Genomic DNA, 57,671 nt, shown 5'->3' with positions numbered 1-57,671 from the left:
AACAGGACCCGTTATTGCCTTGGTTGCAACCCAGCTTTCCTGTCAGGCGGAAACATTGGCCTATCGGTCTTACTCGATAAATACATCGGGTATGGGATTGACCAATGCTTTGATGAGGACCGGGGATCATTCAATAGCAGAAGGGATCCTCTGACTTGAGTCGTTGGGTTGGGCGTTGCGTGACGCCGTCCACCACTGATTACAAACAATAAACCTGTACACTTATCTCCCATTAATCTGTTATTCACCGGTTTCCAACACAAACGGTTCGCCATTTGACCGGCCATGGCAAACATCTCTATCTGAGACTGCGCTGTTATCATGTCCGTCGCGAAAAGAAGGCCCATGGAAACCGGTGTCCGATCATTTTGGACACACCGTTGTCCAAAAAAAAAGAACAGGGTAGTGAACCCTTCTGCCACTCAGATTCCTGGAGCATGGCTATCGGCAACCAGGGAGCAATGGTAGTTTTTGGTTGACGCCGTGTGTCACTGTCACGTAATTTTCAGTCTCAGGGTTTCAACCACAGCAACCGGATTTGCTGTTACCCAACACCATAAAGGACAGGGAAAATGTTCTCATCCGCGATATATCGTATTGCCAGAACACTCCAATTCTCAGAGCTCAATCTGCGGGCCAACGTTCCATCGTCAACACACTACATTCGGTTGCGTTGATGCTAGTCACTGCGTGCTCTAACTGGGATCAACATGCGCATCAAAATGAAGTCATACGTTCAAACGTCCAAGTCTTCACGGCGATCCGCCGCTGCATTGTTGATGTTCTTATATTCCTTACTACTTACGAACCAGGTTACAGCCGGCATGTTTGGTTTCTTTGAATTTCATGATGTGCATTTGTCTCCCGAAATAGAGGGCATAGTTACGTTGAAAGGGCACCCCCTTTCAAATGTCGTGATCACGCGCGAACTCACTTATGGAAAAGAGTATCTGGATAAAACAGTCACAGACGTAGAAGGGAGGTTTTCAATGCCTGCCGTTAATATTCGCTCCCAGATACCCGGCAAGCCGCTAGATGAAACACGCAATCGACAGGTCATCGTGGCAGAACACGAGGGCAAAAAATACGTATTGTGGTATGCCGTGACTGACAGCATCAAACCCGAGATAAGCGTCGTCGAAAAACTGGAGTATATGAACTGCGAACTGTCAAAGTCCGAAAAACTACAGCACTTTACCAAACAGGAAAATCCCTCTTTTACCCACAATATTCATAGCGTCTGTCGCTGGGATGGCAACGACTAACTCAAAAATGTAAAAGGATTTACTGATGTTAGCAATATCACCAAGGCTGGCTTCGGAACTGGCTGAAATTGTCTATGGCGTGATGCAACCCGGTGCCACCGGAACCTACAAGCTGACTCAAAGCCCCGAGTTAGATAAACATTTCAGCTTCGATCTTTCGAAAGGGCCCATAAACGGTTCATCGGGTGGTTTTTTGGGTCTATATCGAAAAACCTCAGGATTTGCTGTAATTGGTCACGGCAAAGGTCCGTTTCAAAATCACCATGTGATCACGATGCGGGGTACGAAATCACTGCATGATGGCCTTACGGATTTGAATGTCGGATTCTCTGTGGCTCACAATCGTTCTGCCGTGCACGCGGGATTCAATCAAACGTTCCAAAGCATGCAGCCCATCATAGAAAAACAACTTTCGCCAACTTTGAAAAGCACCGGCATCGTTCACTGTGTTGGCCACAGTCTTGGCGGCGCCCTGGCGTCACTCACTGCCGACTGGGTTAAGGCGCGCTATCGGTGCCCTGTTAATCTCTATACCTTTGGCTCTCCACGAGTAGGATTAGACGGTTTTGCCACTAAAACGACTTTTGGAATCGACAATATATATCGTTGTACCCATGGCGCTGACCCAGTCCCAAAAGTACCACTTTGGCCATTTACTCATGCGCCGAACAGTGGGGCTGGAGAATTTCGTCTCGATAGCGGGCTAGGTATCAGTGTGGCGGCTCACGGAATGGGTGAAAGTGCTCATCCGGGATATCGCAATACCGCCAAAGGCCAAGAGTGGAGCAACCTGCGCCGAAGTTCGGCGGAATTTCTCAATCAACCAGTGAGGCTGAAATACGAAAACCGTTTTCAGGCGTCGTTTTCCGGGCAATGGGCTGACCGTATCAATGCTGCGCTGATTACGTTGCTAAAGGACGCAGGATACTATCAAGCTGTCGTTACTCAGGCGGCCATCAGCACAACCCTAACGTTCTACGATATGGTCTCGCAAACTTTGCAGGAGGTCGCCAAATCATCACTTCGATTCGCTCGACAAACCGCAGGACTACTCGGCCACATGCTGGTATTTGCAGGCCATGCAATGGTCGCGGTCTCAGAACTTACCTATCAATTCATCAGGTGGGTATTCGACAAAACCTTGGGGTCTCTCTATCGCTCTGTCAACCAGGCGCTGAATAACCTGCAGTAGATTGATTGAAGTTGCGGTTAAAACCCTAAAAAGGGTAATCATGGAAAGCCAAGGGCTGAGAGTTGCAGGGGATGATGGGCTTCAACTCCGGGCTCGTCCCGGCTCGACCAAAAAATGGCCGTATCGGCGTCAGCATATTCAAACACCAAGCCGTGGCCACCCGGAACCCGCCCACATAAAAGTAGCCCGTTGTTAACCATCAAGCAGTGGGCATGCACCTCGAAACCGAAGCCATGGAGCGTTTCGCTGGGCCTGTGGTGAATAACATCGTTAGAAAAGAAGGCGTCAATTATGTTCTGACGATGGCGGCACTGCTGGTGGATCGGGTCACTCTGCTGGTCGCGCATTGCCTGGTGCGACGCCACACGGATCATTCTGCTGTAATAATCACCACGTTCTCAATGTTGTCAGCACTCAGATTGAACAGATACGTACCACAACCACACGGAATTTTAATTGCTGCGGCAGAATGGCGACCCTTGCCTAACGGCTATAGATTCCTTGCGTAAGGCTTATTGCAACCATGCTCACGCGTCCTATCTTTCACTAACAAACATAGATATCAGCCCACAGACCCGGCTCGTTAAGATGCATCTGGTAGGGGGGTTGGCAACATTGTGTCTATTTTACCAGTAGTAACAATTCCAAAGGGCTAATTTTAGCCAAACTCTAATGAATTCAAGCAATGTACTGTAAGTGATCGATTACTAGTTAGATAACGGACACGGTGAGTGTTATCTGCTGTGGTTATCAGAGCGGTCAGCTAACGATCGCTTCCCAGTGCCATAGTGATGGGAAGACTTACTCCCTTTTATGCCGCACGCGCTGTCGCTCCTCTCCCTACCCCCACAGAACCACCGGAGCGGCTTTCCCATGGCGCTCTGGTCAGAGGGCTAACGCCTGACACCGGTTGCGGCGGCAGTGTCAACCTGACGTTTGATTGCCGGGGCGGCCAAGGCCGGGCTCAGACGGCCACAGTAGCTGTGTCACCGGCAACCGGCCACCATTCAGCAATTAACACTTGGCGCCCACTCGGTTATGGACCCTCCGGATGGGCAGGGCAACGCTGGGACGCCGCATCTGGCTGCGCCCCAACCGGCAACGGGCCGGGCAAACCGGCAGTCGGACATTATTTAGCAACGGTTGCGGGTGTCCCAAGGTATCGGTAACGACGCCTGCCTCGGCCCAGCGACCACTTACCGCCGGCTGAGCCGCAGATCACAGACGTCACCCGAGGGACTGCGCGAATGCGTTGATTCGTCGTATACTGACGCCTATCGTTCACCGTCCGAAATAACCGCCATCGGACCCACTGTAGGCAATCCTATGAATTCCGGTTCTACCGCACATGCGACCCACAAACCCCGTCCGTGGGTCGACCTGCTGATCAGTATCGTCATCCCTTCTGTCATTCTGATGAAGCTCAGTGGCGATGGATTCCTTGGCGCCACCGGCGCGCTGATCATCGGTTTGGCGTTTCCATTGGGCTGGGGCCTGTTTGAATTGATCCGATACCGGAAAAAGAACTTTATTGCGGTACTCGGGGTAATCAGTGTCGGACTGACCGGTGGTATAGGCTTGCTGGAGCTGGACGCCCAATGGCTGGCCATCAAGGAAGCGGCCGTGCCGGCGCTGATCGGCATTGCGGTATTGGTGTCGACCCGCACGCAATACCCATTGGTGCGCACCCTGCTTTACAACCCGACCATTTTGGATGTGAAAAAGATTCAACGGACCCTGGAGGAGAGGGGCACTGTGGACGTTTTCGAAGCGCGACTGTTGAACGCCAGTTACTTCTTTAGCGGCACTTTCTTTTTCTCAGCGGTGATGAACTACGTGCTGGCGAAATGGATCGTCACCAGCACTTCCGGGAGCTCGGCGTTCAACGAAGAACTGGGACGCATGACTCTGGTGAGTTATCCGATGATTGCGATCCCATCCATGATCATGATGTTCGCCATTTTCTATTACCTGTGGCGCTCCATACGGCGCCTGACCGGATTTACCCTGGAAGAGGTGCTCTCGGAACAGGTCGCATCGCGGTCTGCCAAGCAACAGGACGAACCTTCCAAGTAAACGTTTTCAAGTGATTGATAGATAAGAAAAAGGCGGCCAAAAGGCCGCCTTTTTTTCGCCGTACCAACGCTAGATATCCAGGTTCGTTACCTGCAGTGCGTTGGTTTGGATGAATTTACGTCGTGGTTCTACATCGTCGCCCATCAGCGTCGTGAAGATCTGGTCCGCGGCAAAGGCATCCTCAATGGTCACCTTCATCATGCGACGGGTCTCCGGGTCCATGGTGGTATCCCACAACTGGTCCGGGTTCATCTCGCCCAGCCCCTTATAACGCTGAATGTTCAAGCCGCGTGATGCCTCTTTCATTAACCAGCCGAGGGCACCCTCAAACGACAGTGCGGTCTGCTTGCGCTCGCCCCGTTGAATGAAGGCACCGTCTTCGACCAAGCCATCGAGAGTTTCGCCCATTCGCGCAATGGCGGCGTAGGATGACGATTCAAAGAAATCGTGGCTGAAGACGTGCGTGTGAGGAATGCCGTGCACGTAGATCACGACTTTAGGCAGGTACAGGTTGCGCTCCGTGTCTTTTTCCACCGAAAACGTGTACTTGGTGCCGGTGCGGGTATCCAGATCCAGACCTTCCCCAAGCCGTGCCACCCAACGTGCAACGATTTCCTCACTGACCAGGTCTTCGCGCTTCAGCGTGACGTTGTCCAGCATCTGTTCCAACACTTTAGCCGGGTAGGCACGGGAAAGCCGATCGATCATCGCCATCACCGCCTGGTAATCCTTCACCATGGTTTCCAATGCCGAATCTTTGATCGCCGGGGCGTCCGGGTTGACATAAAACTGAGCACCTTCCAATGCGGTCTGGGTCAGGTACGCTTCTTTGGCCTTCTCGTCCTTCAGGTATTCCTCCTGCTTGCCACGCTTAACCTTATATAGGGGCGGCATGGCGATAAAAACATGACCACGTTCGATGATTTCCCGCATTTGACGGAACAAAAAGGTTAACAGCAGAGTCCGGATGTGAGAACCGTCTACATCGGCATCGGTCATGATGATGATGGAGTGGTATCGGAGCTTATCCGGGTTGAACTCTTCCCGGCCAATGCCACAGCCCAAAGCGGTGATCAACGTACCGACCTCGACCGAAGACAGCATTTTGTCGAAACGTGCTTTTTCAACGTTCAGGATCTTACCCTTGAGCGGCAGGATCGCCTGCGTCTTGCGATCACGGCCCTGTTTGGCGCTGCCACCGGCAGAATCACCCTCCACTATGAACAGTTCGGACAGGGCAGGATCTTTCTCCTGGCAATCGGCCAGCTTGCCGGGCAGGCCGGCAATATCCAACGCGCCCTTACGGCGGGTCATATCGCGGGCCCGGCGCGCAGCCTCACGGGCACGGGCAGCGTCAATCATCTTGTTGACGATGAGCCTGGCTTCGCTGGGCTGCTCCTGCAGAAACGCAGAGAAGGCTTGATACAACTCTTGCTCAACCGCTGTCTTCACCTCAGACGACACCAGCTTGTCTTTGGTCTGTGAGGAGAACTTCGGATCGGGTACTTTCACGCTGACGATGGCCGTCAGACCTTCCCGTGCATCGTCGCCGGAAGTGCTGACCTTAGCTTTCTTGCCCAGCCCCTCCTGTTCGATGTAATTGTTGAGTGAGCGGGTCAGCGCCGCGCGGAAGCCCGCCAGGTGTGTGCCGCCATCCCGCTGGGGAATGTTGTTGGTGAAACAGTAGAGATTTTCCTGGAACGCATCGTTCCACTGCATGGCTACTTCAACCGACGTGCCATCTTCCCGGTCTTTATTGAAATGGAACACCCGGTTGATCGGAGTCTTATTAGTGTTCAGGTGTTCAACAAACGCCCGCAAACCGCCCTCGTATTCGAAGATTTCCTGTTTGCCTGAACGTTCGTCCTGCAAACGAATACGAACGCCGCTGTTCAAGAAAGCGAGCTCACGAAGGCGTTTCGCCAGTATGTCGTAGTGGAATTCAATGTGGGTAAAGGTTTCAGGCGACGGAATGAAATGCACGTCGGTACCGCTGCGATCGGTTTCACCCACGGTATGAAGCGAGCTGTCCGGAACACCGTGGGTATAGGTCTGTTCGTATACCTTGCCCTCACGCCGGATGGTCAATTTCAGTTTGGCAGACAATGCGTTGACCACCGATACACCCACACCGTGCAGCCCACCAGAGACCTTGTAGCTGTTGTCGTCAAACTTACCACCAGCGTGCAACACGGTCATGATTACTTCAGCCGCTGAGATGCCTTCTTCGTGCAGATCGACCGGGATGCCGCGGCCATTGTCCCTCACCGTGACGGACTCATCAGGATGAATTACCACGCCTATTTCGGAGCAGTGGCCGGCCAGCGCCTCATCGATGGAGTTATCTACCAATTCGAACACCATGTGGTGCAGGCCGGTGCCGTCGTCGGTATCACCGATATACATGCCTGGCCGTTTGCGAACTGCATCGAGACCTTTAAGGACTTTGATACTGGAGGAGTTGTAACTCGACGTTGTCATTCGGACGCTCCTAAGGCGCTGGTCTTATTCTTCCGTTAATCCGCCATGTTCCACGTGGAACATTTTGAAATCGGGCATAGTGTCTCGCCACAAGCTCTGTGGCTCTGGTCGTTCAATGGAGGTAATGAATACCTGACACTTCAACAACCGTAATTTTTCTGCAAGCGTCGCGCGATGCTCCGCATCCAGTTCTGCATTAATGTCATCAAGCAGAAACGTCACTTGTTTCCCTAGACTGTTCAACACCATTCCCTGGGCAATTTTCATCAGGATCACCAGGGTCTTTTGTTGACCGCGGGAAAAGGTTTCCGCTACCGGCCGTCCTTGGAACCGCAGCCGGATGTCCGCTCGATTGGGGCCATACAATGTATGACCCATTTTCAGTTCCTGATCCCGATGCTGAAGCAGGACATCCGCCAGCGGTTGGCTAGTATCCCAACCGGGGTAAAAGTCCAACTTCATGCCTACCGCCCATGGGGCCTGTACTTCGTTGAGCAAGGCGTCAAAGGCGTCTTTAAACATTCCAAAGGCCGTTGTTCGAGCCTCATTCACCTGGGTTGCCAAGGTAACATATTGGCCATCCCAGACCCGCATCAGGGAATCGTCTAGTCTACCATTTCTGAGGGTTTGATTCCGCTGTGATGTGACTCTTTGACACTGTTGCCAGTGGGATGCGAACGAGGGTTCCACGTGGAACACGGCCCAGTCTAAAAACTGTCTGCGTTTGCCGGGGCCACCGGCAACAATGTCAAACACGCCCGGGTCAATGACCGATACCGGAAAGTGTTTCGCCAGTGCCGACAGACTCCGCACCGGCTCACCATCCACCTTCAGGAATGTTTCCTTGCTCACGATGTCCCTCGCAAACCCCAGGCGATGGGCAAAGGACGTGGCACGAAGCGGCTCGCCGCCTACGCTGTCACTGCCAGTGGCGGGTCGGTGATCCCTCAAGCCGTGGTCAAGTCCGCCAAACACCGTCAGACGATTGCTCTGGTGTTTGCACACCGCTTGGTGACGACCCACACGAAATGATCGTCCCAGCCCCAAATAACCGATGGCTTCCAAGAAACTGGTTTTGCCACTGCCATTTTCACCGTAGAGCAAATTCATGGAGGGGGAAAACACGACCGGCGCACCGTTCAGATTACGGAAATTTTCCGTTTGCAGCTTCACTAGCGCCATAGAAAAGGACTGTCCAAATAACACCGGAGGATAAAAAAACAGCGCCTGACTCGAACCTGGGCCGGTTCAGTGCAAGGCGCTGTTCCATTTTACAAAACCTGTCCGGTGAAGGCGAACACCGTTGGCGTTCTGTTTCCTAACCACCGAGAGACAGTAATCGCCACTGTTATAGGGTTAGCATTTTTAACCCGTACTTTGATGTAGCTTGATCGCCTGGTTGGTTGGCTGTCGGCAACGGGTCAATGGGCACGGGCTTAGAAGAAATACCGGGCGACTTAATGAAGCATGGTCAGACGCTTATCCATGAACACATCCATCTCCGGTGCCAGAATGTGGACGTAGCGGTCAAAGTACAGAAATTGCTTAAGCAACAGCGCGAATTCCCTTGGGAAGTGTAAACCGTGACCTTCACCAATTTTAACCATGTCCATCAGGATGTTGTTCACTTCGTCTTCCGTCTGATCCGGCTGATAGGGTGTCGCATCCGGCACCATTCGATCCATCTGCTGGTACAGACGTCGCAGGTCGGCGGCAAGGGCGTTCACATTCACGGTGTCATGGGTAATGCCAATACGAATCATGGCATCGGCCATGCCCTCAAAATGCCCCACCATCACAGAGGAAATAAAGTCCGAGACTGCCTGCCAGGTATCCGGCTTGATCCGGCCAACGATGCCAAAATCAATGAACCCGACACGGCCATCGGTTAAAACCATCAGATTTCCGGCGTGCACGTCCGCGTGGAAAAATTCACACTGGGTCAAGCTGGCAAACCAGGTGTTCATGGCAGTGATGAGGGTTCGCTCGGGATCTCTGGCGTAGCCCCGAATACTGTCCATGTCCGTCAGTGGCACGCCGTAAAAACGCTCCATGGTCAGAATGCGCCGGGTACTGGACTGTTCGTAGACTTTCGGAACCGTGGCGTCCTCGTTGTGGGTATCGTGTAAAAACTCCCGGAATACCTTCAGATTGTTGGCTTCCTTGATGAAATCACATTCTTCCATCATGGTGCGCTGAATTTCTTCCACAATTCCGGACAGCGACGTCCAGGACAGCTTCGGTGCCAGTGTTTCGAGAATTTTTGCCGAAACGTAAAGAAAATTCAGATCGGTGAGAAGGATATTCTCGACCCCGGGTTTTTGCACTTTGATCACCACATCTTCACCGGTCACCAAACGGGCCGCATGAACCTGGGCAATGGAGGCGGACGCAAGTGGCACCGGATCAATATCGGCAAACACTTCGGGAATCGGTCGGTCAAGTTCGTTCCGGATGATTTTTTTTATCACGCTGAAGGGCAGGCTAGGGGTGCGGTCGAGACAATACTGGAATTCTTCCACGTAGTCCTTGGGAAAGAACGTCGGTGAGCTCGCAATAAACTGGCCCAACTTAATGTAGGTGGCCCCCAAAGACTCAAACGTCTGCCGCAGCAATTGCGGTGCCGGTGGTCGGTGGCCCCGAAGCCACATCAACCCCGTACGCCCCAGAACAGACGCCGTCTGGCCAATCCTTAATGCCCCTTTGACACTGTTGATAACCGCGCTCATACACTCTCCACCTTATAAACAATGGCCCTGATCAGCCAGCTATCCTTAACCTCTGACCGTACCCGGACTCCGGTCCGAACAATGGCCTGGTTCATCCACGCGACCGACCGTCGAATCCTTTCTTAGCAGATAAGCTTACTTACCTGACCAACACCCGTTGCCGTTAGGCCTCTTTAGGCGGTGCCTTTATCGATCAGGCTGACCGTCTTATGGTCGTGCTGTTCACCTATTAATAGTGCTTCCCCAACCACAAGCTCGGCTCTAGCCAACCCACAAGTTGCTACAGACGCATCGGCATGACCACATACAAGCAACTGGTGTCATTGGGCGATTCGATGAGCGCACTGCTGTTAGGATTGGCCAGGGTAATTTTCACCTGATCATCATCCAGAGCGTTCAACACATCCACCAGGTAGCCTACATTGAAACCAATCTGAAGGGATTCGCCCTGATAGTCGACCGGTAGCGCATCTTCGGCCTGCTCCTGATCGGGGTTGTTGGCAAATATTTGCAGTTCCCCAGACGCCAGGTTCAGGCGCACGCCACGGATATTTTCGTGAGACAGAATACCCGCTCGCTGCAAGGTGTTCTTTAATGTACTGCGATCGGCCAGCACGGTTTTATCGCCACCCCGGGGAATGACCCGGTTATAGTCCGGGAATTTGCCTTCAATCAGTTTCGAGGTAAACGTATAGGACCCGACTGTCGCACGCAGATGGTTGTCACCAATCACCAGGGTAACCGGTGTCTGCACGTCGTCCAGTAGGCGTGCCAACTCCAGCACACCCTTACGCGGCACAATCACTTGCCGGGGTTCCGCACAGCCGGTGGCCATATCAATATGAGCCATCGCCAACCGGTGACCGTCTGTCGCCACCGTTCGGACATGTTCTTTGTCCACTTCCAGCAACAGCCCGTTAAGGTAATAACGAACGTCCTGCTGAGCCATGGCAAACGCCGTGGCGTCGAGCATCTTGCCCAGTTCGCCCTGAGGCAACTCCAGCCGGAAACTTTCCGGCTCGTCTTCGACATTGGGGAAATGTTCGGCCGGCAGCGTCGACAGCGTGAAATGGCTGGCGCCACAGCGCAGATGCAAACGATCACCTTCAAGCGACAACTCGATCGGTGACTCATCCCCCAACGCCCGACAAATGTCAGACAGCTTCCGCGCCGGTACTGTAATGCGCCCGGGTTGATCAATATGCACCGGGGTAACCCGGCCAATCAATTCAACTTCCATATTGGTGCCGGTCAGCGTCAGGGTATTACCCTCGGCGACCACCAATACGTTCGACAGGACCGGCATGGTCTGCTTGCGTTCGACCACCCCTGCGATGGATTGCAATGGCGTTAATAGCGATTCTCGGCTGATCGTCAGTTTCATGGCACTCAGCATTCTTATAAGTGGGTTGAACGGTTCACGTGTATTGCTTACGGCCTATTCTAGTCAGGCCGGACGACAAAACCCATCCCGCCTGCTCGTTTTAGAATCAAGTCGTCAATAAACGCATAAAATTCTGGTAGTCCTCACGGATGTTGGGATCCGTCCCCTGCAACTCGACCACTTTTTTGCAGGCGTGTAAAACAGTGGTGTGGTCCCGTCCGCCAAAGGCGTCGCCTATTTCCGGCAGGCTGTGGTTCGTCAGTTCCTTGGACAACGACATAGCGACTTGTCGCGGCCTGGTGATGTTTCTGGTTCGACGCTTGGACAACAGGTCGGCGACCTTGATCTTGTAGTACTCCGCCACCGTTCGCTGAATGTTGTCGATACTGACCTGCTTCTCATGCAACGCCAACAGGTCTTTAAGACTTTCACGAATGAATGGAGGGGTGATTTCTGAGCCGGTGAAGTGAGCATTCGCTATCACCAGACGCAGCGCGCCTTCAAGCTCTCGAACGTTTGACCGTATCTTTTGCGCAATGAAAAACGCTGCTTCGCTGCTCAAACGAACATTCACCTGTTCGGCTTTCTTCATCAATATTGCCACCCGGGTTTCCAGTTCAGGCGGCTCCACCATGATGGTGAGCCCCCAGCCGAAACGGGACTTCAGACGCTCCTCCATGTCGACAATTTCTTTCGGAAACCGGTCGCAGGTGACGATAACCTGCTGCCCCCCCTCCAACAGCGCATTGAAGGTATGGAAAAACTCCTCCTGTGAACGCTCCTTTCGCGCAAAGAACTGGATGTCGTCAATCAACAGCGCATCCACAGACCGGTAATATCGTTTGAATTCCGTGATTGCGTTCAGTTGCAGGGCCTTGACCATGTCGGCGACAAACCGTTCCGAACGCAGATACGCCACTTTCGCCCGTGGATTCCGTCTGACGATGTCATTCCCGATGGCGTGCATCAGGTGAGTCTTACCCAGGCCCACGCCACCGTATAAAAACAGAGGGTTGTAGGCGCCGCCGGGATTTTCGGCTACTTGCATCGAGGCTGCCCGCGCCAATTGGTTGGATTTGCCTTCCACAAAAGTGTCAAAGGTAAATCCTTCATTCAGGAAGCTCTGATGCTTGATATCGCCTTCGACCTGAACCGGCCGTCGGCCGGTACGAGCCATCTGACCGCCGGGTCTTTCCGCGACTGTGGCCGCTATTCCGCGTTCTTCTTCATTCGCCACTCCGGGATCGTCGCGAAATTGCGGCTTTATCGGGGGACCATCAGACACATTGACCAGTTTGCCAGCCTTTGGCGCTGACCCCACCGTCATGTTGACACGCGGAGCCTGTCCCCCTTCCAGATCTTTCAGAACCTCCTCAATTCGCCGAAGGTATTTCTCATTCACCCAATCCATGACAAATCGGTTCGGCGCAAACAGCATAAGCTGGCCTTCGCGATGATCCGACTGAAGTGGCCGCAACCAGGTATTAAACTGTTGGGCAGGGAACTCGTCCCGGAGTACTTCAAGACATTGATGCCAAATACGCTGCGGCACGACAGTCTGCCTCCGATGCTGGGGGAAATCCTACGATTCAACGAATCCGGAATCTCAGTGTTAAAGATGACCCAGAATTCTACCCCCAGGCCCCCTTAAGTGAAAGCCCTAAACGAAAGTAATGAACAGCCTGTGGAAAGTATTAGTATTATTTTTCAATTTCTTACAAACTTACCTACAGGCTTGTGTACAGATAAATGATCAAAAAAAGTTACCCACAGTGTGATGTTGGCAACCACCCTCCAAACCTGTTCACAACCGGTGTATGCAACCATGAATAACTTCCCCGTCGCCGCCCTGACGAACTTACCCACAAACCATTAGACGCTTACCCACAGTGCTCACGATGGTTGGTCAACCGCCTTGTCATTGCTTCAACCTTATGACTTTGTTGAATAAATAACGCTTACCCACAGAAATTGCCTTGTCTAATAACAGTAGTAGTTAAAAGAACTAAAAGAATTAAAAACACCTATTAAATTAATAATAGGTTGCCGATTTGCCCCTCCACACCGCTTCCCATAATTCCTCTGGTAATACCCATTGAATTCATCGGCCACATTGACTAGAATGCCGCACCTGTTTTGACTGTTCATTTTGCAGCCAACGACTGAATGTATTTAACTTCGTAATGTGAGAGCCTCACCATGAAAAGAACGTTTCAACCCAGCGTACTGAAGCGTAAGCGCGTTCACGGTTTTCGCGCTCGTATGGCAACTGCCAACGGCCGTAAAGTAATTTCCCGTCGTCGTGCCAAAGGCCGTGCGCGTCTGTCAGCGTAAGTCGTAAAGCGACCGCATGGGGACTTATGTTTTTCCGAGATCATCGCGATTACTGACACCTCGGGATTACAGCGAAGTCTTCGGTAACGTACAGATCCGAGTACCGCACAAGCATTTTCTGATCCTGGCAGCACCCAATACCCTTGGGCATGCCAGGGTTGGGCTTGTGTTTTCCAAGAAAAACCTGAAGCACGCGGTTCAACGTAACCGAGTCAAACGCCTGGTGCGGGAGACATTCCGACACCGAACCGATCTACCTGCGATCGATATCGTGGTATTAGGCAGGCAAGGTTTGGCATCCGTGGAAAACGATGCGCTTCACCGAATGTTGAATGACCTCTGGGAACGTCTAATACGGAAATCAGCTCGGCCCAGCCCAATTTCGGACACCTCAACCGCCGTTGGTAAAGGAGCGGGTTAATGCGCAAATGGTTGCTCCTGCCTATCCGCTGCTACCAGTACGCCATCAGTCCGCTAATGGCCAGTCATTGCCGCCATTACCCAACGTGTTCCGCGTATGCCATTGACGCCATTGAAACCCATGGCGCGGTATATGGGCTGATACTTGCCATCAAGCGATTATTGCGGTGTCATCCCTGGTCCGAAGGCGGGTATGATCCTGTCCCGGCGAGTTCAACATCAAACCGTACCCCCACAGATGGTTGTTGCCAGCAGGCTCGCAGCTCTTCACACCCTAACCAGACGACGCACTGAGTTTATGGACATTCAACGAATCGTATTATTTGCAGGCCTGGCGGTTGTCAGTTATATGATGGTGTTGGCCTGGAATGAAGACTATCACCAGCCCCAAACCACCCCGGTCGTTCAGCAAAGCCCATCGGATTTTGGTGAAAGCAGCAACAACATTGCCACGCCGACCAACAACGGGTCCGCTTCGGCAAATAACGCCGGCGACGAGTTTTCCACACCCGAACAGGATTCCGGCGACAGCCTTGAATCGTCAGGTGACGTCGCTTCCGTCAGCGACAAACTCATCACTGTAAAAACCGATGTTCTTGAACTCAAAATTGATCGAGTCGGCGGCAACATCGTCGAAGCGGCGATGATCAATTACGATGATTCCCTGAACAGCAAGGCGTCCTTGAAGCTGCTGCAGAATTCCCGGTCCCGGGTGTACATGCTGGAAAGCGGGCTCATCGGTAAGAACGGTTTTGACAGTCGCCGCAATGGTCCCACCCCGGAGTATCAGGTCGGGGCATCAACCTACGAACTCCAGGACACGGACCAAACCCTTACCATCAATCTCACTTACACCAGCGAATCCGGTGTCGAAGTGACGAAGCAGTATGAACTGGCCCGCAATAGCTACGAGATCGAAGTTCGTTACCTGATCAACAACCAGTCGTCCGAGACCTGGCAGGGTAACCTGACCGGCAAGATCATTCGTGACAAAAGCCCCGATCCCACGGCACAAAACAGCATGGGGATTAAATCGTTTCTCGGCCTCGTTATCAGCACGCCGGAAGACCCCTATGAGAAATTCGATTTCGGCGACCTGGAAGAAACGCCCATCAAGAAAACCGTCACCGACGGGTGGTTGGCGTTTCTTCAGCATTACTTTCTGACCGCGTGGATCCCGCCCCAGGGCGAGACCCATCAGTTTCAGACCAGTCAGCGAAACAACCTGTACGTAATGGGCTTTGTCAGCCCTGCCACAGTGGTCGAACCCGGTCAGACGGGCGAGGCCCATGCCAAGGCCTACGTGGGACCGAAAATCATTGATCGCCTGGAAACCGTCGCCCCCAATCTGGACCGCACGGTCGATTTTGGTTTCTTGTTCTTCATCGCATTGCCATTGTTCATCATCCTGGACTGGTTCCACAGCCTGTTAGGTAACTGGGGTGTCGCGATCATCCTGTTGACTGTTCTGGTTAAGGGCGTCTTCTTCCACCTGTCCGCCACGAGCTACCGTTCCATGGCCCGAATGCGTGCGGTCGCGCCACAGTTGACCCGCTTGCGGGAACTTCATGGTGACGACAAGCAGCGCATGTCGCAGGAAATGATGGGGCTCTACAAACGGGAAAAAATCAATCCTCTGGGGGGTTGCCTGCCGATCCTGGTACAAATGCCAGTGTTCATAGCGCTGTACTGGGTACTCTTCGAAAGTGTCCAGCTCCGTCATGCCCCATTCATGTTGTGGATACACGACTTGTCAGTCATGGACCCGTATTTCATCCTGCCAATCCTGATGGGTACCAGCATGTTCATTCAGATGAGTCTGAATCCGACCCCGCCGGATCCCATGCAGGCAAAAGTGATGAAGATGATGCCGGTGATATTCACTGTTTTCTTCTTATGGTTCCCGGCAGGTCTGGTCCTGTACTGGCTGGTGAACAACATTCTGTCAATTTCCCAGCAGTGGTACATTACCCGCAAGATCGAAGCGGAAGCCGCTACTAAAAAATACTGAGTCGAAAAACACGACTTTGCATGAAGGGCTCCCACGTGGAGCCCTTTGTCGTTAACGCCTTTAAACGGTGACCGAGACCATGAGCCATCAAACCGACACCATTGCTGCCATCGCCACTGCCCCCGGACAGGCCGGCGTTGGGATTGTGCGGGTATCCGGTCCGTTGGCCTGTGAGATTGCGAAGACAATGCTGGGGTTCGAACCCCGGCCTCGTTACGCTCATTTCGGTCCGTTTTACGACCTGGACGGCACCACCATGGATGAGGGCATCGGGTTGCTGTTTCCGAACCCCCATTCGTTTACCGGTGAAGACGTGTTCGAACTTCAGGGCCATGGCGGCACCGTGATACTGGATTTGTTGCTTCGCACCGTCTGCGGTTTGGGGGCTCGTCTGGCCAGGCCGGGGGAATTCTCGGAACGCGCGTTTCTGAACGACAAACTGGATCTGGCCCAAGCGGAGGCCATTGCCGATCTGATTGAAAGCAGTTCGGAGCAGGCCGCCCGCTGTGCAGTGCGGTCCATGCAAGGCGTATTCTCGCGCCGCATCGACGACCTGGTGGAAGCGGTCACTCACTTACGGATTTATGTCGAAGCCGCCATCGATTTCCCCGAGGAAGAAATCGATTTTATCGCGGATGGCAAGGTCGCGACGGATCTTCAGGCTTTACTGAACCGCCTCGACGCCATTCTTGCCGAAGCCCAGCAAGGCACGATTCTGCGCGATGGAATGAAAGTCGTTATCGGTGGCAGGCCAAATGCCGGCAAATCCAGCCTGCTCAATGCCCTAGCCGGCCGAGAAGCCGCCATTGTGACGGCTATTGAGGGGACTACCCGTGACGTTTTGCGTGAACACATACACATTGATGGCATGCCTCTTCATGTTATCGATACCGCCGGTCTGCGGGAGAGTCTGGACGAAGTGGAGCAAATTGGTATTGCCCGTGCGTGGGACGAGATCCGCCAGGCCGATCGGATCCTGCTGATGGTGGATGCCACCACTACAGACAAAACCACACCCCTCGAAATTTGGCCTGACTTTATTGACCAGTTGCCGAAGACCGCGCCGGTGACGATTATTCGTAACAAGGTGGATCTGAATGGTGAGGCAGTCGGCATTACCGAACCGGGGCACGGGGCGGCACCGGTTGTCCGTTTGGCGGCCAAGTCGGCTGATGGTCTGGAGGTGTTGCGAGAGCACCTGAAACAATGCATGGGTTTTGCCAGCTCTACCGAAGGCGGATTTCTGGCCCGCCGTCGCCATCTGGACGCCTTGGAACGAGCTCGGGAGTCGCTGCTTCAGGGGCAGCGCCAGCTTGAAGGTTACGGGGCCGGAGAGTTGTTGGCCGAGGATCTTCGCGCCGCGCAGGACGCTCTGGGGGAGATCACCGGCCACCTTACCCCGGATGACCTTTTGGGCAAGATCTTCAGCAGTTTCTGCATTGGGAAGTGATGCCTGCAATCACTGCCATCGCAATGATGACAACCACTTCAACAATGCCAAGACCCCGACCAGTATCACACCGACGAAGGCTTGGCTGGCCAGTGCCCGGGGAGGACGCCCGCGGTTTTTATACCGGCATATAACGGACAGGCCTGGCTCAGTTTTGTGCACTATGTGCCGTGATTGCCGCACCTTATTAGGGCTTACAAATTCGAACAGTGAAGAATGCAAAACTTTGTCACAACCTGAGGTAGACTGAAAATCGATACTGATTGTCCTTATCTGCTACAGGTATTGGGCTAAGTCCCTTTTCATGGAGAGCCACTATTATGCGACGATTGCTCGCACTGATCCTGTTCGTTTCCAGTTTAGCGCCCCTGTCACTGGCTCAAGCCGCCGACAAACTGTACTTCTATACTGAGAACTTCCCGCCTTACAACATGAGCGCGACCGGCCGGGCGTTTGAGCATAAGGGTGACAGCATCGATGGCCTGTGCACCGATATGGTGAAGGCGATGATGCAGCACACCGAGCTGGATTACATCATCAAGCTGCGGAACTGGGACTACGGTTATAACCGTGTCCTTGACAAGAAAAACCATGGCATTTTCTGCACCACCTTCACCGAAAAGCGGTCGAGCCAGTTCAAATGGATCGGGCCACTCACCCAAAACCTCTGGACCATCTTTGCCCCCCCCGGCAGCACCGTGAAAATCGACAGCATCGAAGATGTCCGGGGCAAGAAAATCGGTGGCTACCGTAACGATGTCAAAACCGTTTTTTTGCAGGATATGGGCATTGAAGTGTCTGCACTCGACAGTGACGAACTGAACCCAAAACGACTGGCGCTTGGCCAGATCGATTTGTGGATCGCCGACCGCCTGGGTGGTTTTTACCTGGCGTCGCAGCAGGACGTCGAAGGCATGGTTCCGGCCTACTCGTTCAATGACACCGATCTGTACCTGGCGATGAACCCGTCGACCCCGGACGAGGTCATCAAAGAACTCAATGCGGCGCTTGAAAAAGTGAAGAAAACCGGCATGTTTGAAGCCATTGGCGATAAATACGGCCTGTAGACCGGCACGGTCACGTGGCGGTGGACGACACGCCAGTGTCGATCCCCCGCCAAGTTTCAGTCCATAGATGAAAACGGCTCAGGCGCCAACTGCATCGGCGTCCTGGTCGGGCCCAGCGTGCAGGTGGCGTGAGCCTGAGTCCCCGATAGCAGCCGTCCATTGTGAAATACCGCCGTCGCCAGTGTGGCCTGATAAAACTCGGCCGCTTCTGCATCTCCCCAATCCAGTTTGTTGACCGCGCCAGCGGCCATTCGCGCCCACATGCAAGCCATGGTGACGTAACCACCGAACATCCGGAAATCTCCGGCCGCAGGGTTTTTGTGGGCCAGCTGCCGGCGGGCGACGTTGGAACGGGTCCAGGTGAACTCCCGCACCGCACCTCTCGCACCCTCTGCACCCCCTGAATTATCATCAGAACCTTCCGACCGAGCAGGTCAAGGGCCTGCATGCCGGTAGCGCCCCGGTAAAGTGTGGCGATTCCGGTATCCCGGACAATCTGCTCCAGGCCATACTCGCGGATGAAGCCATGGCCATCGACAGCCTGCACAACCAGATGCGCCGTCTCGCAAGGGTGTCCTGTCAACCAGCTCCATTAAAACCACAGGCACGCCACTCAAGGAGGACAATAGCCTTCAATGACGTACGCGCGGCTGCCTGGCACGTGGTCCCCGAATGGGCCACGCAGGTCCATCGGCTGACGCATGCCGTACACCCTGACAACCTTGTTGAATTCGATCCGTGAGTGTAAAAATCATGCAAAGACAGCGTTTTGGCGTTTCGTTAATTCGTGTCGCCCGTATCCTTGGCAGTATGGGCGTGGTGTTGGTGCTGGCCGGTTGCGCCGGCTCTTCGCTGGACGACTATCAGGACCGTTCACCAACGTTGGTGCCTGAACAGTTTTTCAGCGGGGAACTATCGGCCCAAGGCATCGTCAAGGATATCTCTGGCGAAGTAATTCGAACCTTTGACGCCGATATCGTGGCAAGCTGGAATGATCAGGGCGTCGGCACACTCCGCGAACAATTCCGTTTTGACGACGGTGAAACACAATCCCGTATGTGGACCCTGACGCCCAACGAAGACGGTTATCGGGCCACCGCCGGGGATGTGGTGGAAGCCGGTCAGATGCGCTGGCAGGGCAACGCCATCCATATGAACTACGTGCTTCGGCTGGCCTATGGTGACGGGACTCTGGATGTGCGAATGGATGACTGGATGTACCTGGTGACGCCGGACACCCTGATCAACCAGACCACCATGAGCAAGTGGGGCATTGAGGTGGGGGAATTGGTCCTGGTGATTCAAAAGCGGAACAAACAGTAACGGACGCCCCAACGGTGTCCGCTGACGCAACACAAACGACGTTCACAACAGAGAGCGGGTATGGCAAAGCAATGGATTACCGCAATAGTCATTGTGTTCCTGGCCATCGGGGGGGCCGGTGCGTTCTGGTATTGGAGTACCGGGGCCGGGGACAAACCCGTCCGGGAAAAACGGGTCAGCAATGTCAATGTGGTGCAGCCCCAGATGCGGACTGTGCGGGATGTGGTGGCGGCCGTCGGAACCTTGCGCGCGCGCAACGCAGTGGCGCTCATCAGTGAAGTCAGCGGACGCATCGTGGCGCTGAATTTTGAGCCCGGAGATCCGGTGGCGAAAGACCAGCTACTGGTGCGCTTGGACGACCGCCAGGCGCGGGCCGATTTGCAGGTGGCGGAGGCCCAATACGCCGATGCCCGACGTCAGTATGACCGGGCCCGGAGTCTGCAGTCGAACAACAGCATCTCGCAATCCCAGGTCGATGCTTTGCGCACCGCGTTGGAGGTGGCCGATGCCCAGCGCCAGGCGGCCAGGACGCGGTTGGACAATCATCGGATCCATGCCCCCTTTGCGGGTGTCGTGGGCCTGGTGGACATCAGTGTCGGGGCCTACATCACCCTGGGCGAATCGATCACGACGCTGGATGCGGTTGACCCCATGGAACTGACGTTTTCAGTGCCGGAGCGTTACCTCGGTCAGATCAGCCAGGGACAAACCCTGACCGCCCGCACGGCGGCATTCCCGGATCTGGCCTTCCAGGGCACGCTGGCCGAACTGGGCACCCGAATCGATTCACTGAGCCGGGCCTTGCCGGTCAAGGCGCTGATTGATAACCGTGAGGGCAAATTGCGGCCCGGCCAGTTTATCTCGGTCAATCTCACCCTGCGTCAACGGCAGGCTTTGGTCATACCCGAACAGGCGGTATTGGTGCGTGGAACCAAGGCGTTTGTGTTTGTAGCTGTGGACGGCGAAGCCCGCCGGATGGAGGTGAGCCTGGGGGTTCGGGAGCCGGGTCAGGTCGAGGTCAGGACCGGCGTGGCACTGGACGATGCGGTGGTCATCACCGGTCAGGACCGTCTCAGCAGCGGCGACAGGGTCGCCATCGTTGACGACGCCGACGCACTGATCAGCAGCGGTGCCCCAACCGCTCAAGGCTGGTAAACACCGATGATTCTATCTGACGTATCCATAAAACGACCGGTGTTCGCCACCGTGATCAGTCTGCTGATCGTGGTGTTTGGCTTGGCGGCACTGATGGGGCTGCCGGTCCGTGAGTACCCGGATATTGATCCGCCCGAGGTGTCCATTTCCACCGATTACATCGGGGCCGCCGCCGAGGTGGTCGATACCCAGATTACCCAAGTGATCGAAGGCGCGGTCAGTGGTGTCGAAGGCATTCGCTCGATTGAGTCCAGCACCGAACAGGGCGAATCCCGCACGTCGATCGAATTTTCCACCTCCCGGGATGTGGATATTGCCGCTAACGACATTCGCGACGCGGTGTCCAGGGTGCTGAACCAGTTGCCGGATGAGGCCGACCCGCCGGTGGTTCGCAAGGCCGATTCCGATGCCCGGCCGATGATGTGGGTGACGTTGCGCAGCGATGTCTGGGACAGTGTCGAGCTGAGCGATTACGCCGAACGGGTTTTGGTGGACCGGCTGTCAGTGCTCGACGGTGTGGCGGATGTGCGCATCGGCGGCGAGCGCCGCTATGCGATGCGAGTATGGCTCGACCAGGAACGGCTGGCTTCGCACAACATCACCGTTGCGGAAGTCGAACAGGCCCTGCGATCAAACAATATTGAGCTGCCGGCAGGGTCGATCGAGTCGACCTCCCGAGACTTCACGGTGCGGGCCGAAGGTCGGTTGTCCACAGTCGAGGAATTCCGCGAACTGATCATCCGCCGGGACGGTGACGACTTGCTGCGCTTGGGCAATGTTGCCGATGTCGAGATGGGCGTTGAGTCCGACACCAGCAAGCTGCGGGCCAACGGCCGCACCGCGATTGGGATGGGGATTATCCGCCAGTCCAAGTCCAACACCGTGGCGGTGTCCGACTCGGTCCGTGAGGAACTGGAGCGGATTCGGGAAACCCTGCCGCCGGAAGTTTCCATCGCAGAGAGCTACGACGAATCGATTTTTATCCGGGCGTCGATCAAGGAGGTGTTGGTGACACTGGCCATCTCGGTGTCGCTGGTGATTCTGGTGATTTTTATGTTCCTGCGATCCTGGCGCGCCACGCTGATTCCGGCGGTCACCATTCCGGTGGCCGTGATAGGCGCCTTCATCGGTTTGGGTGCGCTCGGGTTTTCCATCAATGTACTGACCCTGCTGGCGATTATTCTCGCCATTGGTCTGGTGGTTGACGACGCCATTGTGATGCTGGAGAACATTCAGCGCCGGATCGACAACGGCGAGCCCCCGCTGCTGGCCGCATACCAGGGGGCGAAGCAGGTGGCGTTTGCCGTCATTGCCACCACCCTGACATTGGTGGCGGTGTTTGTGCCCATTTCGTTTATGGGCGGTAACGTCGGTCGTTTGTTTGGGGAATTCGGTTTTACCCTGGCCACCGCGGTGGTGGTATCCAGTCTGGTGGCGCTGACATTGGCGCCCATGCTGTGCTCTAAGTGGCTCAGGCACAGCCCCGAATCAGCGGAAGGCCATCGCGTGTGGGCCGCAAGTGAACGGGTGTTAAACGGTTTGAATCGAGGCTACGAAAAACTGCTGAAGTTTTCCCTGCGTCAGCCCGGTCTGTTTTTGGGCCTTGGGGTGGCGGGCATGGTAGTCGCGGTGGTGATATTCCCGCGGTTGCCGCAAGAACTGGCACCGACCGAAGACCGCGGCATTATCATCATGCCGACCAGCGCCCCCCGGGGCTCGACCGCGGAATACACTGACCATCACGTGCGGAAGATTGAGCAAAAACTGTTGCCCTATCTGGAGCAGGGCGTGGCCGACCGGCTGTTATCGATTGTGGGTTTCCGGGACGAAGCCGACCGTGCATTCATGATTATCGGACTGGTGCCCTGGCACGAACGCGACATCAAACAGCAGGCCATCAGCGCTGAGCTGTTCCCAAAGCTGGCTGAAGTGCCCGGTGTGCGATCGGTTGCGGTCAACCCGCCGGGCCTCGGTCAGCGTGGGTTCAACCAGCCCATCGAGTTTGTTATTGGCGGCCCTGACTACGAGACGGTACAGCGCTGGAGTCAGGATATTCTGGAACAGGCCCGGGACAACCCCAACCTGCAAAATCTTGAGACCGATTTCGAATTAACCCGGCCCGAATTGCGGGTCTCCATTGACCGTCAGCGAGCGGCCGACCTCGACATCACCGTGGAAGATGTGGGGCTGACACTGCAAACCATGCTGGCCTCCCGCCAGGTAACGACCTTCCTTGACCGGGGCCGGGAATACGATGTGATCTTGCAGGCGGGCGACGCCGACCGGGCTTCGCCGGAGGACCTGGGGCAGATCTTCATGCGGCCGCGGGAGGGTGGGCAACTGGTACCGTTACAGGCACTGGTGGATGTGCAAGAAATCGGGGCCAACCCGGACCTGCGGCGCATTGACCGGTTACCGGCGGTTGTTATCAGTGGCTCGCTGGCGCCGGGGTACGCTTTGGGCTCGGCGCTGAATTACCTGAACGGGTTGGCGGTGGATTATTTGCCGGCCGAAGCGCGGGTCAGCTATAAGGGGTTAAGCCGGGAATTTGAAGAATCGTCGGCGGCCATTTACGTCACCTTTGGGCTGGCCTTCCTGATTGTGTTTCTGGTGTTGGCGGCACAGTTCGAAAGCTGGATACACCCGTTGATCATCATGCTGTCCGTGCCGCTGGCCGTGACCGGTGCGCTGATCGCATTGCTGGTCTCCGGTATCAGCCTCAATATCTACAGCCAGATCGGCATCATCATGCTGTTGGGATTGATGGCTAAAAACGGCATCCTGATTGTGGAATTTGCCAATCAGCTCCGGGATAAGGGTTACAGTGTCCACGATGCCATCCTGGAAGGGGCCATTCTGCGATTCCGGCCGGTATTGATGACCACCATCTCGACCATTTTCGGCGCGGTGCCGTTGGTCATTGCCACCGGAGCGGGTGCCGAAAGCCGGGCCGCGATCGGCGCGGTGGTGCTGGGCGGGCTGTTGTTTGCCACCACGTTGACGCTGTTTATCATACCGGTGTTGTACAACCTGCTGGCCCGCTTCGCAAAATCCGCCAATGCAGTCGCGGTGGCACTGGATCAGCAGGCGGAGACGGAACGTCAGCAACGGATTGGAAGCGCTGAGCGCAAGCCATCCCGGGAACCGCTCTAATCGGATCGAAACGAGCGGGCCGGTTAGAGCGTATCCGGGAAACTGAGGTTGCCATCAAACACCGCGTCAGGGTGCAAATCCACGCAAAATACCCGGTATTGGTCATCGACCCGCAAGCCGCAAGACAGCGTAACGGTTCGGACCGCATCCGGCAGCGCAACGTAAGGTCGGGAGGCGTGGATATCCTGAGGCCGCTCCAGTGCGTTTCTGAAGTATTCCCGATGCTGCCAGCAGGCGCCGCTGGATAAGTACAGGGGGTTGAAGGTAGTGTCCCGGTGTTCCGGCCGGGCGCAGGTGAACCCGCCTTGCTGTATACCTTGCCCATTCAGCAGGAAACACCGCTGGACCCCGTCAATGGCGAGCAGGCTGCGGCAAATTTCGGCAAAGCCCTGACGCCGAATGATGCCGTGACTGGCTTCCATGATTTCATAGCGCAGTAGCCGCAAATAGCCTTCGTGCGCCACGACGTCTTTCTGGGAATGGCGCCAGAACAGTTCCAGGTGTGTATCAAAGGCCTTTTCACTGGGCTCGGTGACCGTGCTCTCCAGCGCGGCGGGTCGGCCAAACAGGAAACCCTGCAACAGGTCGGCTTCGGTGGACAATGCAAGACGTGCCTCAGTCTCGGTTTCAATCCCCTCCAGCAGTACCAGGCTGCCGCTTTCACGAATCATCTTGACCAGACTTTCCAGCAGCAGTCGGGCTCGGCGATGCTGGACGGCGTTGACCAACAGGCTGCGGTCCAGTTTGACGATCAGTGGTTCCAGTTGCCACATGCGCTCAAAATTCGAGTCGCCCATGCCAAAATCATCAATGGCTATCTGAAAGCCATACTGTTTGGCCTGCTTGACGAATCGCAGCAATGCTTGCTTGTCACTGGTGGCGGTTTCCACCACTTCCAGCACCACTTGGGACGGGCTGAGGCCAGAGGCTTTGCAGTCGGACGACAGTTGGTCCAGGGAATCGTCCGGATGCACGCAGGTATCGGGGCTGATGTTGAGGAACAGCCAGGTGGGCTCAGGCTGGGCGGCAAACGTGTTCAGGTGATGGGAGAGCAAGTGGCGGTCCAGCCGCTCGGTATGGCCGGCTTCCAGGGCCTGTTTGAACAGGGCCGGCGGGGTAATGGGGTGGTCGTTGCTTTGCACCCGGATCAAAGCCTCAAAGCCGACCAGTCGGCGGTGGCTGGGGCTGAAAATGGGCTGAAATGCCGAGGTGAATTGGTAGCGTGCTAGAAATGCATCGAACTCAATAGCTTGCGGGTCTTGGGGTTGTTTGTTTAAAGATACAACATTGCTCATACGACGCTCACACTGATTAAACCCTCCCTGGCTTGTATGGACTGCTGAATACGGCATTCACCGTGCTAAATGACTGCGATATCCATGCCAATAAGTCAAAATAATAGCGCATTGTTGGCAAAATCAGTGCCATACAATTGTCATTTCAGCATTCAAGGATGGCAAATCGCTCTGACTTAGTGCGTTTTGTGGGGTGTGTGGCTCGGAAATGGGCGCATTGCCCACGGTGGCGCAACAAAAACCGGTTGCCCCTCCTGCCACTTTGTCGCATCGTTGCTACCACCGAGGACGCCAAATTAAGGGACCCATAACCACCATGGCCGATCACAGCCAATTCCGCCTTTTGACTGAGCGTCGATTCCTGCCTTTTTTTCTGACCCAATTCTCGGGCGCGTTTAACGACAATTTATTCAAAAATGCGCTGCTGCTCCTGGTGACTTACAGCACCGGAGGACTGTTTGGTTTATCCACCGATGTGGTCGTTAATTTCGCCGCCTTCCTCTTTATATTGCCGTTTTTCCTGTTCTCCGGTATTGCCGGCCAGGTGGCCGACAAGTATGAAAAAGCGTTGGTTATCCGACGGGTCAAACTGCTCGAAATCGCCATCATGCTGATCGCGGCCGTCGGACTCTGGTTCGGCTGGTACGAGTTGCTTCTGTTGCTGTTGTTCCTGATGGGCGCGCAATCGACATTCTTCGGTCCGGTCAAGTACGCCATTCTGCCGCAGGTATTGAGCGACGATGAGCTGGTGGGGGGCAACGCCTTGGTGGGCATGGGTACCTTTGTGGCCATTCTGCTGGGCACCATCACGGCGGGATTGATCATGGGACTGGCGTCGGCGGCCAAGGTCGCCGCCGTTGGGGTACTGGCAATGGCGGTGCTGGGTTATCTGGTGGCCCGCCGGGTGCCGGCCACGGATGCCGGTGCCGCGAGTCTGAAAATCCGGTTGCAACCTTTGCGGGAAACCTGGCATCTGATTGCCCTGGCGCGTGAGCGTCATGTGGTACTGCTGAGCATCATGGCGATTTCCTGGTTCTGGTTCCTGGGGGCCGCCTATCTGACCCAGTTCCCCAATTTTGCCAAAACCGATCTGATGGGTGATGAGACCGTGGTTACCCTGCTGCTGGCCATTTTCACCATCGGTATCGCGGTCGGTTCGATGCTGTGCGAACGCCTGTCTGGCCATCGCATTGAGCTGGGTATTGTGCCGATCGGCTCGGTCGGTTTGAGCCTGTTCGGCTTTGATCTATACGCCAGCATGCCAGCGCAGCCGGTGCCGTCGGACTGGTGGGCGATGCTGACCGACGCCGGGTATCGCCACATTATGCTGGACCTGCTCGGAATTGGCGTCTCCGGTGGCCTGTTCATTGTGCCCCTTTACGCCTTTGTGCAACATGAAACGCCGAGGGACAAGCGGGCGCGGATTATCGCCGCGCTCAACGTCATGAATGCATTGTTTATGGTGGTCAGTGCGATCATGGGCATTGTGGTATTGGGCGTACTGGAGCTGAGCATTCCGGAGTTCTTCCTGGTGTTGTCGATCATGAACCTGGTGGTGGCCGGGTTTGTGTATCAGCAGATGCCGGAGTTCGCGTTACGGTTCATCATCTGGACGCTGTCTCACACCCTCTACCGCGTGCGGCATCGGGGCCTCGACAACATCCCCGACGAAGGCCCGGTGGTGCTGGTGTGCAACCATGTGTCCTATATGGATGCGCTGGTGATCGGCGGGGCTGTGCGCCGTCCGGTGCGCTTTGTGATGGACTCCCGCATCTTCAATACGCCCGTTCTGGGAGCGTTGTTCCGGTTGGCCAAAACCATACCCATAGCGCCGCGCAGCCACAATGAAGCCATCTACAATCAGGCATTCGATCGCATTGAAGAGGAACTGCGGGCCGGCCAGGTGGTGTGTATCTTCCCCGAGGGCCGGCTGACTCCGGATGGCGAAGTCGGCGAATTCCGGCCCGGTATTGAAGCCATCGTCGCACGCTACCCGGTGCCGGTGGTGCCCATGGCGCTGCAAGGCCTGTGGGGCAGCTTTTTCAGCCACGCAGGTGGGCCCGCGATGAAGCACTGGCCGTCCCGGTTCTGGTCCCGTATTCACTTGCTTGCCGCCGAACCGGTGGCCGCCAGCGACGCACGTGCCGCGGATCTGGAGTCGGAGGTAAAGCGACTCCGGGGCGGTCACCCGTAATTTGAGGACGGGGTAGAGTTGTGGATAAAGTACTGAACAACCTTGGCATAAGGGTTGGATTACTTTTTTTATAGCGTTATAAAACAAATAGATGCGCAATATATTCGGAGTTTTAGGCAGGGTTCGAAATGTGGATAACTTTCTTAAAAACTTTTGTGAAGTGATCCTCCCAACCATCTGATTAATCAACAATGTTTGTTTTTCAGATGTCCTAATTATGGACTCGGTGTGCGCCCTCACGTGTCCACGGGGAAAGTGGTTAATTTTTGCACATTCCAACTGCATTTGATGCGCTGACGCGTTATACTCCTGCCCCTGTTTTTTATGTCTTTTTTGAGGTGATGTGTGGATTTTCCGACCCGTTTCGATGTGATTGTGATTGGGGGTGGCCATGCCGGCACAGAAGCCGCGCTGGCGGCCGCTCGCATGGGATCACAGACGCTGCTGCTGACCCATAACATAGAGACGCTGGGACAGATGTCTTGTAACCCGGCGATTGGGGGGATCGGCAAAAGCCATCTGGTGAAGGAAATTGACGCGCTTGGCGGGGCCATGGCGCTGGCCACCGACCAGGCCGGTATCCAGTTCCGTACCCTGAATTCCCGTAAAGGGCCTGCGGTTCGCGCGACCCGGGCCCAGGCGGACCGGGTGCTGTACAAGGCTGCAATTCGCGGCATGCTGGAAAGTCAGCCCAACCTGACGCTGTTCCAGCAAGCGGCTGACGACCTGATTGTTGAAGGCGATCAAGTGACCGGTGTGGTGACCCAGACCGGCATTCGCTTCAACGCCAAAACCGTCGTGCTCACCACCGGTACCTTCCTGGGTGGGGTGATTCACATTGGTATGCAGCATCACTCCGGTGGCCGTGCCGGTGATGCCCCGGCCAATGCGCTGGCCCAACGCCTGCGCGAACTGCCGTTCAACGTCGGCCGCCTGAAAACCGGCACCCCGCCTCGGATTGACGCCCGCAGTGTGGATTTCTCAGTGATGCAGCAACAGTGGGGCGATGACCCGACACCGGTGATGTCGTTTTTGGGTTCACGTTCGCAACATCCGGAGCAGGTCTGCTGCTACGTGACGCGTACCACAGAGCAAACCCACGAGATCATTCGCAGCGGGTTTGACCGCTCGCCGATGTTTGCCGGCAATATTGAAGGCATCGGGCCACGCTATTGCCCGTCCATTGAAGACAAGGTCAATCGCTTCGCGGACAAGGATTCCCATCAGATCTTTGTCGAGCCCGAGGGCCTGACCACCAACGAGCTCTACCCAAATGGAATTTCCACCAGTCTGCCATTCGATATTCAGCTCGCAGCGGTGCGGACCATTCCCGGGTTTGAGAATGCCCACATCACGCGCCCGGGTTACGCCATCGAATATGACTTCCTGAATCCGCAGGATCTACGGCACACGCTGGAAACCAAATTCATCCAGGGCTTGTATTTCGCCGGCCAGATCAACGGCACCACAGGCTATGAAGAAGCCGGTGCCCAGGGGTTGCTGGCGGGCATCAACGCGGCCCTGAAAGCGCAGGAAAAAGACGCCTGGTACCCCCGTCGGGATGAGGCGTACCTGGGTGTGCTGGTGGACGACCTGATCACCATGGGAACGTCGGAACCCTATCGCATGTTTACCAGCCGTGCGGAATACCGCTTGATCCTGCGGGAAGACAACGCGGACCTGCGCCTGACCGAGACCGGTCACAAACTGGGACTGGTGGATGACGACCGCTGGACGCGGTTCAACGAAAAACGGGACGCCATTGCCACGGAACGGCAACGCCTGGACGCCACGTTTGTGCACCCGGGCAGCGAGCAGGGCGTGATTGCAGACCGTTATCTGCAGCGGCCACTGACCCGCGAGCACACCCTGGCCGACCTACTGCGGCGGCCTGAAATTGTCTATCGCCATGTCGCGGACATCAGCGGTGAAGAGGCTGAGGATCCGATCGTGGCCGATCAGGTGGAAATAGAGATCAAATACGAAGGCTATATCTCGCGTCAAACCGACGAAATCGAGCGCCTGCGCCGTAACGAGAACACCGTTCTGCCTGTCGATCTCGACTATGATGCGGTTGGTGGTCTGTCCAATGAGATCAAACAGAAGCTGAAAGCCGTGCGGCCGGAAACGATCGCCCAGGCTTCCCGCATCCAGGGCGTTACCCCGGCGGCGGTGTCGCAATTGCTGGTGAATCTGAAAAAGCGCGATTTGCTGCGCAAACAAAGCGCCTGATTGCCTGCCATGACCGACTCACTATGGCGGCGCCAGCTTGAGCAAGGGTTGGCGACCGCAGGGCTGCCCGTGACGGACCAACAGCAAACGCAACTGGTGGCGTTTCTTGAACTGTTGGCCAAGTGGAACAAGGCCTACAATCTTACGGCGGTGCGCGAGCCGGCGGAGATGGTGTCCCGGCAATTGCTCGACAGCCTGAGCATTCAGCCGTTTGTGACCACCGACCACCTGCTCGATGTGGGCGCCGGTGGGGGACTGCCCGGGATACCGCTGGCCATCGTGATGCCCGACACCCAGTTCACGCTGTTGGACAGCAACAGCAAAAAAACCCGGTTTTTGACCCAGTGTGTGTTGGAGCTAAAACTTGCCAATGTCACGGTCATTCACGGTCGGGCCGAGGCCTGTGATCCGAGTGTGCGGTACGGCCAGATCAGCAGCCGAGCCTTCACCGCACTGGCGAACCTGGTGCACTGGTGCGGGTATCTGCTGGCGGATGATGGCCAGTTCCTTGCCATGAAAGGGCAGTTTCCGGATGATGAAGTGGCGGCGTTGCCCAACGATTGGAGGGTGAAAGCCCACGAAAGACTGCAGGTGCCAGGCTGCTCAGGCGAGCGCCACTTGCTCATTATTGATCGAGTTTCCAACACAGGAGTTTAGCCATGGCACGTGTCATAGCGGTCACCAATCAGAAGGGCGGCGTTGGCAAAACCACCACCTGTGTCAATCTGTCGGCGTCACTGGCGGCCACCAAGCGTCGGGTATTGCTGGTGGATATGGACCCGCAGGGCAACGCCACCATGGGCAGCGGCATCGATAAGAGTGAATTATCGCTGTCCGGGTACGACATGCTGACCAAACGTGCCAGCGCTGCGGAAGTGATCATTCGCGCCGAAGCGTCCGGGTTCGACATCCTGCCCGCCAACGGCGATTTAACCGCGGCGGAAGTTGAACTGATGAATGAAATCGGGCGCGAGCACCGGTTGAGGCTGTCCCTTAACACTGTCCGGGACAATTACGACTACATTCTGATCGACTGCCCGCCCTCACTCAGCCTGTTGACCGTTAATGCCCTGTCGGCGGCGGACACCGTATTGATACCCATGCAGTGCGAGTACTATGCCCTGGAAGGGTTGGCGGCCTTGATGAATACCGTTGAGCAGATTCAGGAGACGGTCAATCCGGCATTGCAGGTTGAGGGCATTCTGAGAACCATGTACGACCCCCGCAACAGTCTCACACTGGACGTTTCCTCGCAGCTCACCGAGTATTTTGGTGACAAGGTCTACCGTGCCGTCATTCCGCGTAACGTTCGGCTCGCCGAAGCGCCCAGCTACGGCCTGCCTGCGCTCAAATACGATCGCGTCTCGAAGGGCGCCGTGGCCTATCTGGCACTGGCGGGCGAAATGGTCCGTCGGCACGGTTCACAAAAGACATCACCGGCCGTTGCCGTGTAAGATACCGAACACTCTATAACGACTGATTTTCACCTGGACGAATGACCAACACCATGGCGGCGAAAAAACGAGGATTGGGTGAGCGCGGACTAGGCGCACTGCTGGCGGGCTCCAAGGTAAATCTGGACCGCGATGTCAGTGACCAGGACGGCGAACTCCGGGATGTCCCCATTGACCTGATTCAACGCGGCCGGTTCCAGCCCCGACGGGACATGGACCCGACGGCGTTGCAGGAGCTGTCGGACTCCATCCGTCAGCAGGGTGTGATGCAGCCGGTCGTGCTGCGGCCCATCGGTGAAGGCCGTTATGAGCTGGTCGCTGGTGAACGTCGTTGGCGCGCCGCTCAAATGGCCGATCTTGATCGTATTCCGGCCATCATCCGCGATGTGCCGGACGAAGCCGCCATTGCCATGGGGCTGATCGAGAACATTCAGCGCGAAAACCTCAACCCCATTGAAGAAGCCTTCGCCCTGCAGCGGCTTCAGGAAGAGTTTGGCCTGACCCAGGCCCAGGTCGCGGAAGCGGTTGGCAAGTCCCGAACCACCATCACCAACCTGTTGCGACTGGTAAGCCTGACGGAAGACGTGCGGGTGATGCTGGAACACGGAGACCTTGAAATGGGCCATGGCCGGGCCATGCTGACCCTACCCCCGGAACAACAAATGCAGGTTGCCCGTCAGGTGGTCGCCAAATCCCTCTCGGTGCGGCAGACCGAAGCGCTGGTTCGCCGGCTCCAGCAGGAGCAACCCAACGCCAAGGCCCCGAAAACGTCGGAGGTCGACCCCAACATCCGGCGACTGCAGGACGATCTGGCTGAGCGACTGGGTGCACGCGTTGCCATTGATCATGGTAACCGAGGCAAGGGCAAACTGGTGATTGAGTACAGCTCACTGGATGAGCTGGATGGTATTTTGAGTCATATTCAATAGATCCGATGAGTTATATGGGTGCATTTGAAGATCATTTTTGGTGCATATTTTCTAGCACTGTCGACTTGGTCCTTAAGTTGCAAGAAACGACGGAGACACTACATCTAGTGGGTAAAAGGGCTTTCAAGATCAATTTGTAATCAATTGCCAAAAAATTACCGCCAATGGCGGCGGTCCCATTAGCTCGCAGGGACCGGGGCTTTGTTGATTCATGTCATTTGAACACCTATAATCGGCGGCGCTCGTACAGGTGGATTAAGAAACCGTCCGGACACACATTTTCAAGACGGTTGATTGGGGCAATGATGACGACAGCACAACACAGCGGTATTAGCCGTCCGCCCATTGGCCGGTGGCTTTTATTCCAGTGTGTGATGTTGATCCTTATTGGACTGGCTTTTTTGGTGAAGAGCCCCGTTGCCAGCTACTCCGCCCTGTTGGGAGGCCTGATTTTTCTGCTTCCCAATGCGTATTTTGCATTTAAGGCGTTCCGCTATGCCGGAGCCCGGGCCGCCCGACAGATTATAAGTTCATTTTACCAGGGTGAGGCCGGCAAACTCATTCTGTGCGCCGTGTTGTTCACCACGGTGTTTATCTGGATTCAGCCGCTCGACGTAGCGGCATTGTTTTTAACATTTGCGATCATGCTGGTCATCAACTGGCTGACGCCGCTTCTGGCAAGTGGTAGACCGCAGCGAAGCTAAAGGACCTGAGAGAACGATATGGCAGGCACAGCATCAGATTATATTCGACACCACCTTCAGAATCTGACCTATGGAGAACTTCCGGCGGACTATCAGAGAACGGACGGTACGGTTCTTAACGAAAGCACCTGGACCATTGCCCGCAGTGCCGAAGAAGCCTCGGACATGGGGTTCTGGGCCGTGCACCTCGACTCTCTGGGCTGGTCCATTTTCGTGGGCGCCCTGTTCCTGTTCTTATTCCGTATGGCGGCCAAGCGCGCCACGTCCGATACCCCGGGTGGGCTGCAGAACTTTGTCGAAGTCATGGTTGAGTTTGTGGACCAGAGCGTCAGGGAAACCTTTCACGGTCGCAACAAGGTAATCGCACCGCTGGCGTTGACCATTTTCTGCTGGGTTTTCCTGATGAACCTGATGGACCTGGTGCCGGTCGACTTTCTGCCGCAGCTTTTCCATCTCGCCGGGCTTGAGTACATGAAAGTGGTCCCGACCACCGACGTCAACGTCACCTTGGGCATGTCGCTGTCGGTGTTTGCGCTGATCATCTATTACAGCTTGAAAGTGAAAGGCGTGGGTGGCTTCCTGGGCGAACTGACCATGCACCCGTTCTCCTCGGACAACCTGATCCTGAAGATTCTGTTGGTTCCGGTGAACTTCCTGCTCGAGGGCGTCAGTCTGCTGGCCAAACCTATCTCACTGGCGCTGCGTCTGTTCGGCAACCTGTATGCAGGCGAGCTGTTGTTCATCCTGATTGCCCTGTTGCCGTTTTGGGCTCAGTGGGCACTGTCGGTGCCTTGGGCAATTTTCCACATTCTGGTTATCACGCTGCAGGCATTCATCTTCATGATGCTGACCATCGTGTACCTGAGTATGGCGCACGAAGATAACCATTAAGCAAAGCATTACACGAAAACCCACAACTTAAAAACCTAACTGAAACTGGGAGTTATCATGGAAACTGTAGTTGGAATGACCGCGATTGCCGTTGCATTGCTGATTGGTCTGGGTGCGTTGGGCACCGCGATTGGTTTCGGTATTTTGGGTGGCAAGTTCCTTGAAGGCGCTGCGCGTCAGCCGGAAATGACCCCAATGCTGCAGGTAAAAATGTTCATCGTGGCGGGTCTGCTGGACGCCGTTACCATGATCGGTGTTGGTATCGCATTGTTCTTCACTTTCGCCAACCCGTTTGTCGGCCAGATCGCCGGTTAATCGAGTCGCCACTCCGGGCTGTTCCCGGATTGATGATTCTTTACACAACAGGCGAGAGGTGAAGACGTGAACATTAATTTGACGATGATTGGTCAAGCCATCGCGTTCTTTATCTTTGTTGTCTTCTGCATGAAATATGTGTGGCCGCCGATTATCGCGGCCCTGCAGGAACGACAAAAGAAGATCGCTGATGGACTGGCCGCTTCCGACCGGGCCGCACGAGACCTGGAGCTGGCACAAGAAAAGTCCGCTCAGGAACTCCGGAAGGCCAAGCAGGAAGCCGCTGCGTTGATCGAGCAAGCCAACAAGCGTGCCAACCAGATTGTGGATGCATCCAAAGACGATGCCCGGATTGAGGGGCAAAAGCTGGTGGAGCAGGCCAAAGCCGAGATCGAGCAACAGCGAATTCAGGCCAGAGACGCCCTGCGTGCAGAGATTGCCGCCATTGCGATTGCCGGCGCGGAGAAGATTCTGGAATCTTCTGTCGATGCTGACAAGCACAGCGCAATGCTGGACAAGCTGGCAGCCGAACTCTAAACGAGGTTCATCATGGCAGAACTGACAACGCTGGCCCGTCCGTACGCCAAGGCCGCATTTCAGAACGCACAGTCACAAAAACAGTTGGCTGAGTGGTCTGATTTGCTGTCAGGTACTGGACAGATCGCGGCACACAAAAAGATACGACAGCTTCTTACAAATCCGGGAATGGCGGAATTGGCGAAGGCGGATCTGATTCTGGACTGTGTAGAACAGTCGACTTCGGATGAGATGCGTAACTTCTTCGCGATTCTGGCTGAGAACCATAGACTGGCTCTGCTTCCCGAGATTGCGACGCTTTTCAACACGTACCGAGCTGATCTGGAGCGCACCGTTGACATTCAGGTGAGCGCGCCGTTTGAGCTGACCGACGAACAGCAGCAGAAGTTGACCCAGGCACTGTCGACCAAACTCGAGCGCCAAGTGACACTCGAAACATCGCTGGACAAATCGTTAATTGGCGGTGTGATTGTTCGCACGGGCGACATGGTTATTGACGCATCTGTACGCGGAAAGCTGACCAAACTGGCCGAGGCATTGGGCTCCTGATTTCAGCATAAGGTTTGAGGATAAAGGCATGCAGCAACTGAATCCATCCGAGATCAGTGACATCATCAAGAAGAGAATCGAAAAGCTCGACATCTCTTCCGAAGCACGAAACGAAGGTACCATCCTGTCTGTATCGGACGGTATCGTACTGGTTCACGGTCTTGCCGACGTTATGTACGGTGAGATGATTGAATTTGCCAATGGCACGTTCGGTATGGCGCTCAACCTTGAGCGCGATTCTGTTGGTGCGGTGGTACTGGGCGACTACGAAGATCTGGCCGAAGGTCAGAAAGTTCGTTGTACCGGTCGTATCCTGGAAGTCCCGGTAGGTCCGGAACTGCTGGGTCGCGTCGTGGATGGCCTGGGTAACGCCATCGATGGCAAAGGCGATCTGGGCGCAACCCTGACGTCGCCAATCGAGAAAGTGGCACCGGGTGTTATCGCACGTCAATCCGTTGACGAGCCGGTTCAGACCGGTCTTAAAGCGATCGATACCATGGTGCCGATTGGCCGTGGCCAGCGCGAGCTGATCATCGGTGACCGCCAGATCGGTAAAACCGCCGTGGCGATCGACGCCATCATCAACCAGAAAGATACCGGCATCAAATGTATCTATGTGGCGATTGGCCAGAAGCAGTCTTCCATTGCGGCCGTCGTTCGTAAGCTGGAAGAGCACGGCGCCATGGATCACACCATCGTGGTTGCCGCCGGTGCGGCGGATCCTGCAGCGATGCAGTTCCTGGCACCGTACGCCGGTACCTCCATGGGTGAGTATTTCCGTGACCGTGGTGAAGATGCCCTGATTGTATACGATGACCTCAGTAAGCAGGCTGTGGCGTACCGCCAGATTTCCCTGTTGCTGCGTCGTCCGCCAGGACGTGAAGCCTACCCAGGTGACGTTTTCTACCTGCACTCCCGCTTGCTTGAGCGTGCATCCCGGGTAAACGCCGATTACGTCGAGCAATTGACCAATGGCGAAGTCAAAGGCAAGACGGGTTCCCTGACGGCGTTGCCGATCATTGAAACGCAGGCCGGCGACGTATCCGCGTTCGTACCGACCAACGTTATTTCGATCACCGACGGTCAGATCTTCCTTGAAACCAACCTGTTCAACTCGGGCATCCGCCCGGCCATGAACGCGGGTATTTCGGTTTCTCGTGTGGGCGGTTCTGCCCAGACCAAGATCATGAAAAAGCTGGGCGGTAACATTCGTCTGGCCCTGGCCCAGTACCGTGAATTGGCGGCGTTCGCCCAGTTCGCGTCGGACCTTGACGAAGCAACGCGTCAGCAGCTGGAGCACGGTCAGCGGGTTACCGAACTGATGAAGCAGAACCAGTACAGCCCGATGTCGGTGGCTGAGATGGGTACTGTTCTGTTCGCAGCCAACGAAGGCTTCCTGGACGACATTGATGTAGAGAAAGTTGTGAAGTTCGAAGCACAACTGCTGGACTGGATGCGCGCTGATCAAAAAGAGCTTCTGGCCAAGATCAATGAGAAAGGTGATTTCAACGATGAAATCGCTGCCGGCCTGAAAGCTGCACTTGAGAAATTCAAGACCACTCAGAGCTGGTAAGAATCGGACCTGTGGCAGTACTGTCGCAGGTCGGTTTTTTGAAGCGTCGGGTGTCACACTTGAGAAGGCAGTGAGTTATGGCCGTCGGAAAAGAAATACGTAACCAAATATCGAGCATCAAGAGCACGCAGAAAATCACCAGCGCCATGGAAATGGTGGCGGCGAGTAAGATGCGCAAAGCTCAGGAACGCATGCAGGAAACCCGTCCGTATGCAGAAAAGATGCGCCAGGTTATTGGACACATCGCGAAAGCGAACCCGGAATACAAACACCCGTTCATGATTGATCGGGAAGTGCATCGTGTCGGCTACATTGTCGTGTCGACCGACCGGGGACTTTGCGGTGGCCTGAACGGTAATTTGTTCAAGGCATTGGTCCGTGAAATGCGGGGATGGAAAGATAAGGGCGTTGACGCTGACCTGTGCGCCATTGGTCAGAAAGGCGCGTCCTTTTTCCGGAGTTACGGTGGCAATGTGCTAGCGGCACTGACCCATCTGGGCGATAGCCCGAGCTCTGAAAAACTCATCGGCAACGTCAAGGTCATGTTGGACGCCTTCGAAGAAGGCCAGATCGATCGTTTGTTCCTCGTGAGCAACAAGTTCGTCAACACCATGACCCAGAGTCCTCAGGTGGAGCAGTTATTGCCCCTGCCGGAAGGCTCTGATGAAGAAGAGATTAAGAACCAGTGGGATTATCTCTACGAGCCCGATGCCCGGCCGATTCTTGATGGCCTTCTATCACGTTACATTGAGTCCCAGGTGTATCAGGGTGTGGTAGAGAATCTGGCGTGTGAACAGGCAGCCCGAATGATTGCCATGAAGAGCGCGACGGACAACGCGGGTGACATTATTAGCGAGCTTCAGCTGGTCTACAACAAGGCCCGTCAGGCAGCCATTACCCAAGAGATATCGGAGATCGTAAGCGGCGCGACCGCGGTCTAACTTCAGGCCCACGATCCAACTGGTTTTAGTGACTATCAAGATAACGAGGAACCGAGCATGAGTAGCGGACACATCGTTCAGATCATTGGCGCGGTTATCGACGTGGAATTTCCACGTGACTCCGTACCCAAAGTTTATGACGCACTGCTGCTTGAAGGTGGCGAAACAACTCTGGAAGTTCAGCAACAGCTGGGCGACGGCGTTGTACGTACCATTGCCATGGGCAGCACCGAGGGCCTGAAGCGAGGCCTGAAAGCAGAAAACACCAACAAGCCAATTTCCGTACCGGTGGGCACCAAGACACTGGGCCGCATCATGGACGTCCTTGGACGTCCGATTGATGAGCAAGGCGACATCGGCGAAGAAGAGCGTTGGGCGATTCACCGTAAAGCACCCGGCTATGCGGATCAGTCCGCCTCGGCCGATCTGCTGGAAACCGGCATCAAGGTCATCGACCTGGTATGCCCGTTCGCCAAAGGCGGTAAAGTGGGCCTGTTCGGCGGTGCCGGTGTTGGTAAGACCGTCAACATGATGGAGCTGATCAACAACATCGCGAAGGAACACTCCGGTCTGTCGGTATTCGCCGGTGTTGGTGAGCGGACTCGTGAGGGTAACGACTTTTACTACGAAATGAAGGAATCCAACGTCCTTGATAAAGTAGCAATGGTCTACGGCCAGATGAACGAGCCCCCGGGGAACCGTCTGCGTGTTGCTCTGACCGGCTTGACCATTGCGGAAAAATTCCGTGATGAAGGCCGTGATGTACTGCTCTTCGTGGACAACATTTACCGTTACACCCTGGCGGGCACCGAAGTATCCGCCCTGTTGGGTCGGATGCCGTCTGCGGTGGGTTATCAGCCCACCCTGGCTCAGGAAATGGGCGAGCTGCAAGAACGGATTACGTCAACGAAGGATGGTTCCATCACCTCCATCCAGGCCGTTTACGTACCTGCGGATGATTTGACCGATCCATCGCCGGCCACCACCTTCTCGCACCTGGATGCGACCGTGGTACTGAGCCGTGATATCGCTTCCAAAGGCATCTACCCGGCCATCGATCCGCTGGACTCCACCTCGCGTCAGCTTGACCCGCTGGTGATTGGTCATGAGCACTACGATGTAGCCCGTGGCGTGCAGAACAATCTGCAGCGTTACAAGGAACTGAAGGACATCATTGCGATCCTGGGTATGGACGAACTGTCAGAAGAAGATAAACTGACAGTATCTCGTGCTCGTAAGATCGAACGTTTCTTGTCCCAGCCGTTCCACGTGGCAGAAGTATTCACGGGCTCGCCTGGTAAATACGTGTCTCTTAAAGAAACCATCAGCAGCTTTAAAGGCATTCTCAACGGTGACTATGACGACATGCCGGAGCAGGCGTTCTACATGGTCGGAACCATTGACGAAGCTGTGGAGAAAGCGAAGGAAATGAAGGCCAAGGCGAAAGCCAAATAAGGCAACAGTTTCCGGACCGATCAAAGAGGCGTTATTAAATGGGTATTACCGTGCATTGTGACGTGGTGAGTGCCGAAGAAAAAATCTACTCCGGGCTGGTCGAAATGCTGATCGCCACCGGGTCAGAGGGTGAACTGGGTATTGCACCCGGTCACATCCCTCTGCTCACGGAGTTGAAGCCGGGCCCGGTACGGGTAATCAAGCAGGGCGGTGAGGAAGAAATCCTCTACGTCTCTGGTGGTTACCTCGAGGTCCAGCCTTCGGTCGTTACGCTACTGGCGGATACAGCGGTTCGTGCAAAAGATCTTGACGAAGCAGCTGCCGTAGAGGCTCAGCGTGAAGCCGAAAAAGCACTGGCGAATAAAACAGGTGAGTTCGAGTATTCTCGGGCGGCAACGGAACTGGCAGAAGCATCCGCCCAGTTGCGAACCATCCAGAATCTGCGCCGCAAAATGCGTTAGGCATTATTGCAAGGCATCATCTGATCGCCAAAGCCGCATCCTGAAACGGAGATGGAGGCAGACAACCCGTCTGTTGTTCATTTACCCGGAAAGGTGCGGCTTTTTTGTTTAAAAAAGGAGCATTACCCAACCATGACCGATCCGTTGCACGTCATCATTCTGGCCGCAGGACAAGGCTCCAGAATGAAATCCAACCTGCCGAAAGTTCTCCACGCTGTTGCCGGTAAGCCAATGCTGCATCATGTGATGGATACCGCCCGGGCACTGGGAGCAGCGGGGATTCATGGGGTCATCGGGCACGAGGCCGAGCAGGTTCGCAGTGCCACACCGAACCAGGACATTCAGTGGGTGCTGCAGGCTGAGCAATTGGGTACCGGCCATGCGGTCGAGCAGGCGTTGCCCAACGTACCGGATAATGCCCGGGTGCTGGTGCTGTACGGCGACGTGCCGTTGACCCGGTCCGAGACACTGGAACATCTGGTGTCGTTCGTGAGCGAGGATAGCCTCGGGTTGTTGACCATGACCCTGGACGATCCCAGTGGCTATGGCCGCATCATTCGCGATCACGACGGGGCCGTGCAGTCCATTGTCGAGCAGAAGGATGCCGGCCAGGCCCAACTGGCCGTGCGGGAAGTGAACACCGGTATCCTGGCGGTTTCAGCCCGTCACCTGAAGGACTGGTTGCCGCAATTATCCAATCGCAATGCCCAGGGCGAATACTACCTGACAGACATTATTGCCATGGCCACCGACCGCAAGGTCAGGGTGGAAGTGGCCCAGCCTGGCAACGTGTACGAGGTGCAGGGCGTCAATAACCGTCAGCAGCTGGCCGAGCTCGAACGATGGTTTCAAGGACAAATCGCCGAACGGCTGATGGCCCAGGGGGCCACCTTGCTGGACCCGGCCCGGGTGGATGTCCGGGGGGAACTGGTGGTTGGTCAGGACGTGATCATCGACGTGAACACCATCTTTGAGGGGGAAGTGCATCTGGCGGAGGGTGTATCCATCGGCAGCGGCTGTGTGATTCGCAACACCCGGATTGCTGAAGGCACGATCATTCATCCCCACTCGGTACTGGACGGCGCCGACATTGGTCCAGGTGCCGAAATCGGACCCTTTGCGCGCCTGCGGCCCGGTGCCACGCTGGCGGCCAGAACCAAGGTCGGTAATTTTGTCGAAATGAAAAAAGCCGTGATTGGTGAAGGCAGTAAAGTCAATCACCTGAGCTACATCGGCGACGCCATTCTTGGGCGGGGTGTAAATGTGGGTGCAGGAACGATCACCTGCAATTATGATGGAGTTAACAAGTTCCAGACGGTACTGGGGGACAAAGTATTCGTGGGCTCCAACACCTCCCTGGTGGCTCCGGTCACGGTTGGGGAACTGGCCACGATTGGCGCCGGTTCCACCATTACCCGCGATGTCACGGCGGGTGAACTGGCCGTGGCCCGTGGAAAACAACGGAACGTGCCAGACTGGCCGCGGCCTGAAAAGAAAAGCTGACGAACAAACATGATTGGCGGGCGCCCCCGCCACACTGAGATTAGCCTCGTGTGGCGAGGTCTCAGGTTTTGACACCTAAGCGAGTGTTCAAGGGTTCCCAAGGTATCACCGAAGACAGGACAACAGACTCATGTGCGGGATTGTAGGCGCAGTATCAGAACGGGACGTTCAAGGCATCTTACTGGAAGGACTTCGCCGACTGGAATATCGCGGTTATGACTCCGCCGGTATGGCTGTGCTGGGTGGCAATGGCGAGATCAGTCGTGCCCGTGAAGTGGGCAAGGTGGCCGCGCTGTCGGAGGTGCTGGTCCAAACCCCGAATCACGGCACCACCGGCATCGCCCATACACGCTGGGCAACCCACGGTCAGCCGTCCAAACTCAACGCACACCCGCACATGTCCGGTGATCGCCTTGCCATCGTTCACAACGGCATTATCGAAAACTATCAGGAACTTCGGGACCAGCTTCGCGGAGACGGTTTCGAATTTACCTCACAAACCGATACTGAGGTGGTCGCGCACCTGATTGAACGTTATTTCCGCACCACCGGCGATCTTTTCAAAGCCGTGCAACAGGCGATCAGCGAGCTTCGCGGTGCCTTTGCCCTGGCGGTCTTGCACGCCGACGAGCCGGACCACGTGGTGGTCTGCCGGGAAGGCAGTCCGTTGGTGATTGGGGTGGGAATTGGCGAGAATTTTATAGCGTCAGACCAGCTTGCGCTGTTGCCGGTAACCGACCGTTTCATGTTCCTGGAAGAAGGCGACATGGCGGATATTCGCACCAACAGCATCAAGATCTGGGACCGCGACAACCACCCAGTAGAGCGCAAAGTGACCCGCTTTGAGCACAGCATGGACTCGGCCGACAAGGGCGAATACCGCCATTACATGCTGAAAGAAATTTACGAGCAGCCACGGGTGATCCAGGCCACCATGGAAGGCCGTGTCACCAGCAGCAAAGTACTCGAACAGGCGCTCGGCACGGACGCCGGCCAATTGCTGGAAAGCATTCGTCACGTGCAGATCATCGCCTGCGGCACCAGTTACCATGCCGGTATGGTGGCGCGGTACTGGATCGAGGACTTGGCCGGTATTCCGTGTTCGGTTGAGGTGGCGTCTGAATTTCGCTACCGCAAGCACGTCATTCAGCCCGACACCCTGTTCCTGTGCATTTCCCAATCGGGCGAGACGGCCGATACGTTGGCGGCCTTGCGTCAGGCCAAGAAAGCAGGCTTCCGTGCCGCGCTGGCGATCTGCAACGTACCCGGGAGTTCATTGGTACGGGAATCCGATCTGGTGATCATGACCCAGGCCGGTCCGGAAATTGGCGTTGCGTCCACCAAGGCCTTCACCACCCAATTGACGGCGCTGCTGCTGTTTACCATTGCCCTGGCCCGTCACAACGGGCTCAGTGAAGAGCGCGAGGCGGAACTGGTAACGGCGTTGCGGGCTTTACCGGGACAAGTGGAAGCGGCGCTGGCGCTGGACGAGGCCATTGCCGAGTTGAGCTCGGCTTTCATGGATAAGAACCACAGCCTGTTCCTGGGTCGGGGCGCGTTGTTCCCGGTCGCATTGGAAGGCGCGCTGAAACTGAAAGAGATCTCCTACATCCACGCCGAGGCGTATCCCGCCGGGGAGCTCAAGCACGGTCCGCTGGCACTGGTGGACAGTGAAATGCCGGTCGTCACCGTGGCACCCAACAACGACCTGCTGGAAAAACTCAAATCCAACCTTGAGGAAGTCCGCGCGCGCGGGGGTGAGTTGTTTGTGTTCGCCGACGGCGAATCGGATCTGGCGTCGGAGCCCGGGGTACACGTCATGCAGATCCCCGCGGTGCATCCCATTACCGCACCCATTGTCTACACCATTCCCCTGCAGCTGCTGTCCTACCATGTCGCCGTACTGAAAGGCACCGACGTGGACCAGCCCCGCAACCTGGCCAAGAGCGTCACGGTCGAGTAACCGTGACCGCCCGATGGGCCGCCTGCCAAAGGACATTAAAGTTCGATAAGTAACGGGGTAGAACCCCAATCTAATTTCTGTTTTTATTGACCATCCGGATAGTATGTGTTTTATTAACTAAAACACGCACCCACTACCAATAAAAAACGGGGAGAAATAACGATGCTTGAACGACAGGATTACGAAGAGTTTCGCAAGGCGGTGAGGCGTTTGGCTGAAACCAAAATTCAGCCTCATGCTGCGGACGTTGATGAAAAGAAGCGATTTCCCGAAGAGGCACTTGCCGCATTCAAGGAATTACAACTGATTGCGCTGCCTTTTGATGAAAGCATCGGTGGCCAGTCTGGGGACGTGCTGGCCCAATGCATCTGTTTGGAGGAAATCGCCCGTGTCTGTGCCACCTCGTCGCTTACGCTGATGGTGATCTGGGCCGGGCTCGGCCCAATAGCCTCGTTTGGTTCGCCGCAGTTGGTCGAAGAGGTGATGAAACCGGCCATTAATGGAAACATCGTGGCCTCCATCTGTCTGACTGAAATTCACGGCGGCTCTGACGTCTGGGGTGCTCGCAGTCGCGCCCAGTACAAGGATGGCCAGTGGGTGCTCAACGGCCAGAAGCGCTACATCACCAATGCCAGCCGCTCCGACTGGTACTCGGTCCTGGCATGTACCGGTGAAAACAGCTTTGGTGTGTTTGCGGTGCATAAATCTGACCCCGGTCTCTCCTTCGGCAAGCTGGAATCGAAGATGGGTGTGCGGGGCAGCCCCACTGCCGATGTAATTTTTGAAGAGTGCCGGGTTGACGATTACCGGCTCCTCGGTGACTCGAAAGAAGGCCGCCAGTACATCACTGATTCACTGGCCTATACCCGGCCGTTAATTGGGGCTCAGGCGCTCGGTATTGCCCAAGGGGCATTTGATGCCGCCATCAAGTACGTTAAGGAGCGGGAGGTTTTTGGCCAGCAAGTGGCACGCTTTCAAATGATCCGCGGCACCATTGGCGACCTGGCAACCGAAATCGAAGCCTCCCGCCAACTACTTTATCGCTCCTGTGAAGCGGTTGAAAACAAAGAGCCTGAGGCCCGCACCCTAGCCTCCATGGCCAAGCTATTTTGCAGCAATGTTGCCATGAAAGTGGCCACCGAGTCCGTACAGCTCCATGGCGGTGCAGGTTATCTGACCGATTTCCCCGTCGAGCGCATGATGCGTGATGCGAAAATTACTCAGATATACGAAGGAACCAGCGAGATCCAGAAATTGATCGTCGCTAAAGCCATGCTTTCAGATTAAGGCGAAAACCATGATTGCCCAGATTAACTACCTGACCAATATCCGCTTAGGCACAGGCGCAATGGCTTCACTGAATGATGAGCTAGCAAACCTGAAAGTAAGCAAGCCGCTGATCATCACCGATGCCGGCTTGTCATCAACCGGCCTGCTTGATAAGGCGAAGGCAACTGCCAAGCTTCCGGACAATGTTGCCATTTACGATGGCACACCTGCCAATCCAACTGAAGTGGCGGTGGAAGAGGCCCTGAAAGCTTATCGTTCTAACAATTGCGATAGTATTGTTGCCATCGGAGGCGGCTCCAGTATCGATCTTGCCAAGGCCGTAGCTTTGCTCGCAACCCATAAGCCGCCACTGCGCCAATATGCGGCTATCGATGGTGGCGTTGCCAAAATCGGCCCAACCGTCCCCCTGGTTGCAGTACCCACCACCGCAGGTACCGGCAGCGAAGTAGGCCGGGCATCCCTGATAACGCTGCGGGACGGCCGCAAGCTAGGATTTCTTTCCCCATACTTGATCCCAGACTTGGCCATTTGCGACCCGGAACTGACACGCTCACTTCCGGCCAACCTAACCGCCGCAACCGGGATGGATGCTATTGCCCATTGCGTTGAAACTTACCTGAGCCCCAAGATCAACCCGCCGGCCGATGCCATTGCACTGGACGGTCTGCGCCGAGCTTCGAAGTATCTGATTCGTGCTGTCAACGACGGAACCGATATGGAAGCACGCAGTGAAATGATGATTGCGGCCCTTGAAGGCGCGCTGGCATTCCAAAAGGGCTTGGGGGGAGTTCACTCCATGTCCCACGCCCTTGGTGGCCTGAAGGAGCTAAAGCTCCACCATGGCACGCTGAACGCGGTGTTGTTGCCCCCGGTACTGCGTTTTAACCAGAGTCATTGCGGTGACAAATTTGACCACCTCAAGGCCGCCATGGGCCTAGCGGCCGATGCCGATCTGCCAGCAGAATTCGAGCGTCTGAATGCCGAACTTGGCATGCCGAAGAATCTTCGTGAAATGGGTGTGCCGGACGAGGAGCTCGAGGATATGGCCCAGTTTTCCGAAGAAGACCACTCCACCGCCACCAATCCGCGTCCAGCGTCGGCTGAGGACTTCCTCGCCATGCTGAAAGAAACCATGGGCTGAGGTTGTGACCATGAGGAGTTTGATATGACTGGCCAGAATTCAATCTTGAAAGGCACCCGTGTGCTGGACTTGACTCGTCTTGCACCAGGTCCGTACGGCTCAATGTTGCTGGCGGATATGGGGGCAGAGGTTATTGTTGTTGGCGGCGGCCGCTCCGGCTTGCCGATTGATTGCTACCGACGCGGAAAGCGTTTTGTGAACCTTGACCTGAAAAGCGAAGAAGGTCTGGATGCATTCCGCCTGTTGGCTGCCGATGCGGATGTCTTGATGGAAGGCTTTCGTCCTGGTGTTATGCACCGCCTAGGCCTCGGCTATGAAGCCCTTAAGCAAGACAACCCGAAACTGGTGTACTGCTCGGTGACCGGCTACGGCCAGGATGGTCCGCTCGCTCAAGAGGCAGGCCACGACATCAACTATGTTGGTCTTTCCGGCGCCCTTGGCGCCATGGGCCCGGCCGATGGGCCACCAGCACTGCCGTTGAATATTATTGCCGACTTTGCCGCGGGCGGGCTTTACGCCGCCTATTCTATCCTCGGAGCCCTGCTGGAGCGGGGGCGCTCGGGACTGGGCCAGTTCCTTGATGTCGCCATGGTAGATGGCTGTCTTTCGCTGATGACGATGCACTATCCGGACTGGGGTAAGCCAGTGTTGCCTTCTCGCGGCAAAGGACTGCTGACCGGAGAAGCGCCTTTCTACCGCTGCTACGTCTGCAACGACGGCAAGTATCTGGCGGTCGGGGCTTTGGAGAGCGCATTTTTCACCAATCTGTGGCGGGGGTTGAACTTTGAGCAGCCAATGCCAGATCACATGAACCCGGATACATGGCCCGCCATGACTGAGCAGTTCGAGCTGTTATTCGCCAGCCGGTCCCGTGACGCCTGGGTGGCGCATTTCGAGGGCCGGGATGCTTGCGTTTCACCGGTGTTGGCGCCAGATGAGGTGTTCCGACACCCGCATGTACAGGCGCGGTTTCCTGGCAGTGACACCTATGCTACTCCGGCCATTCCCCGCTATTCCCGAACCCCGACCATACCGGGTGTTACTGATGGCAAGGACAGTTCGCATACGGTCCTCCGAGAGTTAGGTCTGTCAGAAGCGAAGATCAACAAAGCCGTTTCTGAGCCCTCGAATGTGACAGGGCTCGTATGGCCACCGGTTAAATCCTGTCAATCCTGAGAACCGCAGAGCCAATCCATCACAACAGTTCATAACAACAAGAACCGGACGGAACACCGTCAGGGTGAACCGGCCAATTACGCAAGACTGAGAGGAGTTCAATAATGAAGAAACTCACAAACCCTATCAAGGTGGCCGTCATAGCCGCCAGCCTAACCCTTACTACCGGTGGTGCCATGGCCGAGGAAGTAACTTGGAAAATGGCTACACCCTGGGGTGGTGGTCCTTGGCTGGAAAGGGATGCTAAAGGCTTTGCCAAAAATGTGGAGCACCTCACCGGTGGCCGCATCACAATCAATGTCTTTCCGGGCGGTACGCTTTCCAACCCGCTGAAAGTCACCGAGGCAGTCAACCGCGGTGTTGTTGAGATTGGCCACAACTGGATGGCCTATGACTGGGGCAGGGACCGAACCACTGCGCTGTTTGCTGGTTATGCTGGTTCCCCTACCCCGGAAGGCTATCTGATGTGGCTCTACGAGGGTGGTGGCTTGGAACTTTGGCAAGAGTACCGCGATGAAGAGTTCAATGTGGTGTCTTTCCCCTGCGCGATTATTGGCACGGAAATTTTTCTGCACTCAAATAAGAAAGTTCAGACCCACGAAGACTTCAAGGGTCTGAAGCTTCGCACCTCCGGCGCCTGGGCCGAGATTGCGTCAAACCTTGGTGCTTCCACCATTGTGATGCCTGGAGCCGAGGTATATACGTCGCTTGACCGAGGGGTTATCGACGCCACTGAATGGGGCAGCCCGGAAATCAACAAGCCGACCGGTTTCACCGATATAGCTAAGTATGTGGTCGTACCCGGCATGCACCAGCCCGGCGGCGTCCTTGAGTGCGAAATCAACAAGGACGTCTGGACTGGCCTGTCCGAGGAAGACCAGCAGGCGATCGCCACGGCGGCAAGGCTCTCCATGTATGAAAGCTGGAGTGCCGGTGCCAATGCTGATCTCTCCGCATTCAAGGAGATGACCGACGGTGACAATGAAATTGTGCACCTTGATCCGGACTTCATGGCGACAATTGAAGAAGCCACGAACAAGTGGGAAGACGAGCAGGCCGAGGACAATAAGTGGTTTGCCAGGGTGCTTAATTCCCTGAGGGACTTCGAGGGTCAATTGGCAGTCTGGCCCGAGTATCGCTTTCCCATCGGCGGTAAGCATTAACAACAGGGTGTTACCCGGGCCTCTATTTCTATGTGCGAGGCCCTACGTTGTAAGAGACACGATGCCCCCGGCCCAAGCCAAATTGCTCCCGGGTCGGGGTCATCGGTAGCAACAAGGCATGCATAATGAAAGTTTTTAGCTTCCTCGGAAAAACTGTGGATGCGTTCTCGAAAGCCGCTGCGCTAATCGGTGCATTGCTGATCGTGCCGCTGATCGGCTCGCTGACCTATGAGGTCGTTAGCCGCTATATCCTGAACTCACCAACAGCCTGGGCCTACGAAATGAGCTACATGTTCATGGGCTCAATTTTTCTATTGGGCATGGCGTACGCGCTGAAGGTCCGCCAACACGTCAACGTAGATCTCTTTTATGCCATTATGCCGCCGCGAGGCAAAGCGACCATGGACATGATCGGCCTGGCCATCTTGTTAGTGGCGCTGGTCTGGATCGTTGACGCGTTATTTTTGTATGCGCTGGAGGCCTACGAGTACCAGGAAACCTCCGGAGCTTCAGGCTGGAATCCTGTGATCTGGCCGTTCCGAACCGTCTGGGTTGTCGGGTTCGGTATACTAACCGCGCAAACCGCGGTCGAATTGGTGCGCTCCATTGCCATTCTAATTAAGGGCGACAAAGAGCCGGGGGTGTGGCATGACTGAATACATCGGATTCTGGATGTTCCCGGTTCTCCTGATTTTCCTTCTGGGTGGTTTTCCCATTGCGTTGTCGATGATCTGCACAGCGTTTATCTTTGGTGTTATTCAGTTCGGCGATGCCGCGTCATTCCAGTTGATTTCCCAGATTGACAGCGTGGCGGGCAACTCGGTACTGGCCGCAGTGCCCCTGTTTGTCTTCATGGGAGCTTTCCTGGAGAAAAGCGGTATTGCATCCAAGTTGCTTGAGGCTATCCATATCTGGACATGGCGACTTCCCGGCGGCATGGCTCTTAGCACCATTATCATGGGTGCCATCTTTGCTGCCATCAGCGGAGTGGTAGGCGCCACAGAGGCCGTGATTGGATTGCTAACCGTCCCGGTTATGCTGAAACACGCCTACGACAAACGGCTGATTTCCGGCACCGTGTGCGCCAGTGGGTCGCTGGGCACGGTAATTCCGCCTTCCATCACAGTGATTGTGCTGGGTCCGGTTGCCAATGTTTCGGTGGGTGAGCTGTTTGCCGGTCTGCTGTTGCCTGGCCTGATCATGGCTGTGCTGTTTGGTCTTTACGTGGTCGGTGTTGCTGTTGCCAAACCGGCCATGGCTCCCCGCACTATGGAGGGTGGCCCCAAGTACAGCCTTGGACAGAAACTGCGAATAACTGCAGTAGCGCTGATTCCGCCCTCAATACTTATCTTCGCCGTGCTCGGCAGCATCCTTATGGGTGTTGCTACACCCACGGAGGCAGCTGCATGGGGTGCGCTGGGAGCGGTTGGTTTATCGGCTATCTATCGCACGTTTACCTGGTCCTTGTTTGGTAACGCCCTGATGAAAACCCTGCTAATAACTACAATGATCCTGCTCATCGTTCTGGGCGGCAGTATGTTTGCGGGGGTGTTCTTTGCATCAGGTGGGATGTTGGCAATCCAGACGCTGCTAAACGACCTGGGTATCCCAGCCTGGGGTGTGATTGCATTGATTCTGCTTCTGACATTTGTAGCTGGCTTTGTCCTTGACTTGATTTCGGTGGTGCTGATCGTCATCCCGATTGCCATGCCTCTGGTGCTGAACCTTGGCTTTGACCCGATTTGGTTCTGTATTGCCTTCCTGGTGGTATTGCAAACCAGCTATCTGACTCCACCCATGGCACCGTCAATATTCTATCTTCGAGCGGTGGCGCCGCCGGAGATCACCCTACGGCATATGTACAGCGGAGTTATTCCGTTCATCATCCTCCAGATCATTACCTTGGCGGTGGTGCTGGTATTCCCGGAGCTAGCGACCTGGTTGCCAGAAATACTGCTGGGCTAAATGGCCGAGGCTAAACTTTGAAAATAATTCGACCACCGAACATACGAAGGAGATCATCATGACTGTATCAGGACACCAATTGATTGGTCAGACCAGCTACCGGGGGGATCAGGCTGCCCTTGAACCGGTTGACCCTGCCACCGGAAAGCGCCTGGAGCCAGAATTCCCCGGTGCCAGTAGCAAGGATATCGAACAAGCCTGCAGTTTGGCCCTGGAGGCCTTTGGTGAGTATCGCGAAACTTCTCTGGAAGCGCGAGCCAGTTTTCTCGAAACTATTGCCACGGAAATCGAGGCTCTCGGCTCCGGACTGATTGAGCGAGCGATGGCTGAAACTGGACTACCGAAGGGCCGGATTGAAGGTGAGCGCGGTCGTACCTGTGGTCAGCTCCGGTTGTTTGCCTCGGTAGTGCGTGACGGTGAGTGGCTGGACGTCAGGGTGGACCCGGCGCTTCCTGAGCGCCAGCCGATGCCCCGGCTTGATCTGCGCCAGCGGCACATCGCTGTCGGGCCAGTTGCGGTTTTCGGGGCTAGTAATTTCCCGCTAGCGTTCTCGGTCGCAGGCGGCGATACTGCATCCGCGTTGGCAGCAGGCTGCCCGGTGGTGGTCAAGGGCCACCCAGGCCACCCCGGTACATCGGAGTTGGTGGGCCGGGCAATCCAACAAGCGGCCAAGCTCTGTCAGATGCCGAATGGCGTATTTTCACTGTTGTTCGGTGTCGGCAACGAGATCGGCCAGGCCCTGGTGGCGAACTCCTGCATCCAGGCGGTTGGCTTCACTGGCTCGCGGCGCGGCGGGTTAGCCCTGACAGCGATTGCGCAGCAGCGCAGCGTACCGATTCCGGTGTTCGCTGAAATGAGCAGTATTAACCCGGTATTCATCCTGCCAGAAGCCGTTGCGGCCCGTACTGGTAACCTTGCCATGGAATTCGCGGTATCCCTTAGTATGGGTGCAGGTCAATTCTGCACCAACCCGGGGCTGATCATTGGCTGTCGTGGCAAAGCCCTTGAAGCCTTCAAACAAGCTGCCACGGATGCCGTTGCCCAAGCGGATGCTCAGACCATGCTGACATCGGATATTCATGCAGCCTATACGCAGGGTATTGAGCGTTTATCCGGCAATGCCGACGTCCAGTGTCTAGCGAGTGGAGAGGAAGGCGTAGTCTCGAACGCCTGCCAACCCCGTTTATTTGCCGCCCATGCCAGCGACTTTCTCATAGATGAAACATTGCAACAGGAGGTTTTTGGGGCCGCGTCCTTGATTATCGAGTGTGAGGGACTGGAGGAGATGCAGCGCGTTGCCGAGAGCCTCGAAGGACAGCTCACAGCCACTCTGCACATGGATGAGGGCGACATGGGGGCTGCGCAATCACTACTCCCAATATTGGAAACGAAGGCTGGCCGGATATTGGTCAATGGCTGGCCGACAGGTGTAGAAGTCTGCCATGCCATGGTTCATGGGGGGCCTTTCCCGGCCACCTCTGATAGCCGCACCACATCGGTAGGCAGCGCGGCTATTCGACGCTTTCTCCGGCCTGTATGTTATCAGAATTTCCCCGACGCCCTGCTCCCGCATGCTCTGAAGGAGGAAAACCCTTATAGGCTGCACCGCTTGTTGGATGGTGAGCGGGAAGCATAGATGTGACAAGCCAGGGTGATGGGCCCGGCGGCTAGAGCGTGCCGAGCAGATAAAAAGCACGATTTAGCGGCACTTTCCATTTACTGTATTATATACGAATGAACCGGTGCGCAAGCTGGAAACCATTTATTCGAGAGTTTGAATTCATTTAGGAAACAAAGTTGACTACGACGGGCAAGAAACTTAACAAGAACGAAATATCTCGTGAACGCAGCATGAATCGGTTGATACAGGCTGCATTCGAATTGTTTGTGATACGCGGATACCATGCCACCAGCCTGGAGGCTATTTCATCAAAAGCCGGCCTCACTAAAGGCTCGGTTTATTTTTACTTTGGCAGCAAGGAAAAGCTGATCCTGCACATGTTTGAAGTTCTTCGTGAGGATCTTGTGGATGGTCTGGTGGCCACTCTGAGAAATCCTGTCGGCAGCCATGTGGACCGCATAATCCGCTATATCCACAAGGGTGCTGATTTCGGCGCGGAACGGCCCAACGAGCTGCTCTTCATGATCCAGATAGCCATCGAGTTCGCTCGCCAGGAGAATGTCATCGCCACGGCAATCAGGGAGCTATACGGAGATGTACACGCCGCTGTCGAGGCGGTGGTCAGCGAGGCCCAGGCCGTTGGTTCGATGTCGTCAGACATTGACGCACGCTCGTTCGCCTCCATGATCGTGGCGGTCCACGATGGCATGATGCTGGAATGGCACCTGCGTGGCGCTGAAATTAGCGGCCCCGATCTGGTCAAAAATGTGCGGCGCATGTTGTTGCACGGTATCGGCTAAGCTATCCCATTGGGTTTACCTAATGCTGTTTATCCCTCGTCGATAAGCTCCTTTAGGCTGACGCCGGCGGCTTTGCGGTCCCAGGTGCTGGTTTGAATGCCGCGCTGTGATAGCTGCTTTTTCTTCACCTTGTTGGTGGGTGTTCTCGGTAGTTCGTCGATGATTTCTATATAGCGTGGCACCATGAAATGGGGCAGTGCGCGTGCCAGGAAACTCAACAGCGCCGGTGGTTCAACTACTGCGTCCTCCATGGTTACGATATAAACCAGAATATCGTCGTCGTTCTCATAGCTCGACGGAACACCCACCGCCACGCATTCCTTCACACCAGGAAAGTCAGCCACTGCAGCTTCGATATCAAATGAGGAGATATTCTCGGCCCGGCGGCGGATACGGTCGCCTTTGCGATCGATGTAGAACATGTTGCCGTTGCTATCCCTGACGGCGATATCTCCGGTATGAAACCAAAGGTTTCGCCATGCGTTCACGGTTTCTTCCGGCATACCCATGTAGCACAACATGGTAGTCCAGGGGTGCCTGGGCCTGACCACAATTTCACCTGCGGTGCCGTCCGGTACCGGACGGTCTGTTTCCGGATCGACGACTTCCACGTCATACCATTCCGTTAGTACTTTGCCGCAGGAGCCAGAAACCGCAGAGAATTGCCGTGACGTCCAACATGGGCAGCCAACTTCACTCATACCCCACATTTCGATACCCTTGACGCCAAACCGCTCCAGAAAGGCATCACCATCACGTTTAGGCAATGGGCAGCACATCAGACGGGTAAGAACGTTATCTGAATCTTCGGACCGTGGCGGCTCTGCCTGGATCATTTCTATCATCGGTCCATGGGCAATACTGATGGTTGCTCCACTTTCCCGGATGCGATCCAGCCAGCGTTTAGCGTCAAACTTTCGGTCAAGAACCAGTGTTCCGCCGGCGGCAAAGATGGCGAGTACTCCCATGAACTTACCGGCAATGTGAAACAGAGGGTGGGCGCTGTAGAACACGTCAGACGCGGTCATGTCTGTTTCCCCTGCGGTGGTGTTAGCCAACAGGCAGACGTGGCCATGGGGCATCACCACGCCCTTGGCGGGACCAGTGGTGCCAGATGTGAACACCACAGACGCTGCATCGGAGGGCTGAATCTCTGGCCAAGGCTGCTTCAATAGTGTTGGCTTGGCGATGAGTTCTTGGTGATGCCTCACGCGGATATTCCCTTTTGCCTCAAATGCTTTGACCAGTTCGCTAGGACCAGTTTCCGTGTTGTCGATAACGACAATCTGCCGGACGCCGGAAAAGTCCCAAGTCAGTTCGGTAATACACGGCATTAAGTCAGCATCGCTGACAATCAGGCTGGGTTTGGCCAGGTTGAGGACATGGGCCAAAGAGTTACCGCGATAGCCGGTATTCGCCGACACATCGACCGCGCCAACTAGCGCTGCAGCCATCCATGCGTGCAATGCGGCAATACTGTTGGCAGCAAATATCAGGATACGGTCACCGGGCTCAATACCTACCTGAAGGAAATGCGCTGCTAGCGCCTCCGCATGGGCCATAAACTGGCCATAAGTCTCTCGATTACCCGAGACCTCGCGGGCAAAAACTGCATCGGGTGAGGCCTCCAAGCGCCGTGCAGCCACTTTGGGTAATGTCCACTCAGAGAGCGAATCGGGAATCGCGAATGCAGGTAATTGTTCGTTTAGAACCATAAAGCGTCTCCGGCTATCAAGGCGTGCCTTGTGAAATAGAATAACGATCAGTACTTGTCAAACTGGCTTGTGTATATTAAATAAATACTATACGGTCAGTAAGTAAAATGGAATGACGGAGGAAATCAATGAAACCACTTTCTGGGGTCACCGTGCTAGAGCTTGGCATGGTTATGCAGGTGCCACTTGCCGGGCAGATGCTTGGGGATTACGGCGCCGACGTAATTAAGATTGAGCGACCGCCCCGAGGCGACATTATGCGGGATCTCGACGAGGTCGGCACCGCCCGTGAGGAAATGAGCTGCTATTACGCTGCGGTTGGTTGTAATAAGAGGACCCTGTGCCTCGACCTCAAGCAGGATGAAGGCCGAGAAGTCCTTGGCAAGCTGATTGATAACGCCGACGTGCTGATTCACAACTTTCGGCCCGGTGCCATGGAGCGACTCGGCTTTGGTTACGACGAAGTCTCTAAGCGCAATCCTCGGCTGGTGTATGCGGTTGGTTACGCCTTTGGCGCAAAGGGCCCGTTATCAGGTATGCCGGGCCAGGATATGCTGGCGCAGTCTCTCAGCGGCTTTGCCATGAATGGGGTTGAGCCCGGTGGCCGTCCCCGTCTTACTGCCACCCCTATAGTCGACTATGCCACTGCGGCATCGTTATCTCAGGGGGTGCTGGCGGCACTTTTGGGACGGGAACGCAGCGGTAAAGGTGACCTCGTAACTACTTCTCTGTTTGATGTCGCCATTGCCATGCAACTGCTGGAAACCTCCAGTCGAGCACTTTACGACTACCGCACCGACTGGGTTCAGTACGCCATGATCTTCAAGACCTCGGACGGCTGGATCACTGTTCTCACTCTGTTTCGGGACAACCCACTGCAACTCATGTGCATGGCGTTTGGCGAAGACGACATGAGCGCGGATCCACTGCTCGCCAACTCCACTCTACAACGTAAGCATGCCGACATAGTTCAGGAAAAATTCGGGCCGGTGATGGAACGCTATACCACCGATGAATGTGTAAAGCGATTATCCAAAACCGACATCCTGTGTGCCCCGGTGATGGATCTGGACGACACCTTGAAACATCCGCAAACCCTGCAGAACGATATTTTGCGGGAGGTGGACATACCCGGCCATGGATCAGTCCAACTGGTTGGCAATCCGGTAAAACTGGCCAGCCAGGGTAAAGAAATGCCACGGCCACCCGCCGCTCTGGGCGAATTTTCCAGTGAGATTCTAAGTGACTTTGGCTACTCCGAAAACGAGATCAGAGACTTCCAGGAACGCGGAGTTATTACCTGATTGGCAATCAAACACAATTAAGAGGGGCACTAAATCATGAACGTCAAATCACCATACGGCAATGACGAAAAGCGCTTGTTTGACCAAACCATTGAAGGTCTGGTGGAGCGGGCGCGTCTCACTCTGAAAAAACAATTAACTGGGTTTCCCCACTACGCCGACACGACGACCGGAGAGTGGACTACCACGGAAGATGGTTTCTGGACGGGGGGCTTCTGGCCCGGTGTACTCTGGTTGAGCGGTCATTATTCTGGCGATTCATCACTCTGGCAAGCGGCCGAGGAGTGGGTAGAGCGCCTTGAGCCGAGGGTTGACTCCGATTCGGTATTTCGGGGCTTCCTGTTCTATTTTGGGTGCTCTGTTGGGGCAGATCTTGCGGGTAGCAGGAAAGCCGAGACACTGGCGTTAGCTGCGGCCAGTAGCCTGTACGCTACTTTTCGCCCAAATATCGGTCTGATGCCCTTGGGCACATCGGCGGAAGAGGCCCACACGGTCGGCGAGAACGAAACCAACATCGACAGCCTATCAGCCAGCCTAGTGCTTGCCTGGGCTGCGGAGAAGACTGGTGACGATAAATTCAGGGATGTGGCAATCCGCCATGCCCTGACTAACGCTGACTTTTGTGTGCGCGAGGATGGCTCAGTATGCCAATCCGCTAGCTTTGACAACCAGACCGGGAAGTTGATCAAAACCTATACCCACAAGGGCTACGGCCCGAACTCTACCTGGGCCCGTGCGCAGGCTTGGGCTATGATGAGCTACGCTTATCTATCGGCACTGTATCCGGAGAATCGTGAAATCCGTGACTATGCCGAAAAAGTGTGTAGATGGTGGACCCAGAATGTGCCTGACGACGGGGTGGCTTTCTGGGATTTCGACGCGCCCCAAGAAGCCGACACTCCGAAGGACACCTCTGCCACCTCTATCGCCTGCTATGCCCTGCTGACATTGGCTACTGTTCTTGATGATCGCCAAGCCGCGCAGGATTATCAACGAATAGCCCGTAACACCGTCAAAACACTTTGTCGTGACTATGTTGTGGTCGCGCCATGGGGCAATGGCGCTATCCGGCCCGCAATGCTAACACGAGGCTGCTTCGATCCAATGCGCGGTGTCGCCACCGAGAATGAGCTGATCTGGGGCGACTACTTCCTGCTGCACTGCCTGGGTATACTGACAGGTCTGTTGCCCACCAATAAACCTGGCTGATACCGAGGCACCAGGGCCTGGATGGTCAGCTTTGGGGCATTGTGTTATCTGCTGAACATCCGGGAACTAAGTCTTGAACAGTACAATATAGGAGTCTACCTTCGAATTTAGCCGGTTAGCGGTCATATTGAGTATATTCGGTGTGGCGCGTCTAGTGCCTGATGGGTAATCAGGTAATCCCGTGACAAGGCTGAGACTCTGTGGTTTCTTAGGAAAAGATCAAAGTTTATTGTCATTAGATTCACTGCGGAAAATGTCGCCGAGTTCGAAAAATGTCAAACTTTAGAATTTTTCTGAGGCGAAATTGCATCAAAATTATAGGTTTTTTATCAAACTTTAATGTTCTCTGACAGGATACCGACGTAGGTGGTAATACTGCCACCCTAAACGAGATGTCTGATAACCATAAAGTGTCAGGTTTTATTGACTCGCGGTGCCTAAGAGTCAGTAAAACTTTAAAAAAATCCTCGGGGAGAGGGCGAAAGAAAGCACAACAATGGTAACAATTTATATCGACTTCTCTAACTTCTTCTCCAGCTGAGGGACTGCTTCGAACAAATCGGCAACCAGGCCATAGTCCGCAACCTGGAAGATCGGTGCTTCTTCGTCCTTGTTGATCGCAACGATCACCTTGGAGTCAGACATACCGGCCAGGTGCTGAATGGCACCGGAAATACCAACCGCCACGTACAGATCCGGAGCGACGATTTTACCCGTCTGGCCAACCTGCATGTCGTTCGGAACAAAACCGGCATCGACGGCTGCGCGCGAAGCACCTACCGCGGCGCCCAGCAAGTCCGCCACCTGCTCCAGCATCTTGAAGTTTTCGCCGTTCTGCATGCCGCGGCCACCGGAAATAACGATGCCGGCACTGGCCAGGTCAGGACGGTCGGATTCGGCTTTCTGTTCGCTGACGAACGATGAAAGACCCGCATCCTTAACTACGTCCAATGCTTCAACCGTCGCAGAACCGCTCTCGCCGCCTACCGGGTCAAAACCTGTCGGACGCACGGTAACCACCTTGATGCTGTCGCCGCTCTTCACCGTCGCAATCGCGTTGCCGGCGTAGATGGGACGCACGAAGGTGTCTTCCGACTCGACGCGAATGATGTCAGAAACCTGAGCAACGTCCAGCAAGGTCGCGACGCGAGGCATGAAATCTTTGCCCGTCGTGCCGGCGGCGGCGAAGATGTGGCCGTAGCCCTTGCCCACTTCGGCAACCAGTTCCGACAGGTTCTCGGCAAGAAAGTG

48 protein-coding genes are annotated in these 57,671 nt (G+C 55.4%); 39 read left to right on the top strand and 9 right to left on the bottom strand.

All coding sequences use genetic code 11. The features are described 5' to 3' along the window. The first annotated feature begins 710 nt into the window (after window positions 1–710). The 4 genes from GRX64_RS15465 (at window position 711) to GRX64_RS15450 (ending at window position 4,533) form a co-directional block, all read left to right on the top strand. On the top strand, window positions 711–1,265 hold the full coding sequence (locus GRX64_RS15465; RefSeq protein ID WP_207308820.1) for a DUF6795 domain-containing protein: 555 nt from the start codon (window positions 711–713) through the stop codon (window positions 1,263–1,265). A 25-nt stretch (window positions 1,266–1,290) separates the two neighbouring features. Then, window positions 1,291–2,457 (top strand): lipase family protein, encoded by a 1,167-nt coding sequence (locus GRX64_RS15460; RefSeq protein ID WP_166268645.1) that lies wholly within the window; start codon window positions 1,291–1,293, stop codon window positions 2,455–2,457. A gap of 212 nt (window positions 2,458–2,669) precedes the next feature. Beyond that, a complete protein-coding gene (locus GRX64_RS15455) occupies window positions 2,670–2,966 on the top strand; it encodes a hypothetical protein (RefSeq protein ID WP_166268644.1) in 297 nt (98 codons plus the stop codon). An 817-nt stretch (window positions 2,967–3,783) separates the two neighbouring features. Beyond that, a complete protein-coding gene (locus GRX64_RS15450; RefSeq protein ID WP_166268643.1) occupies window positions 3,784–4,533 on the top strand; it encodes a VC0807 family protein in 750 nt (249 codons plus the stop codon). Window positions 4,534–4,602: 69 nt separating this feature from the next. Here the strand turns inward: GRX64_RS15450 and gyrB are convergent, their stop codons facing one another. The 5 genes from gyrB to dnaA all read right to left on the bottom strand — a co-directional run bounded on the left by gyrB (window position 4,603) and on the right by dnaA (window position 12,679). After that, window positions 4,603–7,014: a DNA topoisomerase (ATP-hydrolyzing) subunit B gene (gene gyrB / locus GRX64_RS15445; RefSeq protein ID WP_166268642.1), complete on the bottom strand. Its 2,412-nt coding sequence runs from the start codon at window positions 7,012–7,014 to the stop codon at window positions 4,603–4,605. Window positions 7,015–7,038: 24 nt separating this feature from the next. Beyond that, window positions 7,039–8,196 carry a DNA replication/repair protein RecF gene (recF, locus tag GRX64_RS15440; protein ID WP_166268641.1) on the bottom strand — a complete coding sequence of 386 codons (1,158 nt, stop codon included), beginning with the start codon at window positions 8,194–8,196 and terminating at the stop codon, window positions 7,039–7,041. Window positions 8,197–8,471: 275 nt separating this feature from the next. Beyond that, window positions 8,472–9,743, bottom strand: coding sequence for an ABC1 kinase family protein (locus GRX64_RS15435; RefSeq protein ID WP_166268640.1), 1,272 nt, complete (start codon window positions 9,741–9,743; stop codon window positions 8,472–8,474). 280 nt (window positions 9,744–10,023) lie between these two features. Then, window positions 10,024–11,127, bottom strand: coding sequence for a DNA polymerase III subunit beta (gene dnaN, locus GRX64_RS15430; RefSeq protein WP_166268639.1), 1,104 nt, complete (start codon window positions 11,125–11,127; stop codon window positions 10,024–10,026). A 106-nt stretch (window positions 11,128–11,233) separates the two neighbouring features. Next, window positions 11,234–12,679 carry a chromosomal replication initiator protein DnaA gene (gene dnaA / locus GRX64_RS15425; RefSeq protein ID WP_166268638.1) on the bottom strand — a complete coding sequence of 482 codons (1,446 nt, stop codon included), beginning with the start codon at window positions 12,677–12,679 and terminating at the stop codon, window positions 11,234–11,236. A 647-nt stretch (window positions 12,680–13,326) separates the two neighbouring features. On the opposite strand from dnaA, the gene rpmH reads away from it, so the two are divergent. The 6 genes from rpmH (at window position 13,327) to GRX64_RS15395 (ending at window position 18,409) form a co-directional block, all read left to right on the top strand. Beyond that, on the top strand, window positions 13,327–13,461 hold the full coding sequence (gene rpmH / locus GRX64_RS15420) for a 50S ribosomal protein L34 (protein WP_008172542.1): 135 nt from the start codon (window positions 13,327–13,329) through the stop codon (window positions 13,459–13,461). A 16-nt stretch (window positions 13,462–13,477) separates the two neighbouring features. After that, window positions 13,478–13,882: a ribonuclease P protein component gene (rnpA, locus tag GRX64_RS15415; RefSeq protein WP_166268637.1), complete on the top strand. Its 405-nt coding sequence runs from the start codon at window positions 13,478–13,480 to the stop codon at window positions 13,880–13,882. Next, window positions 13,882–14,175, top strand: coding sequence for a membrane protein insertion efficiency factor YidD (gene yidD / locus GRX64_RS15410; RefSeq protein ID WP_166268636.1), 294 nt, complete (start codon window positions 13,882–13,884; stop codon window positions 14,173–14,175). Before rnpA ends, yidD begins: the two co-directional genes overlap by 1 nt. A 4-nt stretch (window positions 14,176–14,179) precedes the next feature. Beyond that, window positions 14,180–15,892, top strand: a complete 1,713-nt coding sequence (yidC, locus tag GRX64_RS15405) for a membrane protein insertase YidC (protein WP_166268635.1) — start codon at window positions 14,180–14,182, stop codon at window positions 15,890–15,892. A 79-nt stretch (window positions 15,893–15,971) separates the two neighbouring features. After that, window positions 15,972–17,342 carry a tRNA uridine-5-carboxymethylaminomethyl(34) synthesis GTPase MnmE gene (mnmE, locus tag GRX64_RS15400; RefSeq protein ID WP_166268634.1) on the top strand — a complete coding sequence of 457 codons (1,371 nt, stop codon included), beginning with the start codon at window positions 15,972–15,974 and terminating at the stop codon, window positions 17,340–17,342. A 320-nt stretch (window positions 17,343–17,662) separates the two neighbouring features. Then, on the top strand, window positions 17,663–18,409 hold the full coding sequence (locus tag GRX64_RS15395) for a substrate-binding periplasmic protein (protein ID WP_166268633.1): 747 nt from the start codon (window positions 17,663–17,665) through the stop codon (window positions 18,407–18,409). 56 nt (window positions 18,410–18,465) lie between these two features. Here GRX64_RS15395 and GRX64_RS19650 read toward each other — a convergent pair whose 3' ends face one another. After that, the gene (locus GRX64_RS19650) at window positions 18,466–18,783 is read right to left on the bottom strand and encodes an acyl-CoA dehydrogenase C-terminal domain-containing protein (RefSeq protein WP_235937709.1); all 318 of its coding nucleotides are present in this window, start codon (window positions 18,781–18,783) and stop codon (window positions 18,466–18,468) included. A 436-nt stretch (window positions 18,784–19,219) separates the two neighbouring features. Here GRX64_RS19650 and GRX64_RS15385 point away from each other — a divergent pair, with 436 nt between their 5' ends. The 3 genes from GRX64_RS15385 to GRX64_RS15375 are packed head-to-tail and all read left to right on the top strand — an operon-like array spanning window position 19,220 to window position 24,040. Next, complete coding sequence (locus GRX64_RS15385; RefSeq protein WP_427901668.1) at window positions 19,220–19,732, top strand: DUF3833 domain-containing protein; 513 nt, start codon at window positions 19,220–19,222, stop codon at window positions 19,730–19,732. A 60-nt stretch (window positions 19,733–19,792) separates the two neighbouring features. Further along, window positions 19,793–20,887, top strand: coding sequence for an efflux RND transporter periplasmic adaptor subunit (locus GRX64_RS15380; RefSeq protein ID WP_166268631.1), 1,095 nt, complete (start codon window positions 19,793–19,795; stop codon window positions 20,885–20,887). Between the two features lie 6 nt (window positions 20,888–20,893). Next, window positions 20,894–24,040, top strand: a complete 3,147-nt coding sequence (locus GRX64_RS15375; RefSeq protein WP_166268630.1) for an efflux RND transporter permease subunit — start codon at window positions 20,894–20,896, stop codon at window positions 24,038–24,040. Window positions 24,041–24,063: 23 nt separating this feature from the next. On the opposite strand, the gene GRX64_RS15370 is transcribed toward GRX64_RS15375, so the two are convergent. After that, window positions 24,064–25,335, bottom strand: a complete 1,272-nt coding sequence (locus tag GRX64_RS15370) for an EAL domain-containing protein (protein WP_166268629.1) — start codon at window positions 25,333–25,335, stop codon at window positions 24,064–24,066. 316 nt (window positions 25,336–25,651) lie between these two features. On the opposite strand from GRX64_RS15370, the gene GRX64_RS15365 reads away from it, so the two are divergent. The 24 genes from GRX64_RS15365 to GRX64_RS15250 all read left to right on the top strand — a co-directional run bounded on the left by GRX64_RS15365 (window position 25,652) and on the right by GRX64_RS15250 (window position 52,192). Then, window positions 25,652–27,529 carry an MFS transporter gene (locus GRX64_RS15365; protein WP_166268628.1) on the top strand — a complete coding sequence of 626 codons (1,878 nt, stop codon included), beginning with the start codon at window positions 25,652–25,654 and terminating at the stop codon, window positions 27,527–27,529. Between the two features lie 345 nt (window positions 27,530–27,874). Next, window positions 27,875–29,761 carry a tRNA uridine-5-carboxymethylaminomethyl(34) synthesis enzyme MnmG gene (gene mnmG / locus GRX64_RS15360; protein WP_166268627.1) on the top strand — a complete coding sequence of 629 codons (1,887 nt, stop codon included), beginning with the start codon at window positions 27,875–27,877 and terminating at the stop codon, window positions 29,759–29,761. Between the two features lie 9 nt (window positions 29,762–29,770). Then, window positions 29,771–30,418, top strand: a complete 648-nt coding sequence (rsmG, locus tag GRX64_RS15355) for a 16S rRNA (guanine(527)-N(7))-methyltransferase RsmG (RefSeq protein ID WP_166268626.1) — start codon at window positions 29,771–29,773, stop codon at window positions 30,416–30,418. A gap of 2 nt (window positions 30,419–30,420) precedes the next feature. Continuing rightward, a complete protein-coding gene (locus GRX64_RS15350; RefSeq protein WP_166268625.1) occupies window positions 30,421–31,215 on the top strand; it encodes a ParA family protein in 795 nt (264 codons plus the stop codon). Between the two features lie 53 nt (window positions 31,216–31,268). Further along, a complete protein-coding gene (locus tag GRX64_RS15345) occupies window positions 31,269–32,144 on the top strand; it encodes a ParB/RepB/Spo0J family partition protein (RefSeq protein ID WP_166268624.1) in 876 nt (291 codons plus the stop codon). Window positions 32,145–32,449: 305 nt separating this feature from the next. Further along, window positions 32,450–32,848, top strand: a complete 399-nt coding sequence (locus tag GRX64_RS15340; RefSeq protein ID WP_166268838.1) for a F0F1 ATP synthase subunit I — start codon at window positions 32,450–32,452, stop codon at window positions 32,846–32,848. A gap of 18 nt (window positions 32,849–32,866) precedes the next feature. Continuing rightward, on the top strand, window positions 32,867–33,739 hold the full coding sequence (gene atpB / locus GRX64_RS15335) for a F0F1 ATP synthase subunit A (protein WP_166268623.1): 873 nt from the start codon (window positions 32,867–32,869) through the stop codon (window positions 33,737–33,739). Window positions 33,740–33,796: 57 nt separating this feature from the next. Next, window positions 33,797–34,054: a F0F1 ATP synthase subunit C gene (atpE, locus tag GRX64_RS15330; protein WP_012138088.1), complete on the top strand. Its 258-nt coding sequence runs from the start codon at window positions 33,797–33,799 to the stop codon at window positions 34,052–34,054. A gap of 66 nt (window positions 34,055–34,120) precedes the next feature. Continuing rightward, the gene (locus GRX64_RS15325) at window positions 34,121–34,591 is read left to right on the top strand and encodes a F0F1 ATP synthase subunit B (RefSeq protein ID WP_166268622.1); all 471 of its coding nucleotides are present in this window, start codon (window positions 34,121–34,123) and stop codon (window positions 34,589–34,591) included. A gap of 12 nt (window positions 34,592–34,603) precedes the next feature. After that, window positions 34,604–35,140 (top strand): F0F1 ATP synthase subunit delta, encoded by a 537-nt coding sequence (locus GRX64_RS15320; protein ID WP_166268621.1) that lies wholly within the window; start codon window positions 34,604–34,606, stop codon window positions 35,138–35,140. A gap of 28 nt (window positions 35,141–35,168) precedes the next feature. Continuing rightward, window positions 35,169–36,713 (top strand): F0F1 ATP synthase subunit alpha, encoded by a 1,545-nt coding sequence (atpA, locus tag GRX64_RS15315; RefSeq protein WP_166268620.1) that lies wholly within the window; start codon window positions 35,169–35,171, stop codon window positions 36,711–36,713. 77 nt (window positions 36,714–36,790) lie between these two features. After that, the gene (atpG, locus tag GRX64_RS15310; RefSeq protein WP_166268619.1) at window positions 36,791–37,654 is read left to right on the top strand and encodes a F0F1 ATP synthase subunit gamma; all 864 of its coding nucleotides are present in this window, start codon (window positions 36,791–36,793) and stop codon (window positions 37,652–37,654) included. A 57-nt stretch (window positions 37,655–37,711) separates the two neighbouring features. After that, window positions 37,712–39,109, top strand: a complete 1,398-nt coding sequence (atpD, locus tag GRX64_RS15305) for a F0F1 ATP synthase subunit beta (RefSeq protein ID WP_166268618.1) — start codon at window positions 37,712–37,714, stop codon at window positions 39,107–39,109. Between the two features lie 38 nt (window positions 39,110–39,147). Next, the gene (locus GRX64_RS15300) at window positions 39,148–39,570 is read left to right on the top strand and encodes a F0F1 ATP synthase subunit epsilon (protein ID WP_166268617.1); all 423 of its coding nucleotides are present in this window, start codon (window positions 39,148–39,150) and stop codon (window positions 39,568–39,570) included. Between the two features lie 132 nt (window positions 39,571–39,702). Further along, a complete protein-coding gene (gene glmU / locus GRX64_RS15295) occupies window positions 39,703–41,073 on the top strand; it encodes a bifunctional UDP-N-acetylglucosamine diphosphorylase/glucosamine-1-phosphate N-acetyltransferase GlmU (protein ID WP_166268616.1) in 1,371 nt (456 codons plus the stop codon). Between the two features lie 130 nt (window positions 41,074–41,203). After that, window positions 41,204–43,036, top strand: coding sequence for a glutamine--fructose-6-phosphate transaminase (isomerizing) (gene glmS / locus GRX64_RS15290; RefSeq protein WP_166268615.1), 1,833 nt, complete (start codon window positions 41,204–41,206; stop codon window positions 43,034–43,036). Between the two features lie 162 nt (window positions 43,037–43,198). Then, the gene (locus GRX64_RS15285) at window positions 43,199–44,323 is read left to right on the top strand and encodes an acyl-CoA dehydrogenase family protein (protein ID WP_166268614.1); all 1,125 of its coding nucleotides are present in this window, start codon (window positions 43,199–43,201) and stop codon (window positions 44,321–44,323) included. 13 nt (window positions 44,324–44,336) lie between these two features. Further along, a complete protein-coding gene (locus GRX64_RS15280) occupies window positions 44,337–45,467 on the top strand; it encodes an iron-containing alcohol dehydrogenase (protein WP_166268837.1) in 1,131 nt (376 codons plus the stop codon). A gap of 24 nt (window positions 45,468–45,491) precedes the next feature. After that, window positions 45,492–46,643 carry a CaiB/BaiF CoA transferase family protein gene (locus GRX64_RS15275; protein WP_166268613.1) on the top strand — a complete coding sequence of 384 codons (1,152 nt, stop codon included), beginning with the start codon at window positions 45,492–45,494 and terminating at the stop codon, window positions 46,641–46,643. A 104-nt stretch (window positions 46,644–46,747) separates the two neighbouring features. Next, window positions 46,748–47,806, top strand: a complete 1,059-nt coding sequence (gene dctP, locus GRX64_RS15270; protein WP_166268612.1) for a TRAP transporter substrate-binding protein DctP — start codon at window positions 46,748–46,750, stop codon at window positions 47,804–47,806. A 125-nt stretch (window positions 47,807–47,931) separates the two neighbouring features. Beyond that, window positions 47,932–48,462: a TRAP transporter small permease subunit gene (locus tag GRX64_RS15265; RefSeq protein WP_166268611.1), complete on the top strand. Its 531-nt coding sequence runs from the start codon at window positions 47,932–47,934 to the stop codon at window positions 48,460–48,462. Then, window positions 48,455–49,771, top strand: a complete 1,317-nt coding sequence (locus GRX64_RS15260; protein WP_166268610.1) for a TRAP transporter large permease — start codon at window positions 48,455–48,457, stop codon at window positions 49,769–49,771. The genes GRX64_RS15265 and GRX64_RS15260 overlap by 8 nt, the downstream gene beginning before the upstream one ends. Window positions 49,772–49,829: 58 nt before the next feature. Beyond that, complete coding sequence (locus GRX64_RS15255) at window positions 49,830–51,407, top strand: aldehyde dehydrogenase (NADP(+)) (protein ID WP_166268609.1); 1,578 nt, start codon at window positions 49,830–49,832, stop codon at window positions 51,405–51,407. A gap of 215 nt (window positions 51,408–51,622) precedes the next feature. Further along, window positions 51,623–52,192: a TetR/AcrR family transcriptional regulator gene (locus tag GRX64_RS15250; protein WP_151983082.1), complete on the top strand. Its 570-nt coding sequence runs from the start codon at window positions 51,623–51,625 to the stop codon at window positions 52,190–52,192. A 29-nt stretch (window positions 52,193–52,221) separates the two neighbouring features. Here GRX64_RS15250 and GRX64_RS15245 read toward each other — a convergent pair whose 3' ends face one another. Then, window positions 52,222–53,907 (bottom strand): AMP-binding protein, encoded by a 1,686-nt coding sequence (locus GRX64_RS15245; protein WP_166268608.1) that lies wholly within the window; start codon window positions 53,905–53,907, stop codon window positions 52,222–52,224. A 128-nt stretch (window positions 53,908–54,035) separates the two neighbouring features. Here GRX64_RS15245 and GRX64_RS15240 point away from each other — a divergent pair, with 128 nt between their 5' ends. Both GRX64_RS15240 and GRX64_RS15235 read left to right on the top strand, forming a co-directional pair. Continuing rightward, on the top strand, window positions 54,036–55,211 hold the full coding sequence (locus tag GRX64_RS15240) for a CaiB/BaiF CoA transferase family protein (RefSeq protein WP_166268607.1): 1,176 nt from the start codon (window positions 54,036–54,038) through the stop codon (window positions 55,209–55,211). Between the two features lie 36 nt (window positions 55,212–55,247). Continuing rightward, window positions 55,248–56,420 carry a glycoside hydrolase family 88 protein gene (locus GRX64_RS15235; protein ID WP_166268606.1) on the top strand — a complete coding sequence of 391 codons (1,173 nt, stop codon included), beginning with the start codon at window positions 55,248–55,250 and terminating at the stop codon, window positions 56,418–56,420. 507 nt (window positions 56,421–56,927) lie between these two features. On the opposite strand, the gene GRX64_RS15230 is transcribed toward GRX64_RS15235, so the two are convergent. Continuing rightward, on the bottom strand, window positions 56,928–57,671 hold a 744-nt coding region (locus GRX64_RS15230), incomplete at its 5' end, for an electron transfer flavoprotein subunit alpha/FixB family protein (protein WP_166268605.1).

It is taken from the genome of Marinobacter caseinilyticus (genome assembly GCF_011074955.1).
In the GTDB taxonomy this organism is placed as follows: Bacteria; Pseudomonadota; Gammaproteobacteria; order Pseudomonadales; family Oleiphilaceae; genus Marinobacter; species Marinobacter caseinilyticus.
Note: the sequence above shows the minus strand (reverse complement) of the source record. Positions and strands in the feature narration are given on the sequence as shown.

Bases quoted from the DNA above. Each gene is read 5' to 3' on its own strand.
- atpB (WP_166268623.1), top strand. From the start codon at position 32,867: ATGGCAGGCACAGCATCAGATTATATTCGACACCACCTTCAGAATCTG.
- GRX64_RS15250 (WP_151983082.1), top strand. From the start codon at position 51,623: ATGAATCGGTTGATACAGGCTGCATTCGAATTGTTTGTGATACGCGGA.
- glmU (WP_166268616.1), top strand. From the start codon at position 39,703: ATGACCGATCCGTTGCACGTCATCATTCTGGCCGCAGGACAAGGCTCC.
- rsmG (WP_166268626.1), top strand. From the start codon at position 29,771: ATGACCGACTCACTATGGCGGCGCCAGCTTGAGCAAGGGTTGGCGACC.
- rpmH (WP_008172542.1), top strand. From the start codon at position 13,327: ATGAAAAGAACGTTTCAACCCAGCGTACTGAAGCGTAAGCGCGTTCAC.
- GRX64_RS15370 (WP_166268629.1), bottom strand. From the start codon at position 25,335: ATGAGCAATGTTGTATCTTTAAACAAACAACCCCAAGACCCGCAAGCT.
- GRX64_RS15385 (WP_427901668.1), top strand. From the start codon at position 19,220: ATGGGCGTGGTGTTGGTGCTGGCCGGTTGCGCCGGCTCTTCGCTGGAC.
- GRX64_RS15365 (WP_166268628.1), top strand. From the start codon at position 25,652: ATGGCCGATCACAGCCAATTCCGCCTTTTGACTGAGCGTCGATTCCTG.
- recF (WP_166268641.1), bottom strand. From the start codon at position 8,196: ATGGCGCTAGTGAAGCTGCAAACGGAAAATTTCCGTAATCTGAACGGT.
- GRX64_RS15240 (WP_166268607.1), top strand. From the start codon at position 54,036: ATGAAACCACTTTCTGGGGTCACCGTGCTAGAGCTTGGCATGGTTATG.
- GRX64_RS15450 (WP_166268643.1), top strand. From the start codon at position 3,784: ATGAATTCCGGTTCTACCGCACATGCGACCCACAAACCCCGTCCGTGG.
- GRX64_RS15345 (WP_166268624.1), top strand. From the start codon at position 31,269: ATGGCGGCGAAAAAACGAGGATTGGGTGAGCGCGGACTAGGCGCACTG.
- GRX64_RS15350 (WP_166268625.1), top strand. From the start codon at position 30,421: ATGGCACGTGTCATAGCGGTCACCAATCAGAAGGGCGGCGTTGGCAAA.
- GRX64_RS15340 (WP_166268838.1), top strand. From the start codon at position 32,450: ATGACGACAGCACAACACAGCGGTATTAGCCGTCCGCCCATTGGCCGG.
- glmS (WP_166268615.1), top strand. From the start codon at position 41,204: ATGTGCGGGATTGTAGGCGCAGTATCAGAACGGGACGTTCAAGGCATC.
- GRX64_RS15235 (WP_166268606.1), top strand. From the start codon at position 55,248: ATGAACGTCAAATCACCATACGGCAATGACGAAAAGCGCTTGTTTGAC.
- GRX64_RS15260 (WP_166268610.1), top strand. From the start codon at position 48,455: ATGACTGAATACATCGGATTCTGGATGTTCCCGGTTCTCCTGATTTTC.
- atpD (WP_166268618.1), top strand. From the start codon at position 37,712: ATGAGTAGCGGACACATCGTTCAGATCATTGGCGCGGTTATCGACGTG.
- GRX64_RS15300 (WP_166268617.1), top strand. From the start codon at position 39,148: ATGGGTATTACCGTGCATTGTGACGTGGTGAGTGCCGAAGAAAAAATC.
- rnpA (WP_166268637.1), top strand. From the start codon at position 13,478: ATGGGGACTTATGTTTTTCCGAGATCATCGCGATTACTGACACCTCGG.
- yidC (WP_166268635.1), top strand. From the start codon at position 14,180: ATGGACATTCAACGAATCGTATTATTTGCAGGCCTGGCGGTTGTCAGT.
- atpE (WP_012138088.1), top strand. From the start codon at position 33,797: ATGGAAACTGTAGTTGGAATGACCGCGATTGCCGTTGCATTGCTGATT.
- GRX64_RS15455 (WP_166268644.1), top strand. From the start codon at position 2,670: ATGCACCTCGAAACCGAAGCCATGGAGCGTTTCGCTGGGCCTGTGGTG.
- gyrB (WP_166268642.1), bottom strand. From the start codon at position 7,014: ATGACAACGTCGAGTTACAACTCCTCCAGTATCAAAGTCCTTAAAGGT.
- GRX64_RS15255 (WP_166268609.1), top strand. From the start codon at position 49,830: ATGACTGTATCAGGACACCAATTGATTGGTCAGACCAGCTACCGGGGG.
- GRX64_RS15395 (WP_166268633.1), top strand. From the start codon at position 17,663: ATGCGACGATTGCTCGCACTGATCCTGTTCGTTTCCAGTTTAGCGCCC.
- dnaN (WP_166268639.1), bottom strand. From the start codon at position 11,127: ATGAAACTGACGATCAGCCGAGAATCGCTATTAACGCCATTGCAATCC.
- GRX64_RS15275 (WP_166268613.1), top strand. From the start codon at position 45,492: ATGACTGGCCAGAATTCAATCTTGAAAGGCACCCGTGTGCTGGACTTG.
- atpA (WP_166268620.1), top strand. From the start codon at position 35,169: ATGCAGCAACTGAATCCATCCGAGATCAGTGACATCATCAAGAAGAGA.
- GRX64_RS15435 (WP_166268640.1), bottom strand. From the start codon at position 9,743: ATGAGCGCGGTTATCAACAGTGTCAAAGGGGCATTAAGGATTGGCCAG.
- GRX64_RS15285 (WP_166268614.1), top strand. From the start codon at position 43,199: ATGCTTGAACGACAGGATTACGAAGAGTTTCGCAAGGCGGTGAGGCGT.
- dctP (WP_166268612.1), top strand. From the start codon at position 46,748: ATGAAGAAACTCACAAACCCTATCAAGGTGGCCGTCATAGCCGCCAGC.
- GRX64_RS15465 (WP_207308820.1), top strand. From the start codon at position 711: ATGCGCATCAAAATGAAGTCATACGTTCAAACGTCCAAGTCTTCACGG.
- yidD (WP_166268636.1), top strand. From the start codon at position 13,882: ATGCGCAAATGGTTGCTCCTGCCTATCCGCTGCTACCAGTACGCCATC.
- mnmE (WP_166268634.1), top strand. From the start codon at position 15,972: ATGAGCCATCAAACCGACACCATTGCTGCCATCGCCACTGCCCCCGGA.
- GRX64_RS15245 (WP_166268608.1), bottom strand. From the start codon at position 53,907: ATGGTTCTAAACGAACAATTACCTGCATTCGCGATTCCCGATTCGCTC.
- GRX64_RS15265 (WP_166268611.1), top strand. From the start codon at position 47,932: ATGAAAGTTTTTAGCTTCCTCGGAAAAACTGTGGATGCGTTCTCGAAA.
- atpG (WP_166268619.1), top strand. From the start codon at position 36,791: ATGGCCGTCGGAAAAGAAATACGTAACCAAATATCGAGCATCAAGAGC.
- GRX64_RS15320 (WP_166268621.1), top strand. From the start codon at position 34,604: ATGGCAGAACTGACAACGCTGGCCCGTCCGTACGCCAAGGCCGCATTT.
- GRX64_RS15460 (WP_166268645.1), top strand. From the start codon at position 1,291: ATGTTAGCAATATCACCAAGGCTGGCTTCGGAACTGGCTGAAATTGTC.
- GRX64_RS15380 (WP_166268631.1), top strand. From the start codon at position 19,793: ATGGCAAAGCAATGGATTACCGCAATAGTCATTGTGTTCCTGGCCATC.
- GRX64_RS15375 (WP_166268630.1), top strand. From the start codon at position 20,894: ATGATTCTATCTGACGTATCCATAAAACGACCGGTGTTCGCCACCGTG.